Source organism: Achromobacter sp. ACM03, assembly GCF_014851665.1.
Lineage (GTDB): Bacteria > Pseudomonadota > Gammaproteobacteria > Burkholderiales > Burkholderiaceae_B > Achromobacter > Achromobacter aegrifaciens.
In genome coordinates this window covers 224,898-282,068 of the sequence record NZ_JACVAD010000006.1, presented here as the reverse complement: position 1 = coordinate 282,068, position 57,171 = coordinate 224,898, and the positions used below count along the sequence as shown (strand labels likewise).

49 protein-coding genes (2 of these 49 running past the window's edge) are annotated in these 57,171 nt (G+C 66.1%); 17 read left to right on the top strand and 32 right to left on the bottom strand.

Features of this window, described 5'->3' with window-relative positions; translation table 11 throughout:
- A protein-coding gene (locus IB257_RS24915) for a YkgJ family cysteine cluster protein (protein WP_192492936.1) crosses the window boundary here: on the top strand, positions 1-156 show its 3' portion. Its footprint begins 135 nt before the window's first position; only the last 156 of its 291 coding nucleotides appear in the window; its start codon lies off the left edge, out of view; its stop codon occupies positions 154-156.
- A gap of 30 nt (positions 157-186) precedes the next feature.
- Here the strand turns inward: IB257_RS24915 and IB257_RS24910 are convergent, their stop codons facing one another.
- From IB257_RS24910 to dnaE, 7 genes are read right to left on the bottom strand one after another with little or no spacing between them, the layout of a single operon-like run.
- A complete protein-coding gene (locus IB257_RS24910) occupies positions 187-1,335 on the bottom strand; it encodes a glycosyltransferase family 4 protein (RefSeq protein WP_054451179.1) in 1,149 nt (382 codons plus the stop codon).
- Entirely contained in the window at positions 1,310-2,035 is a 726-nt protein-coding gene (locus IB257_RS24905) for a polysaccharide deacetylase family protein (protein WP_119449142.1), read from the bottom strand. The genes IB257_RS24910 and IB257_RS24905 overlap by 26 nt, the downstream gene beginning before the upstream one ends.
- Before the next feature lie 24 nt (positions 2,036-2,059).
- A complete protein-coding gene (locus IB257_RS24900) occupies positions 2,060-3,169 on the bottom strand; it encodes a glycosyltransferase (RefSeq protein ID WP_175214048.1) in 1,110 nt (369 codons plus the stop codon).
- On the bottom strand, positions 3,166-3,918 hold the full coding sequence (locus IB257_RS24895; protein ID WP_054451176.1) for a glycosyltransferase family 2 protein: 753 nt from the start codon (positions 3,916-3,918) through the stop codon (positions 3,166-3,168). Before IB257_RS24895 ends, IB257_RS24900 begins: the two co-directional genes overlap by 4 nt.
- Positions 3,915-4,763: a polysaccharide deacetylase family protein gene (locus IB257_RS24890; RefSeq protein ID WP_192492935.1), complete on the bottom strand. Its 849-nt coding sequence runs from the start codon at positions 4,761-4,763 to the stop codon at positions 3,915-3,917. The genes IB257_RS24895 and IB257_RS24890 overlap by 4 nt, the downstream gene beginning before the upstream one ends.
- Positions 4,760-5,860 carry a glycosyltransferase family 4 protein gene (locus IB257_RS24885; RefSeq protein ID WP_054451174.1) on the bottom strand — a complete coding sequence of 367 codons (1,101 nt, stop codon included), beginning with the start codon at positions 5,858-5,860 and terminating at the stop codon, positions 4,760-4,762. Before IB257_RS24885 ends, IB257_RS24890 begins: the two co-directional genes overlap by 4 nt.
- Positions 5,857-9,351, bottom strand: coding sequence for a DNA polymerase III subunit alpha (dnaE, locus tag IB257_RS24880; protein ID WP_054451173.1), 3,495 nt, complete (start codon positions 9,349-9,351; stop codon positions 5,857-5,859). Before dnaE ends, IB257_RS24885 begins: the two co-directional genes overlap by 4 nt.
- A gap of 140 nt (positions 9,352-9,491) precedes the next feature.
- Between dnaE and lpxO the strand changes: the two genes are divergently transcribed.
- Positions 9,492-10,391: a lipid A hydroxylase LpxO gene (gene lpxO / locus IB257_RS24875; protein ID WP_054451172.1), complete on the top strand. Its 900-nt coding sequence runs from the start codon at positions 9,492-9,494 to the stop codon at positions 10,389-10,391.
- Between the two features lie 436 nt (positions 10,392-10,827).
- On the opposite strand, the gene hrpA is transcribed toward lpxO, so the two are convergent.
- Complete coding sequence (gene hrpA / locus IB257_RS24870) at positions 10,828-14,757, bottom strand: ATP-dependent RNA helicase HrpA (protein WP_192330089.1); 3,930 nt, start codon at positions 14,755-14,757, stop codon at positions 10,828-10,830.
- A 216-nt stretch (positions 14,758-14,973) separates the two neighbouring features.
- On the opposite strand from hrpA, the gene argA reads away from it, so the two are divergent.
- From argA to IB257_RS24855, 3 genes are all read left to right on the top strand, one after another.
- Positions 14,974-16,332 carry an amino-acid N-acetyltransferase gene (gene argA, locus IB257_RS24865; RefSeq protein ID WP_054451170.1) on the top strand — a complete coding sequence of 453 codons (1,359 nt, stop codon included), beginning with the start codon at positions 14,974-14,976 and terminating at the stop codon, positions 16,330-16,332.
- A gap of 96 nt (positions 16,333-16,428) precedes the next feature.
- Positions 16,429-16,701, top strand: a complete 273-nt coding sequence (locus IB257_RS24860; RefSeq protein WP_054451169.1) for an oxidative damage protection protein — start codon at positions 16,429-16,431, stop codon at positions 16,699-16,701.
- A gap of 146 nt (positions 16,702-16,847) precedes the next feature.
- Positions 16,848-18,788 carry a phosphocholine-specific phospholipase C gene (locus tag IB257_RS24855; RefSeq protein ID WP_192492934.1) on the top strand — a complete coding sequence of 647 codons (1,941 nt, stop codon included), beginning with the start codon at positions 16,848-16,850 and terminating at the stop codon, positions 18,786-18,788.
- A gap of 3 nt (positions 18,789-18,791) precedes the next feature.
- Here the strand turns inward: IB257_RS24855 and phoU are convergent, their stop codons facing one another.
- The 5 genes from phoU to rmuC all read right to left on the bottom strand — a co-directional run bounded on the left by phoU (position 18,792) and on the right by rmuC (position 25,136).
- On the bottom strand, positions 18,792-19,511 hold the full coding sequence (phoU, locus tag IB257_RS24850) for a phosphate signaling complex protein PhoU (protein WP_054451167.1): 720 nt from the start codon (positions 19,509-19,511) through the stop codon (positions 18,792-18,794).
- A 174-nt stretch (positions 19,512-19,685) separates the two neighbouring features.
- On the bottom strand, positions 19,686-20,366 hold the full coding sequence (gene rpiA / locus IB257_RS24845; protein WP_054451340.1) for a ribose-5-phosphate isomerase RpiA: 681 nt from the start codon (positions 20,364-20,366) through the stop codon (positions 19,686-19,688).
- 37 nt (positions 20,367-20,403) lie between these two features.
- Positions 20,404-22,065, bottom strand: coding sequence for an isovaleryl-CoA dehydrogenase (locus IB257_RS24840; RefSeq protein ID WP_192492933.1), 1,662 nt, complete (start codon positions 22,063-22,065; stop codon positions 20,404-20,406).
- 64 nt (positions 22,066-22,129) lie between these two features.
- A complete protein-coding gene (locus IB257_RS24835) occupies positions 22,130-23,659 on the bottom strand; it encodes an amidase (protein ID WP_175214044.1) in 1,530 nt (509 codons plus the stop codon).
- A gap of 106 nt (positions 23,660-23,765) precedes the next feature.
- Complete coding sequence (rmuC, locus tag IB257_RS24830) at positions 23,766-25,136, bottom strand: DNA recombination protein RmuC (RefSeq protein WP_192492932.1); 1,371 nt, start codon at positions 25,134-25,136, stop codon at positions 23,766-23,768.
- Positions 25,137-25,276: 140 nt separating this feature from the next.
- On the opposite strand from rmuC, the gene IB257_RS24825 reads away from it, so the two are divergent.
- Complete coding sequence (locus tag IB257_RS24825) at positions 25,277-25,975, top strand: PhoP regulatory network YrbL family protein (RefSeq protein WP_054451163.1); 699 nt, start codon at positions 25,277-25,279, stop codon at positions 25,973-25,975.
- A gap of 40 nt (positions 25,976-26,015) precedes the next feature.
- Here IB257_RS24825 and IB257_RS24820 read toward each other — a convergent pair whose 3' ends face one another.
- The 9 genes from IB257_RS24820 to IB257_RS24780 all read right to left on the bottom strand — a co-directional run bounded on the left by IB257_RS24820 (position 26,016) and on the right by IB257_RS24780 (position 34,887).
- Positions 26,016-26,702 (bottom strand): DNA-3-methyladenine glycosylase, encoded by a 687-nt coding sequence (locus tag IB257_RS24820; protein WP_244300643.1) that lies wholly within the window; start codon positions 26,700-26,702, stop codon positions 26,016-26,018.
- A 46-nt stretch (positions 26,703-26,748) separates the two neighbouring features.
- Positions 26,749-27,105, bottom strand: coding sequence for an arsenate reductase (locus IB257_RS24815; RefSeq protein WP_054451162.1), 357 nt, complete (start codon positions 27,103-27,105; stop codon positions 26,749-26,751).
- The gene (locus tag IB257_RS24810; protein WP_042792726.1) at positions 27,102-27,911 is read right to left on the bottom strand and encodes an ABC transporter permease subunit; all 810 of its coding nucleotides are present in this window, start codon (positions 27,909-27,911) and stop codon (positions 27,102-27,104) included. The genes IB257_RS24815 and IB257_RS24810 overlap by 4 nt, the downstream gene beginning before the upstream one ends.
- Positions 27,908-28,828, bottom strand: coding sequence for an ABC transporter permease subunit (locus IB257_RS24805; RefSeq protein WP_119450498.1), 921 nt, complete (start codon positions 28,826-28,828; stop codon positions 27,908-27,910). Before IB257_RS24805 ends, IB257_RS24810 begins: the two co-directional genes overlap by 4 nt.
- Complete coding sequence (locus IB257_RS24800) at positions 28,825-29,952, bottom strand: ABC transporter ATP-binding protein (RefSeq protein ID WP_054451160.1); 1,128 nt, start codon at positions 29,950-29,952, stop codon at positions 28,825-28,827. Before IB257_RS24800 ends, IB257_RS24805 begins: the two co-directional genes overlap by 4 nt.
- 6 nt (positions 29,953-29,958) lie before the next feature.
- On the bottom strand, positions 29,959-31,062 hold the full coding sequence (locus tag IB257_RS24795; protein ID WP_119450499.1) for a polyamine ABC transporter substrate-binding protein: 1,104 nt from the start codon (positions 31,060-31,062) through the stop codon (positions 29,959-29,961).
- 144 nt (positions 31,063-31,206) lie between these two features.
- On the bottom strand, positions 31,207-31,944 hold the full coding sequence (locus tag IB257_RS24790; protein WP_370540122.1) for a 3-deoxy-D-manno-octulosonic acid kinase: 738 nt from the start codon (positions 31,942-31,944) through the stop codon (positions 31,207-31,209).
- The gene (locus IB257_RS24785) at positions 31,934-32,356 is read right to left on the bottom strand and encodes a group II truncated hemoglobin (protein ID WP_054451157.1); all 423 of its coding nucleotides are present in this window, start codon (positions 32,354-32,356) and stop codon (positions 31,934-31,936) included. The genes IB257_RS24790 and IB257_RS24785 overlap by 11 nt, the downstream gene beginning before the upstream one ends.
- Positions 32,356-34,887, bottom strand: coding sequence for an ABC transporter permease (locus IB257_RS24780; RefSeq protein ID WP_119450501.1), 2,532 nt, complete (start codon positions 34,885-34,887; stop codon positions 32,356-32,358). The genes IB257_RS24785 and IB257_RS24780 overlap by 1 nt, the downstream gene beginning before the upstream one ends.
- 103 nt (positions 34,888-34,990) lie before the next feature.
- Here IB257_RS24780 and IB257_RS24775 point away from each other — a divergent pair, with 103 nt between their 5' ends.
- From IB257_RS24775 to IB257_RS24760, 4 genes are all read left to right on the top strand, one after another.
- Positions 34,991-35,965 (top strand): TRAP transporter substrate-binding protein, encoded by a 975-nt coding sequence (locus tag IB257_RS24775; protein WP_054451155.1) that lies wholly within the window; start codon positions 34,991-34,993, stop codon positions 35,963-35,965.
- A gap of 101 nt (positions 35,966-36,066) precedes the next feature.
- Positions 36,067-36,567, top strand: a complete 501-nt coding sequence (locus tag IB257_RS24770; protein ID WP_054451154.1) for a TRAP transporter small permease — start codon at positions 36,067-36,069, stop codon at positions 36,565-36,567.
- Between the two features lie 37 nt (positions 36,568-36,604).
- A complete protein-coding gene (locus tag IB257_RS24765) occupies positions 36,605-37,882 on the top strand; it encodes a TRAP transporter large permease (protein WP_054451153.1) in 1,278 nt (425 codons plus the stop codon).
- Between the two features lie 910 nt (positions 37,883-38,792).
- Positions 38,793-39,224 carry a flagellar protein FlhE gene (locus IB257_RS24760; RefSeq protein ID WP_054451152.1) on the top strand — a complete coding sequence of 144 codons (432 nt, stop codon included), beginning with the start codon at positions 38,793-38,795 and terminating at the stop codon, positions 39,222-39,224.
- Between the two features lie 75 nt (positions 39,225-39,299).
- Here IB257_RS24760 and IB257_RS24755 read toward each other — a convergent pair whose 3' ends face one another.
- Complete coding sequence (locus IB257_RS24755) at positions 39,300-39,866, bottom strand: hypothetical protein (RefSeq protein WP_192492931.1); 567 nt, start codon at positions 39,864-39,866, stop codon at positions 39,300-39,302.
- 124 nt (positions 39,867-39,990) lie between these two features.
- Here IB257_RS24755 and IB257_RS24750 point away from each other — a divergent pair, with 124 nt between their 5' ends.
- From IB257_RS24750 to IB257_RS24735, 4 genes are read left to right on the top strand one after another with little or no spacing between them, the layout of a single operon-like run.
- A complete protein-coding gene (locus IB257_RS24750; RefSeq protein WP_192492930.1) occupies positions 39,991-41,565 on the top strand; it encodes a TolC family protein in 1,575 nt (524 codons plus the stop codon).
- 7 nt (positions 41,566-41,572) lie between these two features.
- Positions 41,573-43,072 carry an efflux RND transporter periplasmic adaptor subunit gene (locus tag IB257_RS24745; RefSeq protein ID WP_192492929.1) on the top strand — a complete coding sequence of 500 codons (1,500 nt, stop codon included), beginning with the start codon at positions 41,573-41,575 and terminating at the stop codon, positions 43,070-43,072.
- Between the two features lies 1 nt (position 43,073).
- On the top strand, positions 43,074-43,763 hold the full coding sequence (locus IB257_RS24740) for an ABC transporter ATP-binding protein (RefSeq protein WP_192354488.1): 690 nt from the start codon (positions 43,074-43,076) through the stop codon (positions 43,761-43,763).
- Positions 43,751-44,965, top strand: a complete 1,215-nt coding sequence (locus tag IB257_RS24735; RefSeq protein ID WP_192353301.1) for an ABC transporter permease — start codon at positions 43,751-43,753, stop codon at positions 44,963-44,965. The genes IB257_RS24740 and IB257_RS24735 overlap by 13 nt, the downstream gene beginning before the upstream one ends.
- A 53-nt stretch (positions 44,966-45,018) precedes the next feature.
- On the opposite strand, the gene IB257_RS24730 is transcribed toward IB257_RS24735, so the two are convergent.
- From IB257_RS24730 to IB257_RS24695, 8 genes are all read right to left on the bottom strand, one after another.
- Positions 45,019-46,002, bottom strand: coding sequence for an ABC transporter ATP-binding protein (locus tag IB257_RS24730; protein WP_192492928.1), 984 nt, complete (start codon positions 46,000-46,002; stop codon positions 45,019-45,021).
- Entirely contained in the window at positions 45,992-47,026 is a 1,035-nt protein-coding gene (locus IB257_RS24725; protein WP_119450505.1) for an ABC transporter ATP-binding protein, read from the bottom strand. The genes IB257_RS24730 and IB257_RS24725 overlap by 11 nt, the downstream gene beginning before the upstream one ends.
- Positions 47,023-48,510, bottom strand: a complete 1,488-nt coding sequence (locus IB257_RS24720) for an amidohydrolase family protein (protein WP_054451144.1) — start codon at positions 48,508-48,510, stop codon at positions 47,023-47,025. Before IB257_RS24720 ends, IB257_RS24725 begins: the two co-directional genes overlap by 4 nt.
- Positions 48,510-49,703, bottom strand: a complete 1,194-nt coding sequence (locus tag IB257_RS24715) for an amidohydrolase family protein (protein WP_054451143.1) — start codon at positions 49,701-49,703, stop codon at positions 48,510-48,512. Before IB257_RS24715 ends, IB257_RS24720 begins: the two co-directional genes overlap by 1 nt.
- 24 nt (positions 49,704-49,727) lie before the next feature.
- On the bottom strand, positions 49,728-50,669 hold the full coding sequence (locus IB257_RS24710; protein WP_054451142.1) for an ABC transporter permease: 942 nt from the start codon (positions 50,667-50,669) through the stop codon (positions 49,728-49,730).
- Positions 50,659-51,651 carry an ABC transporter permease gene (locus tag IB257_RS24705; protein ID WP_054451141.1) on the bottom strand — a complete coding sequence of 331 codons (993 nt, stop codon included), beginning with the start codon at positions 51,649-51,651 and terminating at the stop codon, positions 50,659-50,661. The genes IB257_RS24710 and IB257_RS24705 overlap by 11 nt, the downstream gene beginning before the upstream one ends.
- Positions 51,652-51,713: 62 nt before the next feature.
- Positions 51,714-53,291, bottom strand: a complete 1,578-nt coding sequence (locus IB257_RS24700) for an ABC transporter substrate-binding protein (protein WP_119450508.1) — start codon at positions 53,289-53,291, stop codon at positions 51,714-51,716.
- Positions 53,292-53,365: 74 nt separating this feature from the next.
- On the bottom strand, positions 53,366-54,121 hold the full coding sequence (locus IB257_RS24695) for an aspartate/glutamate racemase family protein (RefSeq protein ID WP_054451139.1): 756 nt from the start codon (positions 54,119-54,121) through the stop codon (positions 53,366-53,368).
- Positions 54,122-54,358: 237 nt separating this feature from the next.
- Between IB257_RS24695 and IB257_RS24690 the strand changes: the two genes are divergently transcribed.
- The gene (locus IB257_RS24690; RefSeq protein ID WP_054451138.1) at positions 54,359-55,078 is read left to right on the top strand and encodes a GntR family transcriptional regulator; all 720 of its coding nucleotides are present in this window, start codon (positions 54,359-54,361) and stop codon (positions 55,076-55,078) included.
- A 61-nt stretch (positions 55,079-55,139) separates the two neighbouring features.
- On the opposite strand, the gene IB257_RS24685 is transcribed toward IB257_RS24690, so the two are convergent.
- Positions 55,140-55,430, bottom strand: coding sequence for a DUF3579 domain-containing protein (locus IB257_RS24685; protein ID WP_013392635.1), 291 nt, complete (start codon positions 55,428-55,430; stop codon positions 55,140-55,142).
- A gap of 219 nt (positions 55,431-55,649) precedes the next feature.
- Here IB257_RS24685 and IB257_RS24680 point away from each other — a divergent pair, with 219 nt between their 5' ends.
- Together IB257_RS24680 and argF are read left to right on the top strand one after the other, a co-directional pair.
- On the top strand, positions 55,650-56,831 hold the full coding sequence (locus IB257_RS24680; protein ID WP_054451137.1) for an aspartate aminotransferase family protein: 1,182 nt from the start codon (positions 55,650-55,652) through the stop codon (positions 56,829-56,831).
- 58 nt (positions 56,832-56,889) lie between these two features.
- On the top strand, positions 56,890-57,171 hold the 5' portion of the coding sequence (argF, locus tag IB257_RS24675; RefSeq protein WP_054451338.1) for an ornithine carbamoyltransferase. It continues 660 nt past the right edge of the window; only the first 282 of its 942 coding nucleotides appear in the window; its start codon is at positions 56,890-56,892; its stop codon lies beyond the right edge, outside the window.

Below are 57,171 nucleotides of genomic sequence, written 5' to 3'. Positions count from 1 at the left end.
CTGCTGCCTGACATGCGCTGCGCGATTTTCGGCCAGCCGTCGCGCCCGGATTTCTGCGGCGGGCTGCAGCCTCAGGCCGAGATGTGCGGCGCCGACCGCGACCACGCGATCCGCTGGCTGGGTGAACTCGAACAGGCGACGGCGCCCGGCCATTGAACCGGGCCATGCGCCAGCTCGACCCAGCTCTCAGCTGCGTTCTTGCAGCACCTGGCGGTACAGCGCCTCGTAGCGCGCCGCCACCGTTTCCCAGCTTTGCTCGCGCGCGATCTCAAGGCCGCGTTCGGCCAGTGCCGCCCGCAACACGGGTTCGGAGCCCAGCCGCTCCAGCGCCTGCGCCAGTTGGGCGCCGTCGCGCGGATCCTGCAGGATGAGCGCGTCCTTGCCCGCCGACAGGTACTGCGCGAAGCCGCAGTAAGCGGGCGAACTCACCACGACCGGCAGTCCGTGCGACATGGCTTCCAGCGGCGCCATGCCGTAGCTGTCGTTCAGCGTCGGATGCGCGTAGATGTCGGCGGCGCTGAAGTAGCGGGCGACATCGGGGGTGGGATCGATCAGGGTGACGCGGCTGGCGATGGCGCCTGCCGCGCGCACGCGTTCGCGGGTAGGTTCGTCCGCGCCCACGACCAGCAGCCGGTACTGCGGCGGCAGTTGCGCCAGCGCGTCCAATAGCGCCGGCAATCCCTTGCGCAAGGGATTGCGGGCGACCAGCAGACAGCCGATGGTATCCGCGCCCCAGCCCAGGCTGGCGCGGGTGGCCTCGCGGCCTTCCATTTGCGCCGCGGTCGGCAGCTTGACCCCGGGCGCGATGATGTCCACCGGCAGCTGCGGACCGTAGCTGCGGTGCAGCTGGTCCATGATCAGTCCTGACACCGCCACCACGCGCCTTGCGGGCGCCTGGCGCACGCGCAGCTTTTCCAGCAGCAGATAGGTGGCCAGCCGTGGGGAGAGCCAAGCGGTCAGGCGCTGCAACGGCTTGACGCGGGTCAGCCGGTTGTAGCGCACCGGCGTCACGTGCATGACCTGGATTTCGCCGGCCCAGCCATTCATGTGGGAATGCACGATGTCATAGCGGCCGCGGGTCAGCCGGTCGGCGCGCCAGGCGAAGTACAGCACGCGCATCCAGCTGGGCAGCCAGCCCGGAAAACGCACGGGCAGGAAGGGAAACGGCAGGTCGCTGTCAAAGTCGCGCGCCACGATGGATACGTCATGGCGCTGTCCGAGCACCCGCATCAGTTCCACGCCATAGGCTTCGGCGCCGCCAAAGCGATTGCCGAAGCGGTCGACCAGCAGCGCGATGCGCAGCCGCCGTTCAACCGCGCCGGCGGGAGTCTTCATACCGGGTCAGGCACTTCTGCAGGAAGCGGATGATGTTGGTGGAGCGCGACACCGTGACCCGCGGCAGCCCGTAGGGATCATCCGAGGCCGCGGCCAGGCCGCGCTGGGTCAGCGTGGCGTTGTCGTAGCCGGCTTCGCGCGCCATGGCGCGGTGTTCGGGACCGTGGTCGCCATAGGGATAGCAGAAGGCGGTGACCGGCGCCCCCAGCGCCTGTTCCAGCTCGTCCTTGGACTGGACGATCTGGCGGCGGGCCTCGTCGGGCGACATCTGGGGCAGGTGCACATGGTCCAGCGTGTGCGAGCCGACTTCGTGGCCGGCCTGCGCCCATTCCCGCATTTCGTTCACGGTCATCAATGCCGAAAACGGAATACCCTTTTCCAGATCCCACACATTGCCGCCATCGAACTGGTGCGCCACGAAATAGTTGGTGGCGGTAAAACCCAGTTCGTTCAGCACCGGCATGGCGTTGTGGTGCACGTTGCGATAGCCGTCGTCGAACGTAATGCCGAATACCTTGCCCTGGCGTTCGCCACGGACATAGGGCATGACGTCGCGCATGGACAGGCCGCGATAGCCCAGCCTGCGCATCCAGCGCATCTGCCGGGCAAAGCTGTCGGGGTGCACCGTCAGCCCGCGAAACGGCGTGCCCTTGGGATTGGGCTCGCCGATCTGGTGGTACATGAGTATGGGGATAGACATAGGGACAGATTATAAAGCCCGGTCTTATCCCAGCGCGCGTCGGTATACGTCCAGTGTGGCGGCGGCGAAACGTTCCAGATTGAAGTCCCGCAGGCTGGTTTCCCGTGCCTGGGCGCCCATGGCGCGCACGGCATCGGGATGGTCCAGCATGAAACGCAGCTTGGCCGTGATGGCGGGCACGTCGCGCGCGGGCACGATCCAGCCGTCGACGCCATCGGTGACGTTCTCGGGCAGTCCGCCCGCGTCGCTGACCAGGGCGGGCAATCCCAAACCCATGATCTCGCGGCAGGCGAACGACAGGGCTTCGCGGTAGGACAGCACGAAACCCGCATGGCAGGACGCCAGCGCCGCCCGCACGTCATCCAGCAAGCCGGGGAAACGGACCTGGTCGATCATGCCCAACTCGCGCACCCGGGCAAGCTTGGCTTCGTTGGGCGGATCGCCCGCCACCATCAGCAGCACGCGCGAGCGGTCCTCGGGCGGCAAGGCGGCGACCGCTGCCACCAGGTCCAGCCAGCCCTTGTCGTAGTCGGTGCCGCCCGCGCTGCCCAGCAGCAGCTTGCCCTGCCAGTCGGGCCCGAAGAAGATGGCGCGCAGCTTGTCCAGGCTTTCCGGCGGCGGCGGCGCGAAGAAATTGGTGTCGATGCCGTGGCGGATGGTGGTGATGGGACGCTTGCCATACGGCGATTGCTGCATCAGGCCATGGACGTAGTCGCTGACCGCGATGGCATGGTCGGTGGCCAGCGCCACCCGCAACTTGTGGCCGAGGCTCGCCAGCGGATGGTCGTTGTGCTTGGTGAAGACGATGCGCGGGCGGCGGCGCATGCCCAGCGTGGCCAGCATGACCTGCTTGTGGTCGGCCGAGCCGTTGGCGTGGATGATGTCGAAACCGCCGGCCTTGATCAGCCGGCGCAACTGCGCGCGGTCCTTGAACCAGGACGAAGGCCGCGTGGTGTACTGCATGTCCTCCACCGTCACGCCCGGAATCGCCTTGGCGTAGCGGTACAGGCGGCTGGTGGCCGGCGCCGCGATCGTGATCTGGTGGTCCTTGGACAGGGCCTTGGCCAGATTGATGATGTAGGTGACGTGTCCGCCGCCGTTACCGCCGTGGAAGTTGGTGTAGAGGATCTTCACTTCTTCTTCTCGGCCAGGAACATCAGCTTCGAATAGCGGAAGAAGCTGCCGGCCGAGGCGACGACGGCCAGCACCAGGCCGTGCTTGCCGTCCAGGAAGCCGCGCCGGATCAGGTAGATCCGCACAAAGGTCCAGAAGCCATGGCCCAGCGCGCCGAAGACCGAGGTGCGCCGGCCCTTGGCGTACATCATGGCGGCGGCATCGGACGAATAGCGGTTGACCTTGGTGATCAGCGCATCCAGGTTGTCGTAGGGATAGTGGTGGAAATAACCGCGCATCTGCAGCGGCTTGCCGTTGGCCGGCACCACGCGTTCATGCACGGCCACGTCGTTGAACCGCGCCGTGCCGCGCTTGAACAGGCGCAGCACGTAATCGGGCCACCAGCCGCTGTGACGGATGTCGCGGCCGCAGAAATTCGACAGGCGCGCGATCTCGTAGGCATCGGCGCGCGGCGCGCGCAGCGCTTCCTGGATTTCCTGGGCCAGTTCCGGCGTGACGCGCTCGTCGGCGTCGATGGACAGCACCCAGTCGCCCGTGGCCAGATCCAGCGCTCGGTTCTTCTGCGGCCCGAAGCCGGGCCAGTCCGGGGTGACTTCAACCCTCGCGCCCAGGGCGCGCGCGACTTCGACGGTGCCGTCGGTGCTGCCCGAGTCCACCACGATGAATTCATCGGCGAACGCCACAGACTTGAGGCAGGCGGCGATGTTGGCCGCCTCGTTCTTGGTGATGATGATGACAGATAGCTTCATCCGCGATTCCTGAGACGCTTTTTCCAGGCTTTCCAGGCATGAAAGCGCGGCCCCCAGAAGGGATCGCGCGACAGCCAGATGCGCCGGTTCAGCCAGGAGCCGCCCTGGTTGCGCACCGCGAAACGATAGATGTGTTCGGGGTCCGCGCCGGAGGTGTTCTGGCCGAAAGGGTCGGTAGTGTACAAGTGCCGGAACCCGGCGGCCCGCGCCGCGGCCACGTAGTCCGCGTCGAAATAGCCTTGCGGCCAGCAGAGGTGGTCGCTGACCGAGCCGAGGCGGCTTGTCAGCGTCTCGCGGGAATCCTGCAATTCCTGGGCGATGCGGGCGCGCTTGGCGTCGACGTCCGTGCCGCAGACCTTGTCCCAGCGGGTATGGGTATGTGTGTGGGAATGGAATTCGAACGTGCCTGCCGCCTGCATGGCCTCGATCTCGCTCCAGCGCAACATGGCTTCGTCGGTCCGGCCTGCCGCCACCAGTTGCTTGCAAGCGTCGTGGTCGGGCGTGGCGGGCAAGGGGACGCCCTGGCCCGCATGCGGGCGCACCGGCCCGTCGCCGATCCAGCCGGTGATCGTGAACAGCACCGCGCGCATGCCGTGGCGCGCCAGCACCGGGTGCGCATGCACCCAGTTGTTCAGGTAGCCGTCGTCGAAGGTGATCAGCACCGAGCGTTCGGGCGCGGCGGCGCCGGCGAGGTAGGCCGCGAACTGATCGGCCGACAAGGACTGGTAGCCGGCGCGGGCCAGGCGCGAGATCTGCGCCTCGAACACATCGGGCGTGGCGGCGATCATGCCGCCGGCCGGCGTGACGTGGTGATACATCAGCACCGGAACGTTGGGTGCATTCATCCCGCGCGCTCCGCCAGCCATTTGGCATAGACGGCTTCGGTGGTTTCCGCCAGGCGGGCGGGCGAGAACACGCCCTCGTCCCAGACCATCTTGCGGCCGGCCTCGCCCATGCTCCGCCGCAAACCGGCGTCGTCAATCAGGCGCACCAGGGCGGCGGTGAGCGCCTCGGGGTTCTTGGGCGGCACCAGGATGCCGGTTTCGCCGTCGCGGAACATTTCCGACACGCCGCCCACGTCCGTGCCGATGACGGGCAGGCCGCTGGCCTGCGCCTCGACGTAGACGGTGCCGGACGCTTCCTGCTGCGTGGCCAGCGCGAAGAGATCGAAGCCGGCCAGCAGGTTGGGCACGTCGCGCCGCATGCCCATCAGATGGATGCGGTCCTGCAGGCCCAGTTCGGCCACATAGGCCTGGGTCTGCTCGAACACCGGCGAACCGCCGCCGACGAACACCAGGTGCAGCTTGGGCCGGCTGGCCATCAGCGGCGCGATCGCGTCGATCAGGTCCTTGTGGCCCTTGGTGGCGCGCATGACGGCCACGCAGCCGACCACGATGTCGTCATCGGCCAGGCCGAGTTCTTCGCGCAACGTGGAGCGTTCCACGGGCGGCGGCAACACGATGGGGGAATAGACGGTGGCTACCTTGCCAGCAGGCACGCCGCGGTCGATGAGGTGTTGGCGCACATGATCACTGACCGTCGTGACCCTGTGCGGCAGACAGGTGTAGGACCATAGCGACCCCACCTTGTTGGACAGGTGCCGGGTCCGCACGATGAGCGGCGTCCCCGCCAGACGGCCGGCGGCGGCCGCGATGACCGTGTCGCGCCGGCTGTGGGTATTGAGCACGTCGAAGCGTCCTTCGCGCAGGATGCCACGGATGGTGGCGATGCCCTTCAGGTAATTCACCGCGCCATCCATTTCCAGGGTGTGCACGGGAAAACCGGCATCCGACAGGCGTTCAGCCAAGAGCGCCTTGGGTTGGCAGATGGCTTCCATGTGATGGCCGCGCGCGCGCATGGCGGTCATCTCCTTGAAAATCCGGCCTTCCTGGCCGCCAAAGCTGGTTGCGGCTTCCGAGTGAACGATACGCATCGGCATCAATAGGTGACCTCCACGCCATCCGGCTTGGTCCATTCATTCAGGTTGGCGAGCAGCGTGTCGGCCATGCGGACGCGCCACTCCTCGCCCAGGCGGACCGTGCACAGGAAATTATTCTTGGTATAGACGATATCGACCGGCACGCCGGGAATGCCGTTTTCGGGTTCGGCCCGGAACGGATTCAGCATCTGCCTCAGGCGCGCCGCGTCGGCGCTGCCATTGAGCTTGACGCGCAGGGACTTGGCCCGGGCTTCGCGCGCCAGCTGCAGGTCGTAGAGCTGTTCCGCGACGATGCGCATGCCGCCGGAGTAGTCGTCATTGCTGACCTTGCCCTGGACGATAACGAGCTGGTCCTCGCGCAGGCGGTTGCGGTGCTTTTCGTAGAGCTCGTTGAAGACCGAGATTTCCACCTGCGCGGTGCCGTCGTCCAGCACCGCGAAAACCATCTTGCCGCGGCGGGTCATCATGACGCGCACGCTGGCCAGCACGCCGCACATCCATTGCAGGTCGCGCTGCGGTTCGACCCGCACCAGCTGCATGGGCACGATGCGGCGCACTTCGTCGCGCCAAGCGTCGAACAAGTGGCCGCTGTAGTAATAGCCCAGCGCGGACTTTTCTTCCGTCAGCTTCTTGTGCAGGTCCCAGGGCGCGACCTTGGCCAGTTCGCCCGCCACCACGTCGCCGCTGTCGTCGCCGAAGAGCGAGGCCTGGTTGGCGCTGCGGGCCGCCTGCTCGGCGGCTTCCATGGCGGTGGGCACCGAAGCCAGCATCGCGGCCCGGTTGGGCTCGATGGTATCGAACGCGCCGGCCTTGATCAGGGCTTCGATGGTGCGCCGGTTGACGGCGTGCTTATTGACGCGGCGGCAGAAGTCGAACAGGTTCTGGAACGGGCCGGCTTCCTTGCGCGCGCGCAGGATTTCCTCGACCGCGCCCTGCCCCGTGCCTTTGACGGCGCCCAGGCCATAGCGCATGGTGCGCGGCGGCCTGCCTTTTTCAGTGTGCTTGTCGGCGACCGGCTCGAAGCGGTAGCCCGAGAAATTGACGTCAGGCGGCAGCACTTCGACGCCGTTGTCCTGGGCGTCGCGGCAGAAGATCTGGACCTTGTCGGTGTCGTCCATGTCCGAGGACATGGTCGCGGCCAGGAACTCGGTCGGATGGTAGGCCTTGAGCCAGGCCGTCTGGTACGAGATCAGCGCGTACGCAGCCGAGTGCGACTTGTTGAAGCCGTAGCCCGCGAACTTCTCCATCAGGTCGAACAGCTTGACCGCCAGGTCCGGATCGTGGCCCTTTTCCTTGGCGCCCTGCTCGAACAATTCGCGGTGCTTGGCCATTTCCTCGGGCTTTTTCTTGCCCATGGCGCGCCGCAGCAGGTCGGCGCCGCCCAGCGAGTAGCCGCCGATGATCTGCGAGATCAGCATCACCTGTTCCTGGTAGACGATGACCCCGTAGGTGCTCTTGAGGGTGTTCTCCAGGTCGTCGTGGAAATAATCCACTGCGGCGCGGCCGTGCTTGCGATTGACGAAGTCGTCCACCATGCCCGATTCCAGCGGCCCCGGTCGATACAGGGCCAGCATGGCGATGATGTCTTCGAAGGTGTTGGGCCGCAGCTTCTTCAGCAGTTCCTTCATGCCGCGCGATTCCAGCTGGAACACGGCGGTCGTGTTGGCGTCGCACAGGATCTTGTAGGCGGCCGGATCGTCCAGCGCCAGGGCCATGACGTCGAAGTCGCGCTTGTCCTCGTTGAACTGGCGCACGTAGCGCACGGCCCAATCCAGGATGGTCAGGTTGCGCAGGCCCAGGAAGTCGAACTTCACCAGGCCGGCGGCCTCGACGTCGTCCTTGTCGAACTGCGAAACCGCGCTGTTTTCCTGGCCGGGCTGGCAATACAGCGGGCAGAAGTCAGTGAGCTTGCCCGGCGCGATGAGCACGCCGCCGGCGTGCATGCCGATGTTGCGGGTCAGGCCTTCCAGCGGCTGCGCCAGGTCCACCAGCGCGCGCACTTCCTCTTCCTGCTCGTAGCGGTCCTTGAAGGCGGGCTCGTCCTTCAGGGTGCGTTCGAGCGACCAGGGATCCATCGGATTGAACGGGATCAGCTTGGACAGGCCGTCGCAGAACATGTACGGCATGTCCAGCACCCGGCCGGCGTCGCGCACCACGGCCTTGGCGCCCAGCGTGCCGAAGGTCGCGATCTGGCTCACGGCGGCTCGGCCGTACTTTTCCTTGACGTAGTCGATGACCCGTTCGCGGTTGTCCTGGCAGAAGTCGATATCGAAGTCGGGCATGGAGACCCGCTCGGGATTCAGGAAGCGCTCGAACAGCAAGTCGTAGCGGATCGGATCCAGGTCGGTAATGCCCAGGGCATAGGCCACCAGCGAGCCCGCGCCTGAACCCCGGCCCGGACCCACCGGCACGCCGTTGTTCTTACCCCAGTTGATGAAGTCCTGCACGATCAGGAAGTAGCCGGGGAAGCCCATCTGGATGATGGTCTTGCATTCCCAGCGCAGGCGTTCGTAGTACTGCTCGCGCTTGGACTGGCGTTCGGCCTCGTCCGGGAACAGGAACGCCATGCGCTTTTCCAGGCCCTCCTCCGACAGCTGGACCAGGTAGTCGTCCAGGCTCACGCCGTCCGGCGTGGGGAAATTGGGCAGGCGCGGCTTGCCCAGCACCAGGCTGAGGTTGCAGCGTTTGGCGATTTCCACCGTGTTGGCCAGCGCCGAGGGCACGTCGGCGAAGCGCCGCGCCATTTCCTCGGAGCTGAGCAGGTATTGCTCCTTGCTGAACCGGCGCACGCGGCGCGGGTTGGCCAGGATTTCGCCTTCGGCGATGCAGACGCGGGCCTCATGCGCCTGGAATTCGAATTCGTCCAGGAATTGCACCGGATGCGTCGCCACCACCGGCAGGCCGGCCTCGCTCGCCAGGCGCATGGCGGCCTGGGTGTAGGCTTCGTCGCCGTCCATGCCGGCGCGCTGCAACTCGATGTAGTAGCTGCCCGGGAACAGGTGCGCCCACTGGCGTGCCAGCGCCAGCGCCGACACGGCATTGCCCGCGTCCAGCGCCTGGCCCACGTCGCCGCCGCGCCCGCCCGACAGGGCAATCAGGCCCTCCTGCCCCTGCAGCCATTCGCGGCGGATCTCGGCGCGGCCCTTGCCCTGGTTCGTCAGGAAGGCTTTGGTCAGCAGTTCGCAAAGATTGAGGTAGCCCTGGTGGTTGCGCACCAGCAGCAGCAAGCGGAAAGGCTTGGCGGGGTCGTCGTCGTTGGACAGCCAGACATCGCAGCCGGCAATCGGCTTGATGCCGGCGCCGCGCGCGCCCTTGTAGAACTTGATCAGGCCGAACAGGTTCGACAGATCCGTCAAGGCGACGGCGGGCTGGCCCAGCTTGGCCACGCGCTTGATGAGGTCGGGGATGCGCACGATGCCGTCCACGACCGAAAATTCGGAGTGTACGCGCAGGTGAACAAATGGGGACGGGGTCGTTACGGCTTCTTCGGACATAAAGGGAATTGTACCTAGTCAATGCGGTCCAAGCCGAGGCCTGTGCGCTCGCGCAAAGGACTACGCAAGCGCCTGTGTAACAATACACGTTGCACGTCATCTTCCATTGTTGACATGAGATTTACGCACGAGATTCACCTATGAAATGGCTAATTCCCGGGATCTGGCTGAGCGCCATCCTGTTTGCGCACTTCCGCGGCCGCGTCAAGCTGCCGCTGGGCCGCCAATTGCTGGACCATTCCGTACTGCTAGCCCCCGTCAACGCCTTCATGGTGCTGACCTCGCGGGTTCCCACCACGCCCTACCTGACGACCAGCGAAATCGCCGAACTCAAGGTGCTGGACGACAACTGGGAAACGATCCGCGAAGAAGCCCAACAGATGGCCGAGCTGCGCCGCATCAAGGCCGCCGACACGCATAACGACATCGGCTTCAATTCTTTCTTCAAGTACGGCTGGAAGCGTTTCTACCTGAAGTGGTACGACGCGCGCCACCCGTCCGCCGAAGAACTCTGCCCCAAGACCGTCGCCATCCTGAAGACCCTGCCCAAGGTCAAGGCCGCGATGTTCGCCGAACTGCCGCCGGGCGGCCAGTTGAACCCGCACCGCGACCCGTTCGCCGGGTCCCTGCGCTACCACCTGGGCCTGGTCACCCCGAACGACGACGGCTGCCACATCATCGTCGACGGCGAACACTACAGCTGGCGCGACGGCGAAAGCGTGGTATTTGACGAAACCTACGTGCACGAAGCCTACAACCACACCGACCAGAACCGCATCATCCTGTTCTGCGACGTGGAGCGCCCGCTGAAGTGGCGCTGGGCCGAAGCCTTCAACCGCTGGTTCGGCCGCGTCGTCATGTCCGCCGCCAGCTCGCCCAACGACGGCGGCGACCAGACCGGCGCCATCAACAAGCTGACCCACGCCCACTGGGTCATCGACCAGAAGCGCAAGGCCTTCAAGGCCTGGAACCGCAATGTCTACAAGGCCACCAAGTACGGCCTGATCGCCCTGGTGGTCGTGGGCTTCCTGGCCCTGTAAGAAAAGGCGCCCGGACATCCGGGCGTCTACCCCCCCCTGTTTCCTACAGCTTCTCTGCCCCCTACCCAGTCACATCGCGCGAGCGTTCATAGCTGCGACGCAAGACAGCGCGTAGGCCGCATTTGGCCGCCCGGGCGGCCAAATGCGGCGGGCCTCGCTAGACTCCCCCCACCCACGGCTTCGACATCGCGACGTCCCGAGACGCTCGTAGCCCGTCGGCGCGGGCGGCGTGGCGGCGAGCAACCTCGATGCGCCCGAGGGAATCTGAAGGAAAGGCCGCAGGCCTTGACGAAGATGACGAAGGGGCAGTCCGGAGCGAACGCTCCGGACCGCAATCGTGGGCGCGAGCCGCCACGCCGTCCGCGCCGACGGGCGGCCTACGAAGACCCCGCCCGACGATCAATCACAATAGAAATAAAACAAACCACAAAAGCAATCAACGCTTAAGCGACTCCCAGCTCTTCATCAACCGTTTCACAGAAACCGGCATAGGCGTCCGCAACTCCTGCGCAAACAATGCCACCCGCAGCTCCTCCAGCAGCCACCGGAACTCATCCAGCCGCGGATCCGGCGCCCCTTTCAGCGCCGACCGCGCCCGCTGATACTGCGTCAGCAAAGGCGCCATCTCCGCCACCAGCTTGGCATCCCTGGCCGGATCCGCCCGCAGCTTGTCGATGCGAGCCAGAACCGCCTTCAGATACCGCGGAAAATGCGCAAGCTGCGCATACGGCGTATCGCGGATGAACCATTTGGGCATCAACGCCCCCAGCTGCGCCTGCAAGTCCGCGTAGGCCGCAGCATGCGGCTTGGCCTGCGGCAACTTGCGCTGCACTGCCGCCCATTCCGTCAGCACCGCCCCCGCCAGCCGCGCCACTTCCTGCGCCAAAAGACCCAGCCGGCCCTTGCCCTCGGCCCGCCGGGCCTCGAACTGCTGCTCGTTGACCGGCCAGGGATCGGCCAGGCAAGCCTGCCCCAGCGCGCAGTCGATGATCTGGTCGCGCAGCTCTTCCTGCGTCCCCAGCGTCATGTAGAGCATGCTGATCTTGGTCAGGTCCGCCAGGTTCTTTTCCAGGAACTTCACCTGCTCGCGCAAGCCCAGCCGGAACAGCCTGAGCAAGCCCGCGCGGTGGTGCTTGCGCGCTTCGTCCGGATCGTCGAACACGTCCAGGTCGCAATGCGCGCCGCGGTCCACCAGCGCCGGATAGCCGATCACCGACTGCCCGCGCCGCTTGATCTCCATGATCTCCGGCAAGGGGCCGAAGGACCAGGAGGTCAGGTTCTCGTGCGCCAGCGCCTGGGCGACCTGGGTGTCGCTGGCCGCCAGTTGCTGGAACGTGGCCTGCGCCTGCTTGCCGAATTCGGCCCGCAGCTGCGCCAGGTTGCGTCCGGCCGCCAGCATGCGGCCGTGCTCATCCACCACCCGGAAATTCATGAACAGGTGGGCCGGCAGGGTCTCCAGTTTGAAGTCCGCCGCGGCTGGGCGGATCTGCACCTGGTCCCACATGTCGGCGATGATGGCATCGACCAACCCCTGCTGCGGGTCGGCCTGGCGCTCGAACCAGCGGTCGTAGAAGCCTGCGGCATAGTCCGGCAGCGGCACGCAGTGGCGGCGCAGCTTCTGCGGCAGCGACTTCAGGAGCAGGTGCACCTTTTCCTTCAGCATCCCGGGCACCAGCCATTCGCAGCGCGCCGGATCGATCTGGTTGAGCGCGAACAGCGGCACCGACAGGGTCACACCGTCACGCGGCGAACCGGGTTCGAAGTGGTAATCCAGCGCCATCGACACGCCCTGCCATTCCACCTTCTTGGGAAAGACATCGGTCGTGACGCCCGCGGCCTCGTGGCGCATCAGTTCGTCGCGCGTCAGCAGCAGCTTGGCGGCGGCAGCCTTGTCCAGCCCCGACACCCACTTTTCCAGCGTCGCCGTCTGCGAAATGTCGGCCGGCAGTTGCCGGTCGTAGAAGGCGTGGATCAGCTCGTCGTCGACCAGGATGTCCGGGCGGCGGGTCTGATGTTCCAGCTTTTCGATGCCTGCGATCAGCTTGCGGTTGTGCGCCACGAACGCCAGCCGCGTGTCGATCTCGCCCGGCACCAATGCCTGACGGATGAACAGCTCGCGCGCCTGGGTCGGATTGACCCGGCCGTACTGGATGCGCCGGCCGGTGTAGATGGTCAGCCCGTAAAGCGTGGCCCGTTCATTGGCCACCACCTGCCCGGCCTTCTTTTCCCAACGCGGATCGGACCAGTTCTTGCGGATCAGGTGCGCGCCGACTTTTTCCAGCCACACCGGATCGATGCGCGCCACGCAACGCGCATACAGCCGCGTGGTCTCGACCAGTTCGGCCGCCACGATCCAGCGCCCCGCCTTCTTCACCAGCCGCGAACCGGGGTGGATATGGAAGCGGATCTCGCGCGCGCCCTGGTAATGACCGCCTTCGTCGCTCTTGAAGCCGATATTGCCCAACAGGCCCGACAGCAGCGCCATGTGCAGCTGCTCGTAGGTGGCCTCGGTCTGGTTCAGGCGCCAGCCCTGCTCGCCCACCAGCGCGGCCAGCTGCGTGTGCACGTCGTGCCATTCGCGCAGCCGGATCGGCGACAGGAAGTTCTGGCGCAGCAGGGCCACCAGCTTGCGCTGCGAGGCCTTGTGCTGCACCTGCTCGCCGTACCAGCGCCACAGCTTCAGGAAGGAGATGAACTCGGACTTGTCGTCGGCGAACTTGGCGTGCGCGGCTTCAGCCGCCTCGCGTTCCTGCATGGGGCGATCGCGCGCGTCCTGCACCGACAGGGCCGAGGCGATGATCAGCATCTCGGCCAGGCACTGGTGTTCGCGCGCGGCCAGGATCATGCGGCCGATGCGCGGGTCCACCGGCAGCTTGGCCAGTTCATGTCCCGTGCGCGTCAGCACGAAGGACGAGCCGGTACGGGAAGCGTCCGTGTCGTCGTCCGAGGCCGACGCCAGTTCGATCGCGCCCAGTTCCTGCAGCAGATGGTAGCCGTCGGCCACCGCGCGCCCGGGCGGCGCCTCGACGAAGGGGAACTGCTCGATGTCGTCCAGCTTCAGGGACTTCATCCGCAGGATGACCGAGGCCAGCGACGAGCGCAGGACTTCCGGGTCCGTGAACGGCGCCCGGTTGTTGAAGTCCAGCTCGTCGTAGAGCCGAATGCAGACGCCCGGCCCGACCCGGCCGCAACGGCCGGCGCGCTGGTTGGCCGAAGCGCGGCTGATCGGCTCGATGCGCAGCTGCTCGACCTTGTTGCGCCAGGAATAGCGCTTGATGCGCGCCAGCCCGCTGTCGACCACGAAGCGGATGCCCGGCACGGTCAGCGAGGTTTCCGCCACGTTGGTGGCCAGCACGATGCGCCGCGCATTGGTGCGCGGATGGAAGATCTGCTCCTGCTCGGCCTGCGACAGGCGCGCGTACAGCGGCAAGACTTCGGTGCCGGCCGGATGGCGCTTGCGAAGCGCCTCGGCGGATTCGCGGATCTCGCGCTCGCCAGGCAGGAACACCAGCACGTCGCCCGGCCCATGGCGCGCGCACTCGTCCACCGCGTCCACGATGGCGTCGATCAGGTCGCGCTCCTCGTCGCCCGACATCCGTTCGCGGTCCCGGCCGGGCTTGGCCGGGGCGGCCTCGTCTTCCGGGAGCTCCTCGCGCACGGGACGGTAGCGGACCTCGACGGGGTACAGGCGGCCGGACACCTCGATGACGGGCGCGGGCCGGTCCTCGGAAGCGCCGAAGTGCCGGGCGAAGCGCTCGGCGTCGATGGTCGCCGAGGTGATGATGATCTTCAGATCCGGGCGGCGGGGCAGCAGCTGCTTCAGGTAGCCCAGCAGGAAATCGATGTTCAGGCTGCGCTCGTGCGCCTCGTCGATGATGATGGTGTCGTAGCGGCGCAAGAGCGGATCGCGCTGCGATTCGGCCAGCAGGATGCCGTCCGTCATCAGCTTGATGGACGCGTTGGGGCCGGTGCGGTCGTTGAAACGCACCTGGTAGCCCACGACCTCGCCCATGGGGGTGTTCAGCTCTTCGGCGATGCGCTTGGCCACCGACGTCGCGGCCAGGCGGCGCGGCTGGGTGTGGCCGATCATCTTCTGGCGGCCGCGGCCCAGCTCCAGGCAGATTTTGGGCAGCTGGGTGGTCTTGCCCGACCCGGTTTCGCCGCTGACGATCACCACCTGGTGGCTGGCGATGGCGCGCGCGATCTCCTGGCGCCGCGCGCTGACGGGCAGGTCTTCGGGGTAGCTCACCACGGGTATGGGCCGCTCGGGGCGCGGCGCGCGGCGCGCGTTCTGCGCGTCTGCCGCTGCCGCCGGAGCCGCCGCGTCCGCGGCCTTGGGCGCACGCGGGCTGGAGGATTCAGGCATGTACGATTAGTCCGGTTAGCCCGGCATTATAAATTTCCGCGAGCCCGCTGCTGGCGCCGCGGGCGCAAACCGGCAAATCCGGCACCAAATTGGCACTCTTTTCCGCCTGCGCCGGGGCGCGACGGTCATATAATTTCGCCACGCCGTCGTCCGACGGCGCTATGGCGCGGCACGGCGCCGCGTTTTTGCTTACTCTCAGGAATCCTTCCGCCCATCATGCCCGACCTGGAACCAGACACCGTCTCCGCCCTTGAAGCCCCAGAATTCGCACCCGCCCAATTCGTCCGATGGTTCCGAGAAGTGGCGCCTTATGTGCATGCGTTCCGAGGCAAGACGTTCGTGGTGGCTTTCGGCGGTGAACTGGTGCAGGCCGGCGCGCTGAACGCGCTGGTGCAGGACTTGTCGCTGCTGTCCTCGCTGGGCATCCGCCTGGTGCTGGTGCACGGCTCGCGTCCGCAGGTCAATGAGCAGCTGCGCCTGAAGGGCTTTACCCAGCAATTCGACCGCGGCCTGTCGCCCACCGACGCCGCCGCGCTGGAATGCGCCAAGGAAGCCGCCGGCGAAATCCGCCTGGACATCGAGGCCGCCTTCAGCCAGGGGCTGCCGAACACGCCCATGTCGCACGCCCATATCCGTGTCATCTCCGGCAACTTCGTCACCGCCCGCCCGACCGGCGTGCTGGACGGGGTGGACTACAAGCACACCGGCCAGGTGCGCAAGATCGACATCGACGCGCTCAAGTTCGCCATCGAAAAGGGCTCGTCCGTGGTGCTGTTGTCGCCGCTGGGCTTCTCGCCCACCGGCGACGCGTTCAACCTGGCCATGGAAGACCTGGCCACCAGCGTCGCGGTGGCGCTGCGCGCTGAAAAACTCATCTTCCTGTCCAGCTCGCAGGGCGTGCTGAACGACGACGGCACGCTGGACACTGAACTCGCCCGCGTGGACGCCGACGCCCTGCTGGCCGGCGGTGAACTCGACGAAGAGACCCATGCCTTCCTGCAGTACGCCTCGCTCGCGGTCAAGCGCGGCGTGGCCCGCGCCCACCTGCTGCCGTTCGCGCTGGACGGCAGCGTGCTGCTGGAAATCTTCACCCACGACGGCGTCGGCACCATGGTGGTGGAAGACACGCTGGACGACCTGCGCGCCGCCACGATCGACGACGTCGGCGCCATCCTCAGCCTGATCGAACCGCTGGAAGCCGACGGCACGCTGGTGCCGCGTCCACGCAGCGTGGTCGAGCGCGACGTGGAAAACTTCACCGTGCTGGAGCACGACGGCGTCATCTACGGCTGCGCGGCCCTGCACAGTTTCCCCGAAGAGCAGATGGCCGAAATGGCCTGCCTGATCGTGCATCCGGAATGGCAGGGTTCGGGCGAAGGCGAAATCCTGCTGCGCCACATGGAATCACGCGCGCGCGCCGTCGGCGCCAAGCGCCTGTTCGTACTGACGACGCGCACCTCGCACTGGTTCATGAAGCGCGGTTTCGTGCAGGGCGGCATCGCCGACCTGCCGCGTGAGAAACAGCACAATTACAACCGTTCGCGCAACAGCCTGGTCTTCATCAAGAAGCTGTAACACCCGGGCTACCCGCAGGGTCCGCAGGGGCTTGGCGCCATCAGGTCGCCAAGCCCGTTAAAATGCAGGATTACTCATTTCTTCCGGCAGCGAACCATGGCCCGTATCGTCAACTGTGTAAAACTGAAGCGTGAAGCCGAAGGGCTGGATTTCCCCCCCTACCCCGGCGAACTCGGCACCAAGATCTGGCAGAGCATTTCCAAGGAAGCTTGGGAAGAATGGAAGGCCATCCAGACGCGCCTGGTCAATGAAAACCGCCTGAACCTTGCGGACGCCCGCGCCCGCAAGTACCTGAAGGAACAGATGGAGCGCTTCCTGTTCGAAGACGGCACCGTCGAAGCGCAGGGCTACGTTCCGCCCTCGGCCTGATCCGGCCGCGCCTTTTCCGGCCGCAAGCTGATGGCGGCCCACCCGATGCAGCCCCTCGCCCGCGAGGGGCTGTTCATTTCCGGCGCCAGCGTCCGCCTTGGCGCCGGCCTTAAGATTCAAGTACTGCTGGCCGTATCATCGCTGTCATGAAAGAAGAATCGCGCCTGTCCCCCTCCTCGCCCATCGAACGCGCGCTCGGCATCGCGCCCGACCGCCGCGCGGGCACGCTGCAGGACGTGCAGCACGTGGTGATCCTGATGCAGGAAAACCGCTCTTTCGACCACTATTTCGGCACCTTGCCCGGCGTGCGCGGCTTCGCCGATCCGCATCCCGCCCCCACGCTGACGGGCAATGTGCTGACGCAGGCGGATGGTGCGGCGCAGGTCCGCCCCTATGCCCTGCAGGCCGAATACGCCAGCGATGCACAGGTGGGCTACATCACGCCGCACACCTGGGACGACGCGCAGCGCGCCTGGAACGACGGCCGCATGGACCAATGGCTGCCCGCCAAGAGCCGCCTGGGCATGGGCGCCTACCGTGGCGAGGAGGTGCCGTTCCAGACCGCGCTGGCAAACGCCTTCACCCTGTGCGACGCCTATCATTGTTCGATCCATGCCGGCACCAATCCCAACCGGCTGTTCCTCTGGACCGGCACCAATGATCCGCAAGGCCTGGCGGGCGGCCCAGCCCTGGTGAATACCTTCGACCGCCTGGGGCCCGCCAGCGAAGGCTATGCCTGGACCACCTATCCCGAACGCCTGCAGGACGCCGGCGTGGACTGGCGCATCTACCAGGACATGGCGGACAACTATCACGACAATCCGCTGGCCGGCTTCCAGCAGTACCGCCGGCAGCATGCGGGCGCGGCCGGCGACGCGCCCCTGCGCGACCGCGGCCTGTCCACATGCACGCTGGACCAGTTGGCCCGCGACGTCGCCGCTGGCACGATGCCGCAGGTGTCCTGGATCATTGCGCCCACGGCCGATTCCGAACACCCCGAGGTCTCGTCGCCGGCAAGGGGCGGTGCCTACACGGAGCGCGTGCTGGACATCCTGACCCGCAATCCCGAGGTCTGGAGCCGCTGCGTGTTCTTCGTCACCTACGACGAGAACGACTGCTTCTTTGACCACATGCCGCCGCCTGCGCCGCCTGCCCGCGCGGCCGACGGCCTATCGGGCGGCCTCTCCACGGTCGAGCTGGACGGCGAATACCACGACACGCGCCATGGGCCCAGCGCCGCCACGCCCGACGACCCTGCCGGACTGCATGGGCGCGGGTTCGGGCTGGGGCCGCGCGTGCCGATGCTGGTGGTCTCGCCCTGGAGCCGTGGCGGCTGGGTCAATTCCCAGGTGTTCGACCACACGTCGGTGATCCGTTTCCTGGAAGCGCGATTTGGCGTGCTGGAACCCAATATCAGCGCCTGGCGGCGCGAGATCGCCGGCGACCTGACCTCGGCCTTCGACTTCGCTGCCGCCCGCGGCGCGCACGCCGAAGGCCTGCGCCAGGCTTGCGCCCTGCCGTACGCGCTGGACGTCCAAGGCCGCATGGCTGCCGACGGCGGACATTACCGGCTGACCCTGCGCAATCCCGGCGCCGCAGGCGCGGTGCTGCATGTCTACGACCGCCACGCGCTGGAACACGCGCCGCGCCGCTATACCGCGAGCGCAGGCGCGCGGCTGGACGACGGCTGGCGCCTGCACGCCGATGGCGCCTATGACTTGTGGCTGCTGGGCCCCGACGGCCTGCACCGGCACTTCCGCGGCGATGCGCGCGATGCCGGCACGCTGGAGGCGCAAGTGATGCCGGCGGCGACCGGCCTGAGCCTGCGTCTCGTCAATCGCGGCGAAACGCCGCAGGCGGTAAAAGTGGAGTCGCGCATGGGCGACGGCTGGTGCGCCATGGCGCACGTGCAAGCGGACGGCTCGCTGGATCTTGCCTACGGCGGTTGCCAGGGATGGTACGACCTGGAGATCACCGCGCTTGCCTTGCCGGCATTCGGCCGCAGGCTGGCGGGCCGCATCGACGCCGGCAAAGCCGGCCTGCCGGACCCGCGCCTGCAGGCAGGGGCGACGCTGCCCCTGGACTGACGCTTACTCTTCCGTGTCTTCTTCTTCACCGCGCGCCAGGCGCTCGGTGTTCTTCACGCCGGTGTGGCGCACGTCGGCGCCCTTGACCATGTAGATCACGCGCTCGGACATGTTCTTGGCGTGGTCGCCGATGCGTTCCAGCGCGCGCGCGATGAAGATCATGTCGATGGCGCGCGAGATGGTGCGCGGATCTTCGATCATGTACGTGATCAGGTGGCGCAGCGCGCCCTTCCATTCCTTGTCCACTTCCTTGTCGCTGCGCACGACGGCGGCGGCCTGGATGGGATCGAGGCGGGCGAACGCGTCCAGCGCCTGATGCAGCATGGTGCGCACATTGGCAGCCATGTGGCGCAGTTCGATCACCGGGATGTGGCGCAGTTCGGCTTCGTGGATGCGGCGCGCGACGGTGGCGACCTTCTCGGCTTCATCGCCGGAACGCTCCATGTCGGTCAGCATCTTGGACACGGCCATCAGCATGCGCAGGTCGATGGCGGTGGGCTGGTGGCGCGCCAGGATGCGGCTGATGCTCTCGTCGATTTCGACTTCGTGGCGGTTGACTTCCTTTTCACGCTCACGGACTTTCTCGACCAGCGAAATGTCGCCGCTGGCGAGCGCGTCGATGGCCTCCTGGATCATGGCTTCCACAAGGCCGCCCATTTGCAGGAACTGCGAACGGACGCTTTCGAGGTCCGCATCGAACTGCTTGTTTGTATGCTCCGACATCCGGGCTCCCTGCGTGTTTGGTCTCATTGCACTGCCCTGAAAAAAGGATATTACGAGATGGGCCTGCACAACCCGCAAGGTTATGACCCAAGTGTGACAGGATTATGAACACGGACCCCGGCGGCCACAAGGCGGGCCGGCCGGGGCAACGCCGGGAGGCGTCGGCAAGCGGACTCAGGCGCGGCGGTCCAGCCGGCGGATGCCGTTTTGCGTGGCCAGCAGGGCCACGTCGGCGCCCGCGATCGCGAACAGGCCGCAGGTCACTACGCCCGCCAGATTGTTGACCCGGGCTTCCAGGCCCGGCGCGTCGGTGATGGACAGGCCGGACACGTCCAGGATGACGTTGCCGTTATCGGTGACGAATCCCTCGCGCAGCTTGGGCTGACCGCCCAGCGCCGCCAGGGCGCGCGCCACGGATGCGCGCGCCATGGGGATGACTTCGACGGGCAGCGGGAACTTGCCCATGGTCTGCACCAGCTTGGACTCGTCGGCGATGCAGATGAAGCGCTCGGCCACCGAAGCCACGATCTTCTCGCGCGTCAGCGCGCCGCCGCCGCCCTTGATCATGTGCAGGTTGGCGTCGATTTCATCGGCGCCGTCGACGTAGATCGGCATCGTCGTGATGTCGTTCAGGTCCAGCACCTTCAGCCCGTGTCCGGCAAGCCGGGCGGCGCTGCGCTCGGAACTGGCCACCGTGCCGCCGATCCGGCCCTTGAAACGGGCCAGGCCGTCGATGAAGAGATCCGCCGTGGAGCCCGTGCCCACGCCGATGATGGCGTCGGGTCCTGCGACCTGTTCAACGAATTCCAGGGCCGCGTCGGCGGCTTGCTGCTTGAGTTCTTGCTGGGAAAGCATGGCGAAAAATGCGGGAAGGTTGGTCAAGCCAGGAAATTTAGCATGCGGCAGCAGGCCACGCCCGCGCCAGGATGGCCTGCACATCCGCGCCCGCCGCCAGTTCGCCGAACACGCCGCCGCCCGCGTTCAGGCGGCTGGCGACGAAAGCCTGCGCCACCGGCGCAGGCGAATGCTGGATCAGCAAGGCAGCCTGCCACAAGCGCGCCAGGCCGGCGGCGATGCGGCGAGCCTGGAACTCGGCCTGGACGCCATCAGCCAGCAAGGTCCGCCAGCGCGCCAGCGCGTCGTCGAAGTCCTGGTACTGCCCCGCCGCCTGCGCGAACTCGCGCTCCAGCGCGGGCAGCGCTCCGGCCTCGCGCTGCAAGGCGCGCAATACGTCCAGCGCCATGACGTTGCCGGAGCCTTCCCAGATGGAATTGACCGGGGTTTCGCGGTAAAGCCGGGGCATAGGGCCGTCGTCCACGTAGCCGTTGCCGCCCCAGACCTCCATGCATTCGGCCACCGCGGCGATCGCGCGCTTGCAGACCCAGAGCTTGGCGGCCGGCGTACCCACGCGGACCAGGGCCCGCGCCGCGGCGTCGGCGCGCTCGTCCACGGCGCGCGCCAGCCGCAGGCCCAGCATCATGGCCGCCTCGCTTTCAAGCGCCAGGTCGGCCAGCACGTTGCGCATCAGCGGCTGCTCGATCAAGGGCTTGCCGAAGGCGTGACGGTAGCGCGCATGATGCGCCGACTGCACCAGCGCCTGCCGCAGCAGCGCCGCGCTGCCCAGCACGCAATCCAGCCGGGTGGTGGCGGCCATCTCCAGCAGCACGGCCAGGCCGCGGCCCGGTTCGCCCACCATGACGCCCCAGGCTTCCTCGAATTCGACCTCGGCGCTGGCGTTGCTGCGGTTGCCCAGTTTGTCCTTCAGCCGGCGCACGCGCACGGCATTGCGCGGTCCGTCCGGTATCCAGCGCGGCACGAAAAAGCAACTGAGTCCTTCGTCGGTCTGCGCCAGCACCAGATGCGCGTCGGCCTGCGGCACCGAGAAAAACCATTTGTGGCCGACCAGCAAATAGGCGCGGCCGCGGCCGGGCGCGCCTACTGGCGTGGCGCGCGTGGTGACGGCGCGCAGGTCGGAGCCGCCCTGCTTCTCCGTCAGGCCCATGCCGATCAGGGCCGAGCGCTTCGCGGCCAGCGGCGCGTCGGCGCCGTCGAACTCCCGCGAATACAGGGCGTTCAGCCATTGCCCGCCGAAATCCACGACGCCCGCAGGTTCACGCTGCAACAGCGGCACCGCGGCAAACGTCATGGTGGTGGGACACAGGCTGCCCGCCTCGACCTGCCCCTGCATGACATAGGCCGCGGCCCGCGCCACCTGCGCGCCCGGCTCGGGCTGCGCCCAGGCGCGGCTGTGCAGGCCGCGCGCCATGATGCCGCCCATCAGCAGATTCCAGGACGGATGGAATTCGACGCGGTCGATGCGGTGGCCGCCGCGGTCGTAGCTGACCAGGCGCGGCGTGCAGTGGTTGGCCTGCGCGCCGGCTTCCAGCGTCTGCGCGCGGCCCAGCCAGGCGCCATGCGCCGCCAGGTCCGGCTCCCAGGCTTGCGCGCCTTCGCGCCGCACCGCCTCGCGCAAGGCCGGGTCGGTTTCGTACAAGGAGTAGTCCTCCAGGGGCGGCACCTGGTTGGATACGGTATGTGTCGCGAACGATGACATGGCTGCTCCCTGGATCGGTCCACTGATGTGCCGCCAGCCCGCGGCGCGGTCAGCCCCTTCGGGCCTATCTGGCCATCGGCGCCACCAGGGCCCAGGGCCGCAGCGCCTCGACCTGCGCCGCCAGCTCCAGCAGCAGCGCCTCGCTGCCCAGCGGCCCCATCAGCTGGATGCCGATGGGCAGGCCGTCGGACGACATGCCGAAGGGGATGGAGATGGCGGGCATGCCGGTCAGATTGGCCAAGGGCGCAAACGGCGAATAGCCGATGACGCCCTTCTTGCCCAAACGGTAGGCCAGGTAGTCGGCGTTGTCCATGGCGTAGCGGCCGATGGGCGCCGGCGGCTGCGCCAGCACCGGGCTCAGGAACAGGTCGTAGCCTTGCGCGCCGTCGCGTTCCAGGAAGCGGCCGACCCGGCGCGTGATCTCGTGGCAGGTATCGACGCAGGCCACGTACTGCGCGCCGGAGATGGCGCGGGCGTATTCGCGCGCGCCCAGCGTTGTCGGTTGCAATTCATCGGCGGCCAGGCGGCGGCCGCGCGCGGCCACGAAGGCGTCAATGGCGTTGGCCGCCGCACTCGCGATCAGCGGCAGCATCGGCGACAGCACCTCCTCGGATCCCACCGGCGGCGCGGCAGGCACGAGTTCATGGCCCAGCGACGCGAAAAGCTGCGCGGCCTCGTCCACGGCGGCCGCCACTTCAGGATGGATGGCCTCGCCCTCGTAGGTCGTGTTGACGAAGGCAATGCGGCGCCGTGCGGCCGATTGCGGATCAGCAGCGACGCGCGCCACCACGGCGCGGTAGGAGTCAGCCGGCAGTGCCGGCGCGGCGTAAGGCGCACCCACGTCGGCGCCGGCGCTGATGTCCAGCGACGCGGCGCAGTCGCGCACCGACAGGGTCATCATGTGTTCGGTGGCCAGGCCGCCCCAGCCTTCACCCTTCAGCGGGCCCAGCGGCATCAAGCCGCGCGAAGGCTTCAGGCCCAGCACGCCGCAGCAGGACGAAGGAATGCGGATCGACCCGCCGCCGTCACTGCCATGGGCGATGCGCACCATGCCGCTGGCCAGCGCAGCGCCTGCGCCGCCGCTGGACCCGCCCGCGCTATGGCCCGCCTTCCAGGGGTTCTGGGTGGCCGGCCCGTAGACCGGCGATTCGGTGGTGGGGCTCAGGCCCAATTCGGCGCTGGTCGTGCGGCCGAACGGAATCAGGCCCGCGCGGCGGTAGCGCTTGACGATCTCGGCGTCGACGTTCCATTCCACCTGGCCGTACAGCACCGAACCCATGGCGCTGGGCAGGCCCAGCGCCGCCGTGCCCAGGTCCTTGAGCAAGGTGGGTACGCCCAGGAACGGCCGTTTCTGCAATTGCGCCAACCGCTGTTCCTGCGACAGGCCGCCCAGCTCCTCGTCCAATGACTGCGCCAGGCGCAGGCCGATTTCCGCCTGCAGGCCGCAGGCGGCGTTGATCGAGGGATTGCGGGCCGCCACCCGGTCCACCGCCTGCTGCATCGCAGCAAGCGCAGTGGTGACCCCTTGTGCGATATCAGCGCCCAGCGCCGTCGCGTCCAGGGTGGAGGAATCATGGCGTTCAGCGATGCTCATGCTTGCAATGCTCCAGGTGACTGACGGCGGATTGCCGCTGACGCCAGGATATCGGCAGTCGCTGCGGGCAACAAGCTCACGCCCCTGCGATGCCGCCGCGGCCGGATCAGTTCTGGCCTGCGGCCTGGTCTTCGTCGTCGTCCCCGGCGTCGCCCTCGTCCGCAGTGCCGAGCAGGAGCCGGGCGTCGGCTTCGGGTAGCGCCTCGACGGCTTTCAGGTTCTTGAGCATGGCGCGGGTGCGCACTTCCGTCTGGCCGATCTTGTTGCTGGCGGTGTCCAGCGTCTTCTTGACGCTGGCCAGGGATTCGCCGAACTTGCCGAACTCCGTCTTGACCGCGCGCAGCACCTGCCAGACCTCGGACGAGCGCTGTTCGATCGCCAGCGTGCGAAACCCCATCTGCAGGCTGTTCAACAATGCCGCCAGGTTGCTGGGGCCGGCCACGTTGACGCGCAGGTCATGCAGCTTATCGAGCAGGCCCGGGCGGCGCAGCACCTCCGCGTACAGGCTCTCGGTAGGCAGGAACATGATGGCGAAGTCGGTGGTGTGCGGCGGCGCCACGTACTTGCCGGCGATCAGGCGCGCCTGCAGTTCCACCGCGCGGCCCAGCGCGGCGCCGGCGTTCTTCACGCCTTCGGTGTCGGCGGCTTCCTGCGCGTCCATGAGGCGCTCATACTCTTCCTTGGGAAACTTGGCGTCGATCGGCAGCCAGACGGGTTCGCCGCCATCGCCGCGCCCCGGCAGGCGGATGGCGAACTCCACCACGGCATCGCTGCCCGGCACGGGCTTGATGTTGCTGGCGTATTGGTCCGGCGTCATGTTGTCCTCGATCAGCCTGGCCAGTTGCACCTCGCCCCAGGTGCCGCGCGACTTGACGTTGGTCAGCACCCGCTTCAGGTCGCCCACGCCCGCCGCCAGGGCCTGCATTTCGCCCAGGCCCTTGTGCACGGCCTCCAGGCGGTCCGACACCAGCTTGAAGGACTCGCCCAGGCGCTGCTCCAGCGTGGCGTGGAGCTTTTCGTCCACGGTGCGGCGCATTTCGTCGAGCTTGGCGCTGTTGTCGGTTTGCAACGATTGCAGCCGCTGGTCGACCGTGGCGCGCACTTCCATTAGGCGCCGCTCGTTGATCTGGATGAGGCCCTGCAGCTGCTCGGAGAAACCCGCCGCAAATCGCGCCAGCGATTCCGCCGACTCCGCGCGCGCGGCCTGGGCGTCACGCGACAACCCGGCGCGCAAATCGCCATGCGACTGCGACAGCTCCACCCTCAGGGCGCGGGTGGAGTCCGCGAATTCGCTGCGCAGGCCGCGCTGCCCTTCCGCGATGTCGGCGCGCAGCGCGCGCTCGGTGCGTTCCAGGCTTTCCAGCAGCGCGTCGAGCCGGGCATCCTGCGCGGGCGGGCGCAGCCATGCCAGCAAGGTCGCCAAAAAAGCCAGAACGGCGCCGCCCGCGGCGATCCAAAGCAGATGTATGTCGTTCAAAAGATGCGTCTCCAAAGCCGGGATTGTAGGACTCCGGCCACGCCTTCCCTGGTAAATCCGGCCGAGATTCGGCATCTGGCGGACTCATGCTCCAGCTCAAGGATTAAACTCGGGAGCATCCAAACAGGCTTGATCTCCCCTTGAACCCCGCAGATCCTTCTCTCTGTACGCCCGCGGCGTCTTTCCAGTCCATCTTCGGGCCGCTGGACCTGAACGCCGCCACGCCGGTCGCCTCCGGCCATGACCGGCACATCTTCCAGCACCCCAACATGCCGTCCTTGCTCGTCAAGGTCATGGACATGCGCGCCCGCGCGATTTATCTGGAGGCCCGCCCGTTCAAGCGCTGGTACAAGCAATACCAGCGCGAAAGCGCGTACCGCGTCTACCTGACCGAAATCTACGAATACGTCACCACCACCACCCGCCCCTCGGGCGTATGGCAGGTGCCCATGGCGCGCATACTCGGCGTGGCCCAAACCACGCTGGGCTTGGGCCTGGTCGTCGAGAAAATCCGCGACGCCGACGGCAACATCGCCCCCACCGTGACGGACCTGGCCAGGCAGGGCAAGCTCGACGACGCCCTCAGCGCGCAGCTGGACGAATTCTTCCAGGATCTGGCCGATGCCCACGTGGTTCTGCACGATGTCTCCGCCAGCAACATCGCCTGTGGCCTGAATGCCGACGGCAAGCAGGGCTTGTACCTGATCGACGGCTTCGGCGGCCTGCCGCTGATCCCGATCTATGCCTGGAGCAAGCGCCTGAACAGCCGGCGCATCCACCGCAAGTACGTGCGCATGCGCGCGGCCCTGGCCGAACGCATTGCCACCGGCGGGTTCTGACGCGCCCTGCGCAGACGCGGCCGGGGCGCGGGCCGGTCGGTTACGCCTGCGGCGCCTCTGGCAACACCACGCCCTGGCGGTCCACCCATACGTAGTCGTGGCCGGCGCGCTGTCCGCGGCGCAAGGGATTGCGCGTGCAAAAGGCCGCGTAAGCAGGGTCCACAAAACGGTAGTGCAGGTGTTCGTCCCGGCCCAGCGGAATGCCCAGGCGCGTGGTGCAGATCAGGGCTTCGGGCGACTCCCCCACATCCTCCACATACAGCGCCTGCGGGTCGAAACCGCGTGCGTCCCAGTCCGGCACTTTCAGGCCCAGCGCCCGGCACAGCAGGGTCTGGCCGGCGCACAGGCCGGAGACCGGTCGCGGCCGCCCCTGTGCATCGGGGTTCAACTCCAGCATGCGGGCCAGCGCTTGCGGTCCGGACAGCGCGTCCGTCCAGGGATAGGCGGATTTGATCAGCACGGCATTGCCCGGCCCTCCCGCGCTGAAATTCAGCGAATCCCCGCCGCGGGCGTAATACATGTAGACCGTACCGCCGTCCATGAACAGCGCGCGCCGCTTATGGGTGTACCCCAGCGACGCATGGCTGCCCTTCTCTTCCAGGTAATAGGCTTCGGTCTCGATGATGCGGGCCGACAGCCACAGGTCGCCCACGCGGTGGCGGATGACCTTGCCCGGCAGCTCGCGCGCCAGCTGGGCGGCGTCGCGGTCGAAAAAGGCGTCAGGCAAGGCCCGGCCGGGCGCGCCCGGCGCCAGGCCGGCCTGGGCCGGCGCCTCAGGCGAAACGTTCGCCGTAGCGCTTTTCGCTGAAGCCAACGCTCACCTCGCCATCGGGCGTGACCGTGACCGGGCGGCGCACCAATGCCGGATACTCGGCGATCAACTGGGTCCACTGCGCATCGGTGTGCGCCGTCTTGCGCTCTTCGGGCAGGTTGCGCCAGGTCATGGACGTGCGGTTGACCAGTTTTTCCCAGCCGCCGACCTGGTCAGCCCAGGCTTTCAGCGTGGCGGCCGGCACCGGGTTGTCGCGGTAGTCCACGAACGCGTGGGCGACGCCATGCGCCGTCAGCCAGTCGCGCGCCTTGACGCAGGTGCTGCACTTGGTCAGGCCATACAGGGTGGTTTGCTTCATTTGGGTTCGGACTCCTTGCGCCATTGCATGCGGTTGGCCAGGATCACGCAAGTGCCGACCGCCAGGATGAAGAGGGTCGCCAGCGCGTTGATCTCGGGTTTCAGCCCCAGGCGCACGCGCGAGAAAACTTCCATGGGCAACGTGCTGGAGCTGGGGCCGGACAGGAACGAGGCCAGCACCACGTCGTCCAGCGACAGGGTGAAGGACAGCAGCCAGGCCGAGGCCAGCGCCGGCGCGATCAGCGGCAGCGTGATCTTGAAGAACACGGTCATGGGCGTGGCGCCCAGGTCCAGCGCGGCTTCTTCCAGCGAACGGTCCAGGTCGCGGATGCGGGTCTGGATGACCACCGCGACAAAGGCCATGCACAGGGTCACGTGGCCGACCCAGATCGTGAAGATGCCGTTTTCGGCGGGCCAGCCCAGGCTGCCGCGCAGTTCCACGAACATCAGCAGTAGCGAGATGCCCAGCACCACTTCGGGGATGACCAGCGGCGCGCTGAGCATGCCCACGTACAAGGCGAAGCCGCGGAAGCGCCCCATGCGCCCCAGCACGTAGCCGGCCCAGGTGCCGATGATGACGGCGGCGGTGGCAGTCATGGCGGCAATGCGGAACGACAGCCAGGCCGCGCGCAGCAGCGCGTCGTCGTTGAACAGCGAGTGATACCAGCGGAACGAGAAACCGGTCCAGGACGTGACGGTGGGCGACTCGTTGAACGAGAACACCATCAGGCTGATGATGGGCACGTACAGGAAAAAGTACCCCAGTCCCAGCACGACGGCGCGCAAAGTCTTGTTGGGCCCGTTCATTTGCGGCCTCCGTTCGCCTGTTCCTGCTGCTTGACCTGGTTGTATTGGAAGTACACCAGCGGCACCAGCAGCAACAGCACCATCACGCAGGTCACGGCCGAAGCCATGGGCCAGTCGGCGTTGTTGAAGAACTCATTCCACATCACGCGGCCCATCATGAGCGTGTTGGCGCCGCCCAGCATTTCGGGGATCACGTACTCGCCCACCGCCGGGATGAACACCAGCATGGCGCCGGCAATCACGCCCTGGCGCGACAGCGGCACCGTGATCTGCCAGAACGCCTGCCAGGGCTTGGCGCCCAGATCGTAGGCGGCTTCCAGCAGGCGCAGGTCCATCTTCACCAGCGTGGCGTATAGCGGCAGGATGAAGAATGGCAGGTAGGCGTAAACCATGCCGATGTAGACGGCGACGTCGGTGCGGTAGATTTCCAGCGGACTGGAAATGATGCCCAGGCCCTGCAGCAGGTTGTTGAGCAGCCCGTCGTTGCGCAGGATGCCGACCCAGGCGTACACGCGCAGGAGCAGCGAAGTCCAGAACGGCAGGATCACACCCAAAAGCAGCAGGTTGCGCACCGCCGGCGACGAACGCGCGATGTAATAGGCGATGGGATAGCCGATCAGCACGCAGAAGAGCGTGGTGATGGCGGCGATCTTCACCGAATTCAGATACGTGGCGAAGTACAGGCTGTCCGTGAACAGCAGGATGTAGCCGCGCAGGTGCAGGCTGAACTGCACCGCCTCGTCCTTGAATTCCGCCAGGGATGTATACGGCGGAATGCCGAACTTCAGCTCGGCGAAACTGATCTTCAGGACCAGCAGGAACGGCACCAGCAGGAACAGCACCAGCCAGGCGAACGGCGGCACCACCGCCAGCGCCCGGCCCGACGGCAACCAGTCGCGGGGCGAAAAGCGGATCATGACGCCAGCACCGTGGCGCTGTCGGCGTCCCAGCTGACGAAGATCTCTTCATCGATGCCGGGCGCGTCCATCTGGGCCAGCAACTGGCTGGGCACGCTGGCCTCGACCGTCTTGCCGGAATCCAGGCGGATCTGATAGAGCGCGTAGCTGCCCATCCAGGCCATGTGGCTGACCATGCCATGGGCCCAGTTGTATTCGGCTTCGGGCTGCTCGCGCGACACCACCAACCGTTCAGGGCGGATGGAGACGTGCACTTCCATGCCCAGAGGCTCGCTCACGCCGTGGTTGACGAAGAGCGGACGGGTCAGCTCGCCGCACTCGATGGCGACGTGGTCCGGTTCATCGACCACGATGGTGCCGGTGAACATGTTGGTCGACCCGATGAAGCTGGCGACGAAGCGGGAATTCGGAAAGGCGTAGACGTCCTGCGGCGTGCCGCATTGGACGATCTGGCCTTCGGTCATGACGGCCAGGCGGTGGGCCATGGTCATGGCTTCTTCCTGGTCGTGCGTGACCATGATGCAGGTCACGCCGACCTGCTCCAGGATCTTCACGAGTTCGATCTGGGTCTTCTGGCGGATCTGCTTGTCCAAGGCGGACATGGGCTCGTCCAGCAGCAGCAGCTTGGGCCGCTTGACCAGGCTGCGTGCCAGCGCCACGCGCTGCTGCTGGCCGCCCGACAGCTGGTTGGGCTTGCGCCGCGAATAACCGGCCATCTGGACCAGGTCCAGGGCTTCGAACACGCGGTCATGGATCTCGGCCCGGTCCACGCCTTCCTGCTTCAGGCCGAAGGCCACGTTGGCCTCGACCGTCATGTGCGGGAACAGCGCGTAGGACTGGAACATCATGTTCACGGGCCGGCGGTACGGCGGCACGTGCGTGATGTCTTCGCCGTCCAGGAATATCTGGCCCGAGGTGGCTTCCTCGAAGCCCGCCAGCATGCGCAGCAAGGTGGACTTGCCGCTGCCCGAACTGCCGAGCAGGGCGAAGATCTCGTTGCGCTTGACCGAGAGATTGACGGAACGGACGGCGACCACATCGCCGAAGATCTTTACGACATCGGAAATCCGGACGAACTCGTCCGGATCGGCCGAATGCTGCGCCGAGTAACGGCTATCGCTCATGATGACTTATCTTCCAGACTTCAGCTCGGACCACATCCGGTTTTGCAGGCGTTGGATGTTCAAGGGCAGCGCCTTGATCACATACAGGGTCTTGGAGACGTCCGCCGGCGGGTAGATCATGGGGTTGTCGGCCACGTCCTTGACCACGAACTGCCGCGCCTCTTTGTTGGCGTTGGGATAGAACATGGTGTTGGTGATGGCCGCATGCACCTTGGGCGTTTCGATGTAGTTGATGAAGGCCAGCGCCTCTTCGGGATGCGGAGCATCCTTGGGGATGACCATCAGGTCGAACCACGCGGGCGCGCCGCCCTTCGGAATGAAGTAGTTCACTTCATAGGACTTCTTGGCGTCCTGGGCGCGCTTGCGAGCGATCATCACGTCGCCGGAAAAGCCGTAGACCATGCACAGGTCTCCCACGGCGAGCTCGTCGATATAGCCCGACGAGCTGAACTGGCGGATGTACGGGCGGATCTTCATCAACACGTCCAGCGCGGCCTTGTAGTCGTCGGCGTTGGTGCTGTTGGGATCCTTGCCCAGGTACTTCAGCACGGCCGGGAACACCTGGGCGGCTTCGTCCAGCATGGAGATGCCGCACTCTTTCAGCTTGGCGGCGTTCTCGGGCTTGAAGATCATGTCCCAGTTGGCCAGGTCCACGCCGTCGCCCATGATCTGCTTGACCTTGGTGACGTTGTAGCCCAGGCCATTGGTGCCGTAGCCCCAGGGAATGGCGTATTCGTTGCCGGGATCGACGGTGGCGACCAGCGCCATGATTTCGGGATCCAGGTACTTCCAGTTCGGGATCTTGGACTTGTCCAGCTTTTGGAACAGGCCGGCTTCGATCTGGCGCGAGGCGTAATGCGTGGACGGGACAACGACGTCATAACCCGACTTGCCGGCCAACAACTTGGCCTGCAGGGTGTCGTTGCTGTCGTAGACGTCATAGCGGACCTTGATGCCGGTTTCCTTTTCAAAACCGGGAATTGTGTCCGGAGCCGTGTATTCGGCCCAGTTGTAGACGTTGACGACCTTGTTCTGCGCCACCGCCGCCGACGAGGCCGCCATGACCAGCATCGCCCCAAGCGCCAAGCGCATACCCGCCCGTAGTTTCATCACCAGCCCCCTTGCGTTATGCCGTATGTGACAGGAGTACCAAAAGGCGAAATGATAAAGCTTTTTAGCGAGGACCTGCCCAACTTTGCCGGGTGATTGGCGCGATTTGGGCCAGATGGCGGCATTTGGCCGCCCCCGCCGGGATCAGGGCTGGATCCCCACGCCCCAGGCCGTCCAGTAGCTGTCGCGCAGGCGCAGCCAGAAGCGCTCGCCCTCTTCCCCGGCGACCTTGCGCAGCGAACGGCGCAGGCGTTCCAGGTTGGCCTCGCGCTGGCGGTCGGACAGGGAACCTTGCGTGCCGCGGTCGAAATCGATCAGCCAAATGCGACCGTCGCTGCCCACCAGGATGTTGAAGGCATTGAGGTCGGCATGCCACACGCCCGCCCGGTGCATGCGCACGATGGCCTCGGCCGCCGCCTGCCAGACCGGCTCGGCCAGCACGTGGGCCAGCGGCCGCACGCCGGGAATGCGCTCGACCACGATGGCGGCGCGGTAGATCGGGCCTTGCCGCCAATAGGCGGCGGCCAGCGGCGCAGGCACCGCCAGGCCCTGGGCACGCATGGCGGCCAGCAGGCGGTATTCGCGAAAGCTGCGGGTGCGGGCCTCGCCGTTCCAGAGATAGGCGTCGCGGCTGATGCGCGCGATCATCCCGCCGCGGCGGTAGCGGCGCAGCACGCCCTGCCAGCCCGCCCCCTGCACGAACCAGGCGGCCTGGCGTCCGCCGGCATCCACCAGCCGCGCCCGATCGCCATAGTGCGCCGGGTTGAACAGGTCCGGGCCGGCTTCTGTCAGGCGCGAGGGATCGCTCAGCATGGCTCCGCCCAGGGGGCCGGACCAGGCCTGGCGCCGTTCGCCGGATCGAGAATCGCCTTCAGCCTTCACGATTGCGCATCCAGTCGGCTACGCCGTAGAAGGACTGCAGCAGGCGTTCGACCAGGGCCGGTTCGATCCCCTGGTCTTCCATGGCCCGACCGATGCAGGTCACCCACTGGTCGCGCTCGACCTCACCGATCGAGAACGGCAGGTGGCGGGCGCGCAGCCGGGGATGGCCGAAGCGTTCTATATAGTGGTCCGGGCCGCCAAAGTAGCCGCAAAGAAACCAGAACAGCTTGTCGCGCGCCTGGTCCAGGCTGGGACCATGGGCCGCCCGCAGCTCCTTCAGGTCGGGCTCCATGTCCATCAGGTCATAGAAGCGGTCCACCAGGGCGCGCACGCCCGGCTCGCCGCCAAGTAGGTCAAAAATGCTGCTGGAGTTTTCCACGGGTTCGGTAATCGTATGGACGCGCGTCGGCATCAGGTTTCTCGTAGGGTGACCAGGGGCGGCGTGCGCAACACGCCGCGCAGGGCCAGGGCGCCGCCGGCCCAGGCGCCCAACATGCCCGCGGCGATGCCCGCCAGCCACGGCCAAAGGCTAAGAGTAATAGTGAAATCAAAGACCTGCGTTGACAAAGCCCAAGCGATTGCGGTGGCGCCGGCCGCTGCCAGCAGACCAGCCAGGCCACCCACGGCCCACAGCTCGATGCGCTGGGAGCGCGCCAGCTGGCTACGGGTGGCGCCCAGAGCGCGCAGCACGGCGGCTTCGCGCATGCGCTCGTCGCGCGTGGCCGTCAGCGCCGCGGACAGCACCAGCACGCCGGCGGCCAGCGTGAACAGGAACAGCAATTGAACGGCCTTCCCCACTTCGTTCAGTACTGATTGCAGCTGTTGCAGGATGGCGCCTACGTCGAACACCGTCAGGTTCGGGAACTCGCGCACCAGCGCGGGCAGGACCGAGGCCTTTTCGGGCGGCAGGTAGAAGGACGTGATCCAGCTCTGGGGCATGTCGGCCAACGCGGCGGGCGTCAGGATGGCGAAAAAATTGACGCGCATCGTATCCCAATCGACCCGTCGGGTGCTGGTGACTGCCGCCTCGACCTGCTGCCCCGCCACATCGAAGGTCATCTTGTCGCCCAGCGCCAGGCCCAGGCTCTTGGCCAGGCCTGACTCCAGCGACACCTCGGACGCGCCCGGCTGCAGCCAGCGGCCCTGCTCGATACGGTTGGAAGACGGCAATTCGTCGCCATAGGACAGGTTGAACTCCCGGTCCACCAGCCGCTTGGCGCGGGGTTCCTCGTAGTCGTCCGGCCCCACGGGCTTGCCGTTGATGGCGATCAGCCGCCCGCGCACCATCGGCGCCAGCGTGATGCGGCCCAGGCCTTCGCGGGTGAGCGCGTCGGTCACGGCCTGGCGCTGGTCCGGCTGCACATTGATGAGGAAACGGTTGGGTGCGTCCGGCGGCAAGGTCCGCTGCCAGCCCTGGATCAGGTCGGTGCGCGTCATGGTCAGCAACAACAGCGCCATCAGGCCCACCGCCAAAGCGCACACCTGGGTGATGGTGGCGGCGCGCCGGCGCACTACGCCAGCCAGCGCGAAACGCAGCGCCGGCAGGCCGGCGGCCAGCCGGCGTACGCGTGCCAGGCCCAGGATGCAGAGCCAGGCCACCAGCGCGAACACGGCGAAGGCTCCCAAGAAGCCGCCCGCCACCACGCCGCCCAGCTTGGCGTCGCCGGCAAACCACCAGATCAGCAGTGCGAAGCCCGCGGCCCCCAGGACATAGCCCAGGGCGCTGCGCGCGCTGAGCGCGTCGGCGTCGCGGCGCAGCACCCGGGCCGGCGGCACGTGGCGCAGCTGGGCCAGCGCCGGCAAGGCAAAACCCAGCAACAGCAAAAGGCCGGTCAACAGCCCCTGCAAGGCCGGGATGGCCGAGGGCGCAGGCAAGCTGGTATCGATCAGCGAACCCAGCAGCATGACCAGCACCTGATGCACCGCATAACCCAGCAGGCAGCCCGCGGCCGACGAGAACAGGCCGACCAGGGTGAACTCCAGCGTCAGCATGCGCGACACTTGCGACTGCACCGCCCCCAGGCAGCGCATGACCGCGATGCCGTCGCGGTGGCGCGTCATGTAGCGGCCGGCGGCCAGGGCCACGGCCACGGCCGATATCAGCACCGCCAGCAGCGCGACCAGCGACAGGAAGCGCTGCGCCCGGTCCAGCGTGCGGCGCACTTCGGGCCGGCCGGACTCCAGGGTGGCAACCTTCTGGCCGCGCTTCAGATTCTGCTTGAGCCACGTCGAGTAGCCCGCCACGGCGTCGGGCTGGCCCGCAACCAGCATGGCGTAGCCGATGCGGCTGCCCGGCGCGATCAGGCCGGTGGCGGGCAGATCGCTGGCGCGCAGCAGCACCCGGGGCGCCACGTTGACGAATTGCATGCCGCGGTCCGGCTCATAGGTAATGACGCGGTCCACCCGCAGATGGGCGTCACCCACGTTCAGCGTGTCGCCCACCTTCAGGTTCAGCAGGGACAGCAATTGGGCGTCCACCCAGACCGCCCCTTCAGGCGGAATATCGCGCGTCGGGGCGTCGGGTTCGAACGGTGCGCCCGCCACGCGCAGGGCGCCGCGCAGCGGATAGCCCGGCTCCACCGCCTTCAGCGCAGCCAGTTGGGCGCCGTCTCCGGCTCCGACCATGGAGGGAAACTGCCAGGTGCTGGAGACGGCCAAACCGCGTTCGCGGGCCTGATCCATGAAGACCGCTGGCACCGGCTCGTCGGCGTCCAGCACCAGGTCGGCGCCCAGCATCTGCCCGGCGTCGCGCTCCAGCGCCCGGCCGACCCGGTCCGCCAGGAAGCCGACGCTGGTCACCGCGGCAACCGCCACGACCAGCGCCAGCACCAGCAGCCGCAGTTCTCCGGCGCGGGCGTCGCGCATCATCATCCTGGCGCCCTGGCGCAAGGTGGACCAAAAACCTGGGCGCCTGGCCCGTGACGTATCAGGGAAATCCATCATTCCACAATGTTAACCAACGGCCTAGATCGGGGCCGAATCCCGATATCATCCCGGGGCGGGAGGCTAAGCCACCCATAAAGATACTCAAAACCTGGAGAAGACGATGCGTAAATCCTGGCTTGCCGCCACGATACTGGCCGCCTGCACGGCCGCAACCGCCCTGCCCGCCGTGGCGCAGAACACCCTGAAGATGGCCTACGCGCTGTCCACGTCCTCGCACTATGGCGCCGGCGCCGACGCGCTGGCCAAGTCCATCGAAGCCTCCACGGGCGGGAAGTACAAGGTACAGCAATTCGCCAACAGCGCGCTGGGCGGCGAACGCGAAGTGATCGAAGGCCTGCAGATCGGCACCATCGACCTGGCCATCGTGTCCACCGGCGCCACGCTGAACTTCGTTCCCGAAACCGGCGTGTTCGACATCCCCTTCCTGCTGCGCGACCTGCCGCACGCCCGCAACGTGCTCGACAGCAAGATCGGACAAGATATGCTGGCAAAGTTCCCCAGCCGCGGCATCATCGCCCTGGCCTGGGGCGAACAGGGCTTCCGCCACCTGACCAACAACGTCCGCCCGGTCAAGACGCCGGCCGACGCCAAGGGCCTGAAGATCCGGACCACGGAAAACCCGATCCACATCACGGCCTTCCGCCAGATCGGCATCCTGCCGACCCCCATGGCCTGGCCTGAAGTCGCCACCGCCCTGCAGCAAGGCACCATTGATGGCCAGGAGAACCCGCTGTCGGTGATCACCTCGGCCAAGCTGTCGCAGATGCAGAAATACCTGTCCTTGACCGGCCACGTCTACGGCCCGGCCCTGGTGCTGATGTCGGCCAACGTGTACGAGGGCCTGTCGGCCGCGGACAAGGCCAACTTCGACAAGGCTGGCAAGGAATCCGCCCAGGCCATGCGCGCCTACGTGGACAACATCGAGAAGACGGGCGTCGAACAACTGAAGAAGGAAGGCATGCAGGTGACCGAAGTGGACCGCGCCGCCTTCGCCGCCGCCGTCGAGCCTGCCTACCCCGAGTACTACAAGAAGTTCGACAAGAAGCTGATCGACGCGATCCGCGACACCAAGTAAGCAGGGGTCGCCCCGATCCGGGGCGCATCCCCTTGGCGGCGGGATCCCGGTCCCGCCGCTTTTGTTCCCATCCTTTGCGTACAACGCCAACGGGATTCATCATGCGTTTGCTCTGCGCCTTCGACCGCGGCCTGTTCAAACTGGTCTCGGTCCTTGCCCAACTGCTGCTGGTGGCCGCCGCGGCCGCCGCCTTCTACCAAGTCATCGCGCGCTTCGTGCTGCACTCCCCGGCCGACTGGAGCGAGGTGCTGACCCGCGCCCTCCTGATCTGGACCGTGCTGCTGGGCGTGGCCCTGGCCTTTCGCCACGGCGCCATGATCAGCGTGGAACTGCTGCGCAACCTGCTGGGCGGCACGCGCCGCCGCGTGCTCGAAGCCGTGATCGGCCTGATCTGCGCCGGATTCCTCGGCTTTCTGGCCTGGATTGGCGGCAACATGACCTACCGCGTGCGCTTCCAGACCGTGCCGAGCCTGGACATTTCGATTTCCTGGATCTATCTGGCCATCCCCGTGGGCGCCACCCTGGCCGCCATCGCCGTGCTGGCCCGCTGGTGCGCCGGCGAAGAAGACGACGTGCCTGTGCGCAACGACGCGCAAGGCTGAGCCGCCCCCCCACAGAACATAAGCAGCAGATATCGCCATGTCCCAATTAATGATTGTCTCGATGCTGATTTTCTTCGGGCTGTCCGTGCCGGTCGCCGTGTCGATCGGCCTGGCCAGCCTGGCGGGAGTCGGCGCCGCCGGCCTACCCTGGGTGGTGGTGGCCCAGCAACTCTTCGCCGCGCTGGACAAGTACCCGCTGGTCGCCATCCCCTTCTTCATCCTGGCCGGCAACCTGATGGAAGCCGGCGGCATCTCCGAACGCATGGTGGAGTTCGCCAAGAGCGTGGTGGGCGGCATCCAGGGCGGCCTGGCCTGCACCTGCGTGCTGACCTGCATGATCTTCGCCGCCGTGGCTGGCTCCAGCGTGGCCACCACCTTCGCGGTGGGCGCGATCCTGATTCCCGCCATGATCCGGCACGGCTACCCCGCGCCCTTCGCGGCGTCATTGCAGGCCAGCGCGGCGGAACTGGGCGTGATCATCCCGCCGTCCATCCCGATGATCCTGTTCGCGGTGTCCACCGACACCTCGACCGGCGAACTGTTCATCGCCGGCGTCATGCCGGGCATCCTGATCGGCGTGGCGCTGATGCTCTACGTCTGGCTCTACGCCAAGCGCAACAACCTGGGCAAGCGCGACGGCGAAGGCCGCCTGCCGCTGTGGCCTGCGTTCAAGAACGCCTGGCTGGCGCTGATGATGCCGGTCATCATCCTGGGCGGCATCTACGGCGGCATCTTCACGCCAACCGAAGCCTCGGTCGTGGCAGTGATGTACGCCGTGGTGGTGGGCAAGTTCATCTACCGCCGCCTGAGCTTCAAGCAGCTGTCCGCCACGCTGCACAAGTCGGTGGTGTCGACGGCGGTGATCATGTTCGTGATCGCCAATGCCGGCATCTTCAGCTTCCTGCTCAACCGCGCGGGCATCCCGGACGCGCTGGGCGTGTGGCTGGCGCAGATCTTCGACACCAAGTTCACCTTCCTGATGGGCGTGAACGCGGCGCTGTTCGTGATCGGCATGTTCATCGAAACCTCGGCATCCATCGTGGTGCTGGCGCCCTTGCTGCTGCCGGTGGCGCTGAAATTCGGCGTGGAGCCGGTGCACTTCGGGATCATCATGGTGGTGAACCTGGCGCTGGGGATGATTACGCCGCCGTTCGGCGTGAATCTTTTCGCGGCTTGCGCAGTGGCCAAGTTGCCGTTGGAGAGGTTGATCAAGCCGTTGATTCCGTTTGTGGGGGTGGTGATTGTTTGCCTGATGGTCATTACTTATTGGCCGGGGTTGTCGCTGGGGTTGCGGGACCTGGTCTACGCTAAGTAGGTCTGTTTGCAGGTTCTGTTGTAGTGGCGGGCGTCAGGGCTTCTTCGTAGGCCGCTCGCCGGCGCGGGCGCCTTGGCGGCGAGCGCCCACGATTGCGGTCCGGAGCCTTCGCTCCGGACTGCCCCTTCGTCATCTTCGTCCGGGCCTGCGGCCCTCCCTTCAGATTCCCTCGGGCGCATCGAGGTTGCTCGCCGCCAAGGCGCCCGCGCCGGCGAGCTACCGAATTCTTGGCCTGTTGCGCTGCTAGACCTGTGGTTGGTGGCGAGTCTTGCGTTGCCCGCTGCTTGCGGCCGCGCGGGCGGCCGCAAGCAGCATACGCATTGGTGGTCGTCGTTGCTATCTGCGCTTGCGCAAATGCGGGGAGCTGCTTGCTAGTGGCTTCGGCAGTTGGGGGGATGTGGGCGGTGATGGGTGGCGCGCGGCGAGCAGCCGTTTACACATCGAGATCCGTTCGCGCGCGCCACCCATCCGGCGGAAGCAACTCGTTGACCCCGCGCCGCGTCTCGGCCGCTGCCCCTCAGGCCCTGCGTCGTGATTGCCTCGGACCACAATGTTGTCCACGCACCAGGGCGGATTCAAGCTCGCGTACGGATCTCGGAAGATCGTCTGCGGATTGCAGCCCCCCGCAGCACGTGTAGCTGTCGCACGTTTCTTTGCTGACGGATTGTCACGTCATTAGGCCTGTAAGCGAAACGGCTCTATCTGGGCTCTGACGCACGACATCGCCATTCATGCACCTAGTCTTTTGTAGAGATGTGCAGCTGATGCCTATCAGATAGCCTGCGTTCGCCATGTCATTTTTCGCGCGAGGAGGAATTCACGAATTGACATGGTCGGATTACGCGAGGGATTCGTCCAGATCTGCTCGCACCTGTTCCATCAACTCAATATCACGCACTGGAGTCGTCTTATGACATTCAAGAAACGTGCTGTGCTAGCTGTCGCCTCCCTGACACTCGCGGCGTTCGCCCAGAACGCCATGGCTGAGGGCGCCTACTCGAGTTCCGCGGTCATGCCGACCATCTACAGCAAGAATCACTGGTACACCGTGGCACCGCCCGTGCTCGGGAGTCCCCCGAGCACTGCAACCATCACCACGGTGTACTACAGCTACGGCTATCGCTTTCCGCGCCCGGCAGGCTTCCAAGTGCTGCTGTGCGACAACAGCGGCACCAACTGCACCGACGTGACCTCCAGGGGCTCGGGCTCGGTCAGTTTCAAAGGCAAAGGTGTCAAGGCCAACACGCCTGTCCGCTTCCAAGCACGCGTCGCTGGCAATGGCACGATGTCGCCCCTGGTGGGTGATGGCACCGCCAACGTGTCGGTGAACTACGACGACTGATCCGGCATTCGGCGAGCGGGCAATGGGTCTCACCCCGGCTCGCCGTGAATGATGAATCTGCAACTACGCGGCCTTTCAGCCCGCCGGTGCGAGCCAGCCACTGGCCTCAAGGTAGTCTTCGGATTGCGAGTTCGTATGGTCAAAGAGCTTGGCAAGAATCTGATCTGCAGGAGTACCCTTTGCCTTCTCGGAGTCGTATATCGCCTTGCGCTGCGCGTCAATCACGGCGGCCTCCTTGGAAAACCTTTCCTTGAAGGCTTCGTCGATGATGCGCCCGGAAGAGAGCTTATTCAACGGCTCCCCTCCCCTTCCCGGTGCAAGCTGGTCGCGAATGTCGTACCAGATCGTGCTGGGTATGTTCACCATGTCAGACGCGAACTGTTCAGCGTATTGCGGGTCGGAAGCTGCGGAATTCAACCACTTTTCCTGAATCGCCGTGCGGCCCTGCGTCGCGGTCCCCGCCTGGTTCGAGCGCTTGCGCGCCGCATCGGAAATGCTCACTTGTGTGTTCGAAGAATCGAATCCCCCCAACCCCGCCACGTCCATCGACGTCGATTTCGCCGTAGTCGAACTCGGTCTCGAAAAGCCCACTCGATCTGCGCCTTGGAACGAAAGAACGCTATAGCCAGACTGAATATTCACTTGCATCTCCAATCAATATAGGAAGTGCCGCCCCTTGAAGCATTTTTGCTCAATGTTCTTGGCACCTACGCCCCGGAAAGCTACGTTGATAGAACTGCGTCCTAACTTGTCGCCTGATACTAGATTGAAGGATTGCGAGCCTTACGTCCAAAAAGCGAGCGAAAAATGGGACTTTTCTGACTTTTTTCATGCCACGCACACGCATTCTCAGCGCAAGACACATAACCCTCAGCGCTACCTCCCGGCCGCGCTGACCGGATTGTTTCTTTTGACGTGCGACGCCGTGTTCGGTGCCGATGTTCTCTATTCCGAGTACCAAGCCAAACAGCAGCAAAGTGCGTTCGCGTTTCCCCTGGAAGAAGCCATCGCGCTGGCGGTGAGGGACAACAGGTTGGTGAAAAGCGCCTACGTCCAGCGCATCAGCCAGAAATTCGATCTCTACGTCAGCGAAGGGAAGTTCTACCCGAAACTGCTGCTCACAACGTCCGCATTGACGAGCAAAGTCAACGGTACCTCCAGCAACGCGAAAGACCTGAACACCAACGCGTCGGTCACCTTGCCGACCGGGGCGACCGTATCTATCGCCAATGTCCAGGGCAGGAGCACCGCAGGCAAATCTTCGTCTACATCGGTCACGCTGAGCCAGCCCCTGCTGAAAAATGCTGGCATCGATGCGAACACGGCCTCAGTCCGCATCGCGCGCCTCGATGATGAAATCAGCCGGCTAGCACTCAAGGCAACGCTATCCCAAACCGTCGCGCAGGTGATCTACGCCTACCGCGAGCTCCTGCGCGCCCAGGAACAGAAGGTGATCGCCGAGGCAGCCCTGGCACGCAACAAAGATCTGTACGAGGTCAACCGCTCGCTGATTGCGGCAGGACGCATGGCCAAGGTGGAGATTCTGCAAACGCAGGCCGAAGTCGCGAATCGGGAAGTGGCGCTGGAAGAAGCGGAGAACCAGATCGACGCGGCCCGACTGGCCCTTGTAGCGTTGCTTGCTCTGGAGCCGCGCACACCTCTATACGCGACCGCTCCAACCAGCGTGGACTGGCGTCCTACCGACCCGACGCGCGCCCTGGAAACGGCGCTCACGCTTCAGCCCGACTACCTCTCCATGAAAATCCTGGTCGAACGGGCCAAGATCAGTCTGGACTATGCCAAGAACCAGCAGCTATGGGATTTGTCGCTGGTGGCCACCAGAACCCAGGCCCGGAGCGGCGGCGCGTCGCCGGGAGCCATGGACATTCAGGCGTCCGGCGCCCGGACCGGCGGCAGCTACGCGGGCCTGCAGCTCACCATCCCCTTCGGGGACCGCTCCATCAAGCGACCCGAGGTGCGCGCCTCCGTAGATCTGCACACCCAAGAACTCAAGTTGCTTGAAACGCGTCAAACGGTGGAGCACCGAATCCGCGATGCCACGCGCAATGTCCAAACCCGATGGCGCCAACTGGAACTCTCGATCAAGGCCCGCGACTTGTCCCGGCAGAAGCTTGAGGCGGAGAAGGAAAAGCTACAGGTCGGCCAATCGTCGAACTTCCAGGTGCTGTCCTTCGAGAACGACCTGCGCAATGCCGAGAACGCCCGCCTCAATGCGCAGATCACGTACCTGAACACGCTCACTGAACTGGACGAACGCATGGGCAAGACCCTCGACGTCTGGAGCATCCCCATCATCCAGACCAATGGCTATGAGAACTGAAGAGTCCATGCCGTCAGCCCGGCAGGTCGGCCTCGTGGTCGTGAGCGCCGTCGGCATCATCGAATCACTCAACATCGAGGCGGAGGTGCTTCTGCGGCTACCGAGTGTATCGCTCATCGGCCAGCCGGCCATCGCGACATTGCTCGATATCGCTGACGCAACGTCCGCGAGCACGTTGATCTCACGGTTCGGCACACCGCCGCGCGGCGGCAGTGCTCGAGAAAGACACCATCACGCCACACGGCTGTTCGTGCACTGCGAACGGCTTCCCGGCGCCGAAGCTGATGGCCGTTGGTTGATTCTGCTCGATACCCCGCTCCCCTCGGTCGCACCAGCAGCCGCAGCGCGGCGCGCGGGGCACACCAAAATTCCCACGCTGGCCGCCGGTAGCTCGGCGGCCCTCTTGATCGCTGTGCTGCTTGGAAAAACGTTTGGCCCCGACGCGGCTCCGCCGACGGCCTCATCTGGAGCGAGTGCAGCCGCATCGGCTTCGATGACGCCAATCATGGCACCCACCACCCCGGCCTACATTTCCGTCATCGGCACCATCGAGGCCAACGAAACGCTCGGCGTTTCGGCCCCTTTCGATGGCGTCATCAAAGAAAGGCACTTCTCGTTCGACACGGAAGTCAAGCAAGATCAGTTGCTGCTGATACTGGACCCAACGGACTTGAACCAACGCGTCCAGGAAGCCAGGGTGGCGATGCTCAAGGCCGCCAAGACCATGCAGGAACTTGAGCGCTGGGACAGTGGCGCCGAAGTCTCGCGGGCGAGACGCACATTCGTGCTGGCCCGCCAGCAGGTCGAACAAACTGAGCGCAAAGTGCGGGAAACCGACGGGCTGGTCAAGAAGGGCATTCTCGCCCGGAACGAGTACGACATCGTGGCGGAACAGCTCACCGGTTTCAAGGCCCAGTTGGCGGCGGCAGCGGATGACCTGAAGGCCACCCAGGAAAAAGCCGACAAGAGCAGCATGGAAATCGCCAAAATCGAGTATGAGCAGGCCAGGGCGAAGCACGAGGACTTGGCCAGGAGCGCGCTGCTGGCACGCATCGCCGCGCCGCGTTCCGGCATTCTGTCGAAGGCTCCAGCATCCTCTGGACAGGCACCGGCGACACTTGATGCGGGAAGCCGGATCACGAAGGGTCAGCTACTGTTCAACGTCGCGCTTACCGGCAAGCTGCGCGTGTCGGCCCGGGTCGACGAAGCGGACGTCGTCAGCCTCGCCACAGGCATGCCTGTGGAAATGTGGATCGATTCACAGGAGATCGCCCCCCTCCTAGGACACCTTGCCAGTATCTCGGCACAGGCCATCCAAAGCGGCAACGGCGTCCGCAGCGCCCTGTTCGACGTGAGCGTCGATCTGCCGGCATTGAGCGAGGAGCAGCGAGGGAAGCTGCGCGTCGGAATGACCTGCAACCTTCGCATAGAAACCCGGAGCGCCGCGAATCCCGAGTCAGGCGGCCCAGCGCGTATCGGCAGGGCGCCTGTGCAGACAAGAAACTGAAATGCTGAAACTGGATCGGATCAGCAAGGCCTACCACAATGGCAGCGGTACAGTACCTGTGCTGCAAGACGTTTGCCTCGAGGTCGGCGCTGGCGAAATGTGCGCCATCATCGGAGCTTCCGGGTCGGGCAAGAGCACGTTGCTCAACATCATGGGGTTGCTCGACGCGCCGGATAGCGGCGCCGTGCTCTACCGGGGGAAGCCCGTGCATGATGCGGACTTGAAGACGCGAGCCAACCTGCGCAATCGCCACATCGGATTCGTATTCCAAGCCTTCAATCTGCTGCCACGCATGAGCGCACTCGACAACGTCGGCCTTCCCCTGCTCTACCGCGGCATCGGCAAGTCCGAGCGCCGCCGACGGGCACAGCGCTGGCTGGAGCGCGTCGGGTTGGCCGATCGCGCGGAGCACCTGCCGGACTCGCTATCCGGCGGACAGAAGCAGCGAGTCGCCATTGCGCGGGCCCTGGTCGGAGCGCCGCAGCTCGTGCTCGCCGATGAACCCACCGGCAACCTTGATCAGAAGGCGGCGCAGGACATTCTCAGCCTACTGGGCGAACTGAGCCGGGAGTCCGGCGTCGCGGTCGTCATCGTGACCCACGACCCTGCCATCAGCGTCAAGTGTCAGCGGGAAATCGTGGTCAGTCACGGGCGGGTCGTTGTTCGCGAGAGTGCGCCATGGCGTGGATGAATTTCCCGCGCGCAACCGGCTCCTTGCGCGCCATTGTCGAGGATGCCATCGACAATATGCGCGCGGTTCGGCAACGCACCCTGCTTTCCCTGATCGGCATAGCCATCGGCGCTGCGGCCGTCGTGGCGCTCTTGAACATCGGAGAGAACACCTCGGACGAGGCTGCGCGCCAATTCAAGTCGATGGGGACGGACCTCATCATTGTTCAGGACAGCCCCACCCTCGGCGGACAGCGCAAAGCCCCTCCACTCAGGAGCGAAGACGCACAAGAAATGGCAAAGAGTATCGCTGGGGTTTCCCTGGCCGCTCCGCTATCGACGACGCCAGTCAAGACCGGCACAGGAGGAAAGTTGCTCGACGCGACGGCCATTGGCACCACGGAACACCTGATGACCGCAGCTCGGCTGGAACTCGCCCGCGGCCGATTCATTTCCCACCGGGATGGATTGAACACCGTGGTGGTGGTCGGAGGGAATCTGGCTACGCAACTCGTCGGCGGCGGCACAGAGCTGGCGCTGGGCGATGAGATCCGCATGGACAACTACCGCTATACGGTCGTGGGAGTCCTGCGTAGTGCTCCACGCAACCCACTACTGCCGTTCGATCTCGACAACGCCCTGATTCTGCCGATCAAGGCGGATCGCCGCGCGAACTCCGCGACCGGAGCGTTATCCAACATCCTGCTGCGCGTTGCCGAGGGCCACGACCCTCTGCATGCGCTCACCGAGGTCTCCTCGTTTCTTCAGCGCAAGGGCAGCAACGCCCAGGCGCAGGGAGCGCTGCTGCTGCTCGACGGCATGCGGCAGCAAGGGCAGATGTTCAAATGGATGCTGGGTGGAGTGGCCTGCATCTCGCTGCTTGTTGGCGGCATTGGCATCATGAACGTCATGCTGGCCGGTATCGCCGAACGACGCCGCGAGATCGGGCTGCGCATGGCCATCGGCGCCGACCAGTGGGGCGTCATGACAATGATCGTCACGGAGGCAGTCAGCCTCTCGTTCGTGGGAGGCGGAGCAGGCACCCTGCTCGGCATGTTCGCCTCCGTGCTCTACGCGTGGTTCACAGGCTGGGAGCCTACGCTATCGGCTCTGGCGGCACTTCTCGGGTTCGGCATGTCGCTTTTGACCGGATTTTTCTTCGGTATCTACCCCGCCTTTGCAGCCTCGAAATTGAGTCCGATTGAAGCACTCAGATCCGACTGAAACCGGCTCATCCACGGCGCGGTTGGCGCCCTAAGAACCGATCTTCGACCAGATCACGCGGCGCGCACTACATCCCACGTCACGGCATGACACCGTAACTGCCGCCCGCCCACCCCGACAACCACCGGCGCCTCCACCTTGCACAGCTCCCGCGCCATCGAACACCGAGGATGAAACGTACACCCCGACGGCGGCAAGATGGGATTAGGCACCTCACCCCCCATCGGCTCCCGATCCCGCCGCGGATCATCCAGGTCCGGAATCGTATCCAGCAGCATCCGCGTATACGGATGCTGTGGCGAGTCGAACAGCTGATCCGCAGGCGCCTGCTCCACGATGCGCCCCAGATACATCACCGCCACGCTGTCCGACACGTGCCGCACCACCGACAGGTTGTGGCTGATGAACACATAAGTCAGCCCGAACTCCTTCTGCAGATCCCCCATCAGGTTCAGGATCTGCGCCTGCACCGACACATCCAACGCCGAGGTCGGTTCATCGCACACCAGGAATTCCGCCTCCGTCGCCAGCGCCCGCGCGATCGAAATCCGCTGGCGCTGGCCGCCCGAAAACTCGTGCGGAAAGCGGCCGGCGTCGCTGGCGGACAGGCCAACCAGTTCCAGCAACTCGTCCACCCTCCGTCGCGTTTCCGCCGGCGTGGCTCGCAAGCCCAGCGTCGTGATCGGTTCGGCCACGATATTGCCCACCCGCCAGCGCGGATTCAGGCTGGCGTAGGGGTCCTGGAAGATCATCTGCGGATGCAGCACGCCGCCCTTGCGGTTGCGCCCGTAGCGCAGCGTTCCGCGCGTCGGCGCCACCAGCCCAACCAGCAGCTTCGCCAGCGTGGACTTGCCGCAGCCCGATTCGCCCACAATGCTCAAAGTTGTACCGCGCGGCACGGATAGCGACACCCCGTCCACCGCCTTCAAGGTCTGCTCGGGCTGACGCGACAACGTGCGTTCCAGCCAGGGCGGCGACACGTCGAACCAACAGGCCAGGTCATCGGCCCGCAACAACACATCATCGTTAAGCGGCATGGGCGACTCCTCCTTGATGCAGCCAGCAGGCGCTGACGGTGGCGCCGGCCGGAGATGCGGCCAGCGGCGGGCGCTGCTGGCCGCAACGCGGCCCCGCCATCGAGCAACGCGGGTGGAAAGCACAGCCGTCGGGCATGGCGTGCAGGCGCGGCATGGCGCCGTCGATCTGGTTCAGCCGGGCAGCGCGTTGGCGCAGGCCGGGAATCGCATTCATCAGGCCCTGCGTGTACGGATGGCCCGGGCGGCGCAGCACGTCCAGCACCGGTCCGATCTCGACGATGCGCCCCGCATACATCACCGCCACGCGGTCCGCGGTCTCGGCGATCACGCCCATGTCGTGCGTCACCAATAGCACCGAAGTGCCCTGCTCGCGACACAAGCGCCGCAACAGCGCCGTGATCTGCGCCTGCACCGACACGTCCAGCGCCGTGGTGGGCTCGTCGGCGATGATGAGCGCCGGCCGCGCCGCCAGGGCCAGCGCAATCACCACGCGCTGGCGCATGCCGCCGGAGAACTGATGCGGATAGTGATCGATGCGCTTGTCCGCCGCCGGGATGCCCACGGCCAGCAGCAGCTCCAGCGCCCGCTGGCGCGCGGCCTGGGCGCTCACCTTGTCATGGTGGCGGATCGTCTCGACCAACTGGTCGCCCACCGTGAACAGAGGATGCAGGCTGGTCAGCGGATCCTGGAAGATCGCGCCGATTTCCTTGCCGCGCAAACGCTGGCGCGCCTTGGGCGGCAGGTTGTCGATGCGCCTGCCCGCCAGGTGGATCTCGCCGCCGCCCAGCCGCCCGGGCGGCTCCAGCAGGCCGATCACCGCCATGCCGGTCAGCGACTTGCCGGCGCCGGATTCGCCGACCATGCCCAGGATCTCGCCCGGCTGGATGTCGAAACTGATGTCGCGTGTGGCAACCAGGACGCCGTGGCGCGTCGGGAACTCGACCGACAGGCCGCGCACCGACAGGGTCGGCGCGGTGTTGGCCGCGGCCGGCGGCTGCGTGGAGTTGGGAACGAGGGCCATCATGACGGACTCCTTGCGGGACGCGGATAGCTGGAGGAAAAAATCTGCTCGGCCGGCGGATGCCCCCAGGTGCGGTCAGGGTAGCGGGCCACCAGCCCGTCGAACTGCGTCTGCGCCTGCTCTTGCGCCAGGCGCGCATCGAAGCCGGGGATCCGCCCGTCCACCATGACGAAGCGGCCGTCGATCACGACCTGCGATACGTCGCGCCCGCTGCCGCTCACCATCAGCGTCTGGATGGGATCGATCAGCTGGCCGTTGCGGTCGTGCGAAAAATCGAACACCACGATGTCGGCCTTGGCGCCCACGGCCAGCCGGCCCAGGTCCGGACGGCCCAGGGCGTCAGCCCCGCCCACGGTGGCGGCGTCGTAGTAGTCCTCGGAGCGGACCGCCTCGGTCGAGCCGTCGGCCACCCGGCACAGCATCATGCCCACCTGCATGTTCAGGACCATGTCGGGCGGCCAGGTGTCCGTGCCCATGCCGATGTTCACGCCCAGCTTGCGGTAGCGCGCGAACGATTCCAGCGTGGCGCCATGTCGCCCCGACACCAGCGGGCAATGCACAATGCTGGCGCCGGCGTCGCGGATGATCTCCAGGTCGCGCCCGGGCCGCTCGATATGGCGCGAACCCGACACATAAGTGCCATGCGGCAGCAAAGCGCGCTCGGACAGGAAGTCCAGGCTTTGCAGCCATTCCGGCGGGCTCATGCCATGCTGCTCCAGCACCAGGTCGTACTCCAGGCGTGACTGGCAGCAATGCAGCCGGATCGGGATATTCCGCTCGCGCGCCGCCGCAGCCGATGCGCGCAACAGCGCAGGCGTGCAGGTTTCGATGCGGTCGGGCGACAGCATGGCGCGCACGCGGCCGTTGTGACGGCCTTCGATTTCGTCGCAGAAGGCCAGGGCCGCCTCCAGTCCCGCCAAGCCGCGCGCCTCGTCGTAATGACAGCGGATCGTGCCGCCGGCGTCCACATATGTATGGCCGCTGCGATAGGCCGGTCCCAGGTAGACGCGCAGGCCCAGCTCGCCGGCGGCATTGGCCGCAGACAGGAATTCATCGCGGGTCTCGCCCCACACGCGGTAGAACAGCGACGCGATCGGCAGCGCCGTCGTGATGCCGTTGCGTATCAGCTGGGCAAACGCGTAGCGCTTCTGGAATGCGAGTTCGGCCGCCGTGTACATCTCGTACGGCCCCCGCTTCATGTAGGTCTCGGGCCAGATGCGGCCCTTCTTCCAGGCGGGCGAGTTGTCGAAGCCCAGGATGGTCGTGTCCAGGTCGGACAGCGCATCCAGGTCCACGAAACCCGGGCCGATCAGCGCCCGGCCATAGTCGCGACGCTGCGCGACCTGCCCCGGGTAGCGGTGGCCGACGTAGACGATGCGGTCGCCCTCGAACACCACCTCGCCGTTCTCGTACAGGCAATGGCGGCCGTTCTCGTGGCCCACCACCCAGCGGGCGGTCAGCAGGATGGGGCCTTGCGGCGCGCTCATCACGGCGCCTCCGCCAGCGCCCGGCCGTTGCGCGCGACCACGCGCCCGCCCTTGACGACCAGCTTGCGTTGCGGGCGCGATACGATCGCTTCGGCCACCGTCTCGGCGTCCACCAGCACGAAGTCGGCGTGGCAGCCTGGCGCCAAACCGTAGTCGGACAGGCCCATGACCTGCGCATTGCCGTAGGTCGCCACGTGCAGCGCCAGATCCAGCTCGTCGTCGCGACGGAAGTTGTTGCGCAGGCCCACCAGCATGGTCCGTTCCAGCATGTCGGGCTTGCCGTAGGGACCCCAGGTATCGCGCATGCCGTCGTTGCCCGTGCAGACCGTGACGCCGGCCGCGTGCAGCTTCGCCACGTTGGGCACCGGCCGCGAGGCCGAGCCCGTGGTCATGATGTGCACGCCCGCCTTCAGCAAACCTTCCGTCAGGGCCTGCACCGCCTGCGTGTCGGGCATGCCCAGACAGAAGGAATGCGACAGCGTGACCTTGCCCTGCATGCCCAGCGCCAGCACCCGGTCTATGGTCATCTGCATCGAGAACGCGCCGAGTTCGCCCGCTTCGTGCAGATGGATGTCGATGGGCTTTCCATGCCGCTGCGCAAGCCCGAAGATGGCGTCCAGATGGCCCTTGGGATCGCGGTCCATGCCGGCCGGGTCCAGCCCGCCCACCACTTCCGCGCCCATGCGCAAGGCCTCGTCCATCAGTTCCAGCGTGCCCGGGCGGATCAGCAGCCCGCTCTGCGGGAAAGCGACGATCTCCACGTCGATCTGGTCACGGTACTGTTCGCGCGCGCGCATCACGCCTTCGATCGCGCCCAGTCCGATGTCCGTGTCCACGTCCACATGGCTGCGGATATGGCTGGTGCCGTCGCCGATCGACATCACCAGCTGGCGCGCCGACTGGCGGTACGGATCGATGCCCAGGCGCTTCTTCTCGGCGCGCTCGTTCTCGATCTTGTCGATCAGGCGCGGGCCGACCTCGTTGCGGTACCAGGGCATGCCGTACATGGTCTTGTCCAGGTGCGCGTGGGCGTCGATCAGGCCCGGCAGCATCAGCGCGCCGCCCCCGTCCACCACCGGCACGCCGGCGGGCGCCGGCCCGCCCAGCGCCTGGATGCGGCCGTCGCGCACCAACACCGAGGTCATCTCGCCGCCGGCCGGGCGGACTTGGGTATACAGCGTTGCGTTTTCCATGGTTCTACTCTTGTCGGTTTGCGTTCAGCGCAGGCGGGGGTTCAGGGCGTCGCGCAGCCAGTCGCCCAGCAGGTTCACCACCAGCACGATCAGGCTCAGGTACAGCGCGGGAAACACCACCACCCACCACTGCCCCGAAAACAGGAACTGGTTGCCCAGGCGGATCAGCGTGCCCAGCGACGGTTCGGTGGGCGGCATGCCCACGCCCAGGAAGCTGAGCGTGGCCTCGATCAGGATCGCCAGGCCCAGGTTCAGGGTGGCCGTCACCATGACCGGCGTCAGCGTGTTGGGCAGGATGTGCGTCAGCATGATGCGCAGCGAACTCACGCGGATCAGGCGCGCCGCCTGCACGTATTCCTTGCCGCGCTCCACCAGGGCCGAAGCCCGCACCGTACGCGCGTATTGCACCCAGTTGGTCATGGAGATGGCCAGGATCAGGATCACGGCCGACAACGTTTCACGCATGCCGGGCGGCAACAGCTGGCGGAATACCGCCGTCACCAAAATCGCGACCAGGATCGTCGGGATGCTCAGCAGCGTGTCACCCAGGCGCATCAGCGCGTTGTCGACCCAGCCGCCGAAATAGCCCGCCGCCAGCCCCACCAGCAGGCCGATGGCCAGCGACAGCACCACCGTGGCCAACCCGATCACCAGCGACATGCGCGAGCCGTACAGGATGGCGGACCAGACATCGCGGCCCTGCGTGTCCGTGCCCAGCAGGAACTGCGGGTCCGAGCCGGCCTCCCACACAGGCGGCAGCTCCGCGTTCAACAGGTCCAGCTGCGCCAGGTCGTAGGGATTCTGCGGCGCGATCCAGGGCGCGAACACGGCCAGCAGCACCACCGCCAGCAGCACGATGCCCGCGCCCATGGCCACATAGTCCTGCCTCAAACTCCACCAGAGGTCGCTCTGCAGGAAGCGGGCAAGCCGGCCCTGCCCCGTTGCGGAAAATGGCTTAGTGAGCATTGGCGCCTCCCTTGACGTGCTGGCTGCGCAGGCGCGGGTCGACCACGCCGTACATCATGTCCACCAGCGTGTTCAGCGCCACGAAAATGAAGGACACGATCACCAGATAGGCGGCCATGACGGGGATGTCCACGAACATGACCGATTGGATGAACAGCAGCCCCATGCCGGGCCACTGGAAGACCGTTTCGGTAATCAGCGCGAAGGCGATCAGGTTGCCGATCTGCATGCCGGTCACGGTGATCACCGGCATCAGGCAGTTGCGCAGAGCCAGCCGGAAATGCACGATGCGATCCGGCAGGCCGCGCGCGCGGGCGAACTTGATGAACTCGGTGCGCAGCGTCTCCAGCATCTCGGCCCGCACCAGGCGCATGATGAGCGTGATCTGGAACAGCGCCAGCGTGATGGACGGCAGCACCAGCGCGGCGCGGCCCGAGGGCGTGAGCAGGCCGGTGGTCCACCAGCCGATCTTCACCGTGTCGCCGCGCCCAAAGCCCGGCAGCCAGCCCAGCTGCACCGAGAAGATCAGGATCAGCATGATCCCGACCACGAAGCTGGGCAGCGATATGCCCAGGATGGAAACGAACTGCAGCGCCTGCGCCAGGCGCGACTTGCGGTAGATGGCGGTCAGCACGCCCAGCGGCACGCCGATGACCAGCGACAGCAGGGTTGCCATCAGGACCAGTTCGAACGTGGCGGGGAAGCGTTCGGCCACCAGCGCAAATACGTCCTGCTGGTTGCGGTAGGAAATGCCGAACTCGCCCTGCGCCGCGTTGGTCACGAAGTGCACGAACTGCATGCCCACCGAGGCGTTCAGACCCAGGCGTTCGCGCAATTCATCGCGCTGCGTCTGCGAGGCCTGCTCGTTGAGCATCATGTCGACGGGGTCGCCGACGAACCGGAAAATCACGAAGGCCATCAGCGCCACCGCCAGCATGACGCCGACCGCGTTGAAGACCCGTCTAACTATGAATGCCAGCATGTGCGGCTCCCCTTCAGACCCTAGTCATACGCAGGACCGCCGGCGGGCGGCGGTCCGCGGCGTTACTGCATGCGCACGGTCCACAGGCGCGCCTTGTTGTCCGGCATCTGCAGCACCTCGCCCACGTTCTTGCCCACGGCCCAGGCCATCGGCTGCTGGTGCAGCGGCAGGAAGCGCGCGTCGTCATGCAGCGTCTGCAGCACGTCGGCCATCATCTGCACCCGCTTGGGACGGTCCATCTCGGCCGCGGCCGCGTCGATCCTGGCGTCCAGCGCCGGATCGCCCCACTGGCCCCAGTTGAAGACGCCGGCCGGGCCGCTGCGGCTATGCATCACCTGCAAAAGGATGGACAGCGCGTCGATCTGCGGCTCGTTGGCCCAGCCGTGGATGGTGATGTCGAACTCGCCGCGCGAACGCTTGGGGTTCTGCAGGGAACGCGGCCCGCTGGCCAGCGAGGCCTTCACGCCGATGCGCGCCCACATGGAGGCGGCGGCCTGGCAGATTTCCTCCTCGTTGACGAACATGTCGTTCGAACAGAGCAACGACACCGTGAAGCCGTCCGGGTAGCCGGCCTCGGCCAGCAGCTTCTTGGCGCGCGCGGCGTCGAACGGCAGGCGCTCTTCCTGCTTGGGCTCGTAGCCCGGGATGGACGGCGCCACCAGTGCGCCCGTGGTACGCGACAGGCCGCGCATCACGCGTTTCTGGATCAGCTCCGGCGACAGCGCCATGTACAGCGCCTGGCGCACCTTCAGGTCCTTCAGCGGATTCTTGTCGGTGATGTTGGAGCCGACCAGCTTGTCGCCCAGGTTGAAGCCAAAGTACAAGGTGCGCAGCTCGGTCGAGGCCAGCACCTTGACGTTGGACGCCGCGCGCAGCCGGTCCAGGTCCTGCAGCGGCGCGTTCTCGGTGAAATTGATGTCGCCCGACAGCAACGCCGCCACTCGCGTGGGCGCGGACGCAATGGGCGTGAATTCGATGCGGTCCAGGTTGTGGCGCGGCTTGTCCCACCAGGCGGGGTTGACCACCAGCACGGTGCGCGTGTCCGGGCGGTACGACTCCACCTTGAAGGGGCCGGTGCCGTTGGCGTTATGTGTGGCATAGCCTTCGATCTTCTTGGCGGCGTCGGTGGGCTTCAGGCTGTTGTTGTCCACCAGCCATTGGCGGTTGAAGATGAAGATGTTGGTCAGGTCGTTGAGCATCAGCGGATACGGATGCGTCATTTCGATGTCGACGGTGTAGTCATCGACCTTGCGCACCGCCTTGAAGGCCGGCAGGTTGCCCTTCAGGGGCGAGGCTTCGTCCGAAACCCGCGTCATCGACGCCACCACATCGTCCGCCGAGAACGGCGCGCCATTGTGGAACTTCACCCCCTTGCGCAAATGAAAGCGCAGCACCGTGGGCGACGGCGTCTCCCAGGACTCCGCCAGCGCGGGCGTGATGTTGAACTTGTCGTCATAGCGGATCAGCGCTTCATACACATGGTTCAGGAACGCCAGGTTGAAGGTGCTGCCGTAGGAATACGGATCCAGCGAATCCAGGTCCCGCGCCGCGCCCCACTTCAGCGTGTTGGCGGCGCTGGCCCCCGTGATGGCCGACAGCGCGATCACGGCGCCCGCGGTCCACTTGAGCAAAGTCTTCATGGCTGCAACTCTCCCTTGTGTATCGGTCTGAACTCGCCGGGGTCGGGCCCGGCGCGGTGGGTAAGGCGAAAAGACTAGGAATGCGCGCCCGGACGGATCAGCGACAACCGCTGCGCGCGCTCCAGGGACGCCAGCGCCAGCACCTGGGCCAGGGCGGCGCGATAGGAATCGATGATGGGCACGGCCGGCAGGCGCGGCAGGCTGGGCAGGTAGCCGGCCAGCGCGGCGCCCGCCACGATCACCACGTCCGCCCCCTGCGCCACTGCGGCGTCCAGCGCACGGCTGACGTGCAAGGCCGACTCGGCCGAACGCGACACGTAGTCCAGGGCATTGCCCGGCAGGGCCAGGATGCCGGCGCAGCGGGACTCCAGCCCCAACTGGCGGATCTGTTCGCGCAGCATGCCGGGCCAGCGCTGGCCCACCGTCACGATGGCGTAGCGGTCGCCGCGCTGCATGGCGCTCAGGATGGAGGCCTCGGCCATGCCCACCACGGGCACGTCCAGGCGTTCGCGCACCGCGCCGATGCCGGGTTCGCCAAAGCAGGCCAGCAGGCAGGCGTCGAATCCGCCGTCAGGCGCCTCGCCTGTCGCGCGCTCCACGACGTCCAGCACGGCATGGGCGGCAACGGCCGCCTCCGCGCGGCTGGCGATGTAGGCGGGGCCGAACCCGGCGGTGACCGCATGGATGCGGACCATGTCCCCGTAAAAGGCCTCGGCCTGGCTGGCCAGGCTGGTCGTCAGTTCGGACGTGGTGTTGCCATTGACCACCAGCAGGCGGTAAGGCGCGGAAAGGGACGGCTCGGTTGCGGCGGCCTGCGGTACAGCGGACATGGATCAGCCTTTGTGAACTTGTATACAAACAATCGAACCATTAAAGAACAATAGGATCCGTTTTGTATAAAAATTTGTATACGATTTATGTCGCCAATGTACTCCGCACAATCTCGCAGACAAGCTATCGCTAACCCTTAGCCCCGGGTGTAGTATGCTTTCCAGCACAGAGAAAAATCGCCTGCCGGACCATTCCAACACCCAGAAAAGCGCGCAGGCATAGGAGCCAACAAGAAGATGAAGTCCCTCGCGCCGGCGGCCGACGAGTCTGCCAAGAAAGACATCAGCCGCAACGAAATCGTATACAAAAATTTGCGCAGAGCCATCATCGAGCAGGCTCTGCTGCCCGGCGACAAGCTGCCCGAGGACATCATCGGCGAACGTTTCGGCGTCAGCCGGACCATCGTCCGCAGCGTCCTGACGCGCCTGTTCAGCGAAGGATTGGTGGATTTGCGGCCGAACCGCGGCGCCGCGGTGGCCCGCCCCAGCCTGGAAGAAGCGCACGACATCTTCGAGGCGCGCCGCTGCCTGGAACGCGACGTGGCGCGCCGGCTGTTGCAGCACATCACCGAGGCTGGACTGGCCAGGTTGGAACAGCACGTGGCACAGGAGGAGGAAGCCCGCAAGCGCAACAGCGCCAACGAGTCCATCCGGCTGTCAGGCGAGTTCCATATCCTGATGGCGGAGCTGTCGGGCAATGCGGTGTATGCGCGCTACGTGAACGAGATCGTGTCGCGCTGCTCGCTGATCCTGGCGCTTTACGGCCGGCCGCACTCGAGCGAATGCGCGGTCAGCGAGCACATGGAGATCGTGGCGGGCCTGCGCGCGCGCGACGAGAAGCACGTGCTGCATCTGCTGGAGCACCACCTGGAATCGGTGACCGCGCGCGCGCTGCTGACCGCGGACGGCCAGGGCGTGCGCGATATCCGCAAGATCCTGGACCGCTACGGCACCTAGGGGCGTGCGGCGTCCCCCAACGAAAAAGCGCCCGGTGAGGGCGCTTTTTTGGTTGGGGAGGCTAGATTTCGCGCTCTTCCGTCTTGAGGTTATTGTCGCGAGCGAAATCCACCACGAACTTGTACGCCAGCGGTTCCAGATCGCGCAAACGCAGATCGACCACGATCCCGCGCACGCCGTCGATCACGACGGGCAGCACATAGGGCGAATAGGTGAGGTGGTTACCGGCACAGCCGGCGGGCCGGAATTGTGCCATTACGCCGGCGAGCCGTTCCGCCCAATCGCTGGGGCGAAAGCGGCTACCGCTTTCGGTAACGCCATGAATTACGAATTGTCTGACGCGAGTTGCCATGAGTTCTTCACTACAGCGCGCCCTTCACGAAAGCCGGATCTTCGGCGTGATCAAACATGCGCCCTGCGCCGCGAATTGTATATGATTGATCCTTTGCCCTCTTTCAAAAAGCGATTCGCCTGGGAAAACGAGCTGCCGGCGCTGCCAAACCCGGCGGCATCCCACGGGGACTCCGGCTGAGTCCCGGCGCAATCCGCTTCATCCACGGGAGGATCCGCGATGACTTCGCCTCTGGCCAATATCTACGCCCGGCTGCCGGTATCGTTCACGCACGGCCAGGGCGTCTGGCTGTGGGACGCCGAAGGCCGCAAGTACCTGGACGCGCTGGCCGGCATCGGGGTGTCCTGCCTGGGCCACGCCCATCCGAAACTGGTGGCCGCCATCAGCGAGCAGGCCGCCCGCGTCATCCATACCTCGAACATCTACGAAGTGCCGCAGCAGACTGCGTTGGCCGCTCGTCTGACGCAACTGTCGGGCATGCAGGAGGTCGCATTCAACAACAGCGGCTCCGAGGCCAACGAAGCCGCGATCAAGCTGGCGCGTTATTACGCGTACCAGCGCGGCAACAAGCACGCCCACATCATCACGATGGATTCGTCCTGGCATGGCCGCACGCTGGCCACGCTGGCGGCCACGGGCAGCGAAAAGGCGCGCAAGGGCTTCGAGCCCCTGCCCTCGGGCTTCATCCAGGTGCCCTACAACAGCGTGGACGCGGTGCGCGCCGCCGGCGACGCCGAGCCGCGCGTAGCCGCGGTGCTGCTGGAAGTGCTGCAGGGCGAAGGCGGGATCCGCCCCTCCGACATCGCCTATCTGCAGGAAGTGCGCCGGCTGTGCACCGAGCGCGGCTGGCTGCTGATGATCGACGAAGTCCAGTCCGGCATCGGCCGCACCGGCAAATGGTTCGCCCACCAGTGGGCCGATATCGTCCCCGACGTCATGACGCTGGCCAAGGGCCTGGCGGGCGGCGTGCCCATCGGCGCCATGCTGGCCGCCGGCCCGGCCGCGGGCGTATTCACGCCAGGCAGTCATGGCACCACCTTCGGCGGCGGCCCGCTGGTCTGTGCGGCCGGGCTGGCCGTGCTGGATGCGCTGGAATCCGAAAACCTGCTCGCCAACGCCCACGATGTAGGCAATCACCTGAAAGCCGCCCTGGCCGATGCGCTGGCCGGCGTCGCGGGCGTCACCGACATCCGCGGCCGCGGCCTGATGCTGGGCATCGAGCTGGCGCGCCCCTGCGGCGTGCTGGCCCTGCGCGCCATGCAGGCCGGCCTGCTCATCAATGTCACGCGCGACCGCGTGATCCGCATGCTGCCGCCACTGATCCTCAACCGCGACGAAGCCGACCGCATCGTCGCCATCCTGGTTCCGCTCATCCAGGAATTCCTGGCCGAAACACCATAAAATCAACGTCCCGCCCGGGCCATGAGCCTGGCCGGGCCCCATGACCTGCGACATCACCATGACACCTCCCACGACTCAAAACGGCCCGCTGCGGCACTTCCTGCAGTTCAAGGACTTCTCGTCCGCCGAGATCGCCTACGTGCTGGACCGCGCGCGCCTGATCAAGGACAAGTTCAAACGCTACGAACCCCACATGCCGCTGCACGACCGCACGCTGGCAATGGTGTTTGAAAAGGCCAGCACGCGCACCCGCGTGTCGTTCGAGGCCGGCATGTACCAGATGGGAGGTTCGGTCATCAACCTGACCTCCAACGATTCGCAGCTGGGCCGTTCCGAGCCC

Excerpts from the sequence above, each read along its gene's own strand:
- argA (WP_054451170.1), top strand. The coding sequence starts at position 14,974 with ATGCCCGACCTGGAACCAGACACCGTCTCCGCCCTTGAAGCCCCAGAA.
- IB257_RS24810 (WP_042792726.1), bottom strand. The coding sequence starts at position 27,911 with ATGAACGGGCCCAACAAGACTTTGCGCGCCGTCGTGCTGGGACTGGGG.
- IB257_RS24720 (WP_054451144.1), bottom strand. The coding sequence starts at position 48,510 with ATGAGCGCGCCGCAAGGCCCCATCCTGCTGACCGCCCGCTGGGTGGTG.
- IB257_RS24740 (WP_192354488.1), top strand. The coding sequence starts at position 43,074 with ATGCTGAAACTGGATCGGATCAGCAAGGCCTACCACAATGGCAGCGGT.
- IB257_RS24765 (WP_054451153.1), top strand. The coding sequence starts at position 36,605 with ATGTCCCAATTAATGATTGTCTCGATGCTGATTTTCTTCGGGCTGTCC.
- IB257_RS24745 (WP_192492929.1), top strand. The coding sequence starts at position 41,573 with ATGCCGTCAGCCCGGCAGGTCGGCCTCGTGGTCGTGAGCGCCGTCGGC.
- IB257_RS24690 (WP_054451138.1), top strand. The coding sequence starts at position 54,359 with ATGAAGTCCCTCGCGCCGGCGGCCGACGAGTCTGCCAAGAAAGACATC.
- rpiA (WP_054451340.1), bottom strand. The coding sequence starts at position 20,366 with ATGCTTTCCCAGCAAGAACTCAAGCAGCAAGCCGCCGACGCGGCCCTG.
- IB257_RS24795 (WP_119450499.1), bottom strand. The coding sequence starts at position 31,062 with ATGAAACTACGGGCGGGTATGCGCTTGGCGCTTGGGGCGATGCTGGTC.
- IB257_RS24770 (WP_054451154.1), top strand. The coding sequence starts at position 36,067 with ATGCGTTTGCTCTGCGCCTTCGACCGCGGCCTGTTCAAACTGGTCTCG.
- IB257_RS24785 (WP_054451157.1), bottom strand. The coding sequence starts at position 32,356 with ATGCCGACGCGCGTCCATACGATTACCGAACCCGTGGAAAACTCCAGC.
- IB257_RS24910 (WP_054451179.1), bottom strand. The coding sequence starts at position 1,335 with ATGAAGACTCCCGCCGGCGCGGTTGAACGGCGGCTGCGCATCGCGCTG.
- IB257_RS24835 (WP_175214044.1), bottom strand. The coding sequence starts at position 23,659 with ATGAGCATCGCTGAACGCCATGATTCCTCCACCCTGGACGCGACGGCG.
- IB257_RS24695 (WP_054451139.1), bottom strand. The coding sequence starts at position 54,121 with ATGTCCGCTGTACCGCAGGCCGCCGCAACCGAGCCGTCCCTTTCCGCG.
- IB257_RS24685 (WP_013392635.1), bottom strand. The coding sequence starts at position 55,430 with ATGGCAACTCGCGTCAGACAATTCGTAATTCATGGCGTTACCGAAAGC.
- IB257_RS24840 (WP_192492933.1), bottom strand. The coding sequence starts at position 22,065 with ATGTCATCGTTCGCGACACATACCGTATCCAACCAGGTGCCGCCCCTG.
- IB257_RS24710 (WP_054451142.1), bottom strand. The coding sequence starts at position 50,669 with ATGCTCACTAAGCCATTTTCCGCAACGGGGCAGGGCCGGCTTGCCCGC.
- IB257_RS24895 (WP_054451176.1), bottom strand. The coding sequence starts at position 3,918 with ATGAAGCTATCTGTCATCATCATCACCAAGAACGAGGCGGCCAACATC.
- IB257_RS24715 (WP_054451143.1), bottom strand. The coding sequence starts at position 49,703 with ATGGAAAACGCAACGCTGTATACCCAAGTCCGCCCGGCCGGCGGCGAG.
- IB257_RS24760 (WP_054451152.1), top strand. The coding sequence starts at position 38,793 with ATGACATTCAAGAAACGTGCTGTGCTAGCTGTCGCCTCCCTGACACTC.
- hrpA (WP_192330089.1), bottom strand. The coding sequence starts at position 14,757 with ATGCCTGAATCCTCCAGCCCGCGTGCGCCCAAGGCCGCGGACGCGGCG.
- IB257_RS24730 (WP_192492928.1), bottom strand. The coding sequence starts at position 46,002 with ATGCCGCTTAACGATGATGTGTTGTTGCGGGCCGATGACCTGGCCTGT.
- IB257_RS24705 (WP_054451141.1), bottom strand. The coding sequence starts at position 51,651 with ATGCTGGCATTCATAGTTAGACGGGTCTTCAACGCGGTCGGCGTCATG.
- IB257_RS24890 (WP_192492935.1), bottom strand. The coding sequence starts at position 4,763 with ATGAATGCACCCAACGTTCCGGTGCTGATGTATCACCACGTCACGCCG.
- IB257_RS24805 (WP_119450498.1), bottom strand. The coding sequence starts at position 28,828 with ATGATCCGCTTTTCGCCCCGCGACTGGTTGCCGTCGGGCCGGGCGCTG.
- IB257_RS24905 (WP_119449142.1), bottom strand. The coding sequence starts at position 2,035 with ATGTCTATCCCCATACTCATGTACCACCAGATCGGCGAGCCCAATCCC.
- dnaE (WP_054451173.1), bottom strand. The coding sequence starts at position 9,351 with ATGTCCGAAGAAGCCGTAACGACCCCGTCCCCATTTGTTCACCTGCGC.
- phoU (WP_054451167.1), bottom strand. The coding sequence starts at position 19,511 with ATGTCGGAGCATACAAACAAGCAGTTCGATGCGGACCTCGAAAGCGTC.
- IB257_RS24735 (WP_192353301.1), top strand. The coding sequence starts at position 43,751 with ATGGCGTGGATGAATTTCCCGCGCGCAACCGGCTCCTTGCGCGCCATT.
- IB257_RS24800 (WP_054451160.1), bottom strand. The coding sequence starts at position 29,952 with ATGAGCGATAGCCGTTACTCGGCGCAGCATTCGGCCGATCCGGACGAG.
- IB257_RS24815 (WP_054451162.1), bottom strand. The coding sequence starts at position 27,105 with ATGAAGCAAACCACCCTGTATGGCCTGACCAAGTGCAGCACCTGCGTC.
- IB257_RS24775 (WP_054451155.1), top strand. The coding sequence starts at position 34,991 with ATGCGTAAATCCTGGCTTGCCGCCACGATACTGGCCGCCTGCACGGCC.
- lpxO (WP_054451172.1), top strand. The coding sequence starts at position 9,492 with ATGAAATGGCTAATTCCCGGGATCTGGCTGAGCGCCATCCTGTTTGCG.
- IB257_RS24780 (WP_119450501.1), bottom strand. The coding sequence starts at position 34,887 with ATGATGGATTTCCCTGATACGTCACGGGCCAGGCGCCCAGGTTTTTGG.
- IB257_RS24860 (WP_054451169.1), top strand. The coding sequence starts at position 16,429 with ATGGCCCGTATCGTCAACTGTGTAAAACTGAAGCGTGAAGCCGAAGGG.
- IB257_RS24855 (WP_192492934.1), top strand. The coding sequence starts at position 16,848 with ATGAAAGAAGAATCGCGCCTGTCCCCCTCCTCGCCCATCGAACGCGCG.
- IB257_RS24680 (WP_054451137.1), top strand. The coding sequence starts at position 55,650 with ATGACTTCGCCTCTGGCCAATATCTACGCCCGGCTGCCGGTATCGTTC.
- IB257_RS24725 (WP_119450505.1), bottom strand. The coding sequence starts at position 47,026 with ATGATGGCCCTCGTTCCCAACTCCACGCAGCCGCCGGCCGCGGCCAAC.
- IB257_RS24700 (WP_119450508.1), bottom strand. The coding sequence starts at position 53,291 with ATGAAGACTTTGCTCAAGTGGACCGCGGGCGCCGTGATCGCGCTGTCG.